The sequence below is a fragment of the Pseudoxanthomonas suwonensis J47 genome (genome assembly GCF_000513955.1).
Classification (GTDB): Bacteria; Pseudomonadota; Gammaproteobacteria; order Xanthomonadales; family Xanthomonadaceae; genus Pseudoxanthomonas; species Pseudoxanthomonas suwonensis_C.
Window position 1 is genome coordinate 1 of the sequence record NZ_AZUZ01000014.1, and the last position, 57,258, is coordinate 57,258.

Sequence of the window (57,258 nt, forward strand, 5' to 3'; positions counted from 1 at the left end):
GGGATGGTCGCGCCCTCGCACGGGCGCTTGGATTGAAACCAGTCCTCCGGGCTCAGGTGCTGCAGCTTGCCGTGTCGCGCCCTCGCACGGGCGCGTGGATTGAAACCAGCGTGCCGTCACGGCCGCTCTGCACCAGGCTTGTCACGCCCTAGCTTTCGCTGTAAACGCTGCTGTCTCGAATCAGCACGCCCTCGCTGACTGCGCAGGACGTCGCTGCAGAGCCGATGGCCTACGCAAATAGGCACGCAAACACAGTAGCGCGAAGCCGTGGTACGTTCGACGCATGAAGATCGCCTTTGCCGTCATTGCCCTGTCCGCCATCGTGGCGATGCTGGTTTTCGGCTGGCCGCTGCTGATCGGCCTGGCCATCATCGGCGTCATCGGCATGTTGGTGGTGTGGGCGCTGACGTTGCTGGTGATGCTATTCATCGACGAGGCCACCCCCGAGGAGATCGAGCGGGTACTGGAGGAGACGAAGGGCTGAGTCCAGGCGTCGCGCGCGAGGGCGTGCGATGAAAGACCTCCGCCTGCAGGTCGTCCTCTCGGCCATCGACCAAGCTACCGGCCCGCTGAAGCGGGTGTTGTCCGGCAGCAAGGGGCTATCGGCCGCACTCAAGGAGCAGCACGATCTCCGCCGCAAGCTCGAAGCGCAGCAGCGCGACATCGCCGGTTTCCGGGTGCAGAGCCAGGCCCTGCGCCAGAGCGCGGCCGCCTATGAGGCGCAGCAGGCCAAGTGCGCGCCCTGGCGCAGCAGCTGCGTGCGGCCGAGACGCCCACCAAGGCACTGACCCGTCAGTTCAACCAGGCCCGGCGTGTGGCGGCGCTGATGAAGCATGCCCACGAGCAGCAGGCCGCGCAGTTGCACGCCCTGCGCACCCGCCTGAACGCTGCCGGCATCGCCACGGCCGACCTGGGCGCGCACGAGCGCCGCTTGCGCGCAGAACTGGACCGCAGGCGGCGCATGCAAGCGATGAGTGCGGCACAGACACGGGCGCGCTCGATGCACGGCGCCGGCATGAACGGCAGTCGCGCTCCCCGCGCATGTAGGGAACCGAATCCGCGATCCATCCGTAGATCGGATCCTGTCCTCACGAACAAATTCAGCTCTTTAACCCCCGTCTTGGAAAGAAGCCCTTGGGCATGGCCGCCCTCGTTGGCCAGAACTGGTCCAGCCACCGGGGCGAGAGCGGCCGCCCGTCAAGCCCGATCCAGCCAATCCGGCCCGTAGGCGGCGTCGGCCTGGTCCGTTCGGAAGCCGCGGCTCCGGATGAAATCGGCCCCGTGCCGCCCCTTGAGGTATGCCAGCGAATGCGCCGGCAACTCGGCCAGGGCCAACCATTCCCAAGCGGTTTCCTCGTCGCCGGCGCGAGCCGCCGCGCGGGATTCGGCCATCAGGATCGCGTTCTCCGACATGCCGCCGGCACGGCGTTCTGCGCGTTCTTCGTCGGTCATGTAGCTTTTCGGTTCGAGGCTCATCGTCACTCTCCGTTGGCATCGGCTGCGAGCAGCCGGACATCAGGGATCGCACGGCGGTCGAGCTTCGGCCAGGTCGCATCGAAGGCGCATCGCCAGCCGGGCGTCGGTGTTCCTGGTCCCCGCTTGCTCCAAGCGTAGCGCACACCGGGGGACGGCTACGCCGGCGCGCAGGGCGGGCGTGGCAAGGCCGAAGAGTCCCTGATCTTCCACTCGACCGGGCCGACCGCCCCCCTCCCTGCTCCCTCGTGGCGACGCTGGAGGCCCGCACCGTCCGGGATGCGGTGGCGGATGCCCAGCTTCCGTATCCGATGGGCGCAGCGCCCGGCTCCACAGCCAGCCATCGCCCATCTTCGCAAGATGCGATCGAAGCGACCCCGCGGCCACGCACGGCGCCAGGGGGACGGCGGGAATGCCCCGGGAATCCCCTAGAATGCGCGCATGACGCCCCTCTTGCCCACCATCCGGCTGAAGAACGCGTGGCGTTCCAGCCATCCCTGGATCTTCCAGAAACTGATCGAGAAGCCCCCGCAGAAGCCGCGCCCGGGCGAGCTGGTCGACGCCTTCGATGTGGACGGCCAGTTCATCGGCCGCGGCTTCTACAACGGCCACTCGCGGATCGCCCTGCGCATCCTCGAGACCGACCCGGCCGTGGCGGTCGATGCCGGCTGGTTCCAGCGCCGCATCGGCGAGGCGGTGTCGCTGCGCCGCGACGTGCTCAAGCTGGACGAGGTGTCCAATGCCTGGCGCGTGGTCCATGCCGAGGGCGACGGCCTGTCCGGCCTGGTCGTGGACCGCTACGACGACCTGCTGGTGGCCGAGTTCTTCAGCGCCGGCATGTACCGCTACCGCGAGTGGGTGTACGCCGCGCTGCGCGCGCACTTCCCCGGCGCGCGCATCTACAGCTTCGCCGAGGAGCACGTGCAGAAGCAGGAGAGCTTCGACTACCGCCCGGTGTATAGCGAGGGCGGCGCCTGCGAGCCGGCGGTCATCACCGAACACGGCGTGCGCTTCCGCGCCGACCCGGCCGGCGCGCACAAGACCGGCTTCTTCGCCGACCAGCGCGAGAACCGCGAGTGGTTCTCGCGCCAGGTCGAAGGCAAGCGCGTGCTCGACCTGTGCTGCAACACCGGCGGCTTCGCCGTGTACGCGGCGGTGCGCGGCGCCGCCGAGGTCACCGGCATCGACATCGACGCCGACGTGATCGAGATCGCCAAGGGCAACGCGCGCCTCAACAGCGTGCGCCCGAAGTTCGTCCAGGCCGACATCTTCCCGTGGCTGCGCGACGCCGCCGCCCGCGGCGAGCAGTACGACGCGGTGGTGCTGGACCCGGCCAAGATGACCCGCGACCGCGACCAGGTCATCACCGCGCTGAAGAAGTACCTGGACATGAACAAGCTGGCGCTGGGCGTGGTCAAGCCCGGTGGCCTGTTCGCCACCTTCTCCTGCACCGGCCTGGTGGCCGAGGACCAGTTCCTCGACATGCTGCGCCGTGCGGCGTTCTACGCCGGGCGTACGGTGCAGGTGCTGAAGGTCGCCGGCGCCGGTCCGGACCATCCGTTCCTGGCCAGCGTGCCGGAGTCGCGCTATCTCAAGGCGGTGTTCTGCCGCGTGCTGGACTGAGCCGGACGCGCATCGCGCGGAGCGGCCGCCTGCGCGATGGCGGCCGCCGTCGCCGCATCGTCTCCGGTCGCCATCGATGGCGCAGCCCGGCGCGCGGATGATGCCCGCGCCGGCTGGCTTGATCATGGTCAAGATGGGCCCGGCCGCCGCGGCCGAGCATGGGGCCATGGATCACGGAGGCAGCACATGAAGACTTTCGAAGGACAGGTCGCCATCGTTACCGGCGGCGCCTCGGGCATCGGCGAGGCGGTCTGCCGCCGCTTGGCGCGCGACGGCGCGAAGGTGGTGGTGGCCGATTACGACGGCACGGGCGCGCAGGCGCTGGCCGGGGAGCTGGGCGAGGCCATGGCCTTCCAGCTGGACGTGGCCGATGCCGCCGCGGTCGAGCGCATGGTCCAGGCCACCGTCGAACGCTTCGGCGCGCTGCACCTGGCGGTGAACAACGCCGGCATCGGCGGCCCCGCCCATCCCACCGCCGACTACCCGCTGGACGACTGGCACCGCGTCATCGACGTCAACCTGCACGGGGTGATGTATTCGATGAAGTACGAGCTGCCGGCGATGCTCGCCAGCGGCGGCGGGTCGATCGTCAACATGGCCTCGATCCTCGGCAGCGTCGGCTGGACCGGTTCGATCGCCTACGTCGCCGCCAAGCACGCCCTGCTCGGCATGACCCGCACCACCGCGATGGAATACGCCCCCCGGGGCATCCGCGTGAACGCGGTAGGCCCGGCCTTCATCGACACGCCGCTGCTGTCCGGGCTGGAGCCGGCCGTGCGCGAAAGCCTGGTCGGCCTGCATCCCATCGGCCGCCTGGGTACCGCCGACGAGGTCGCGGCGCTGACCTGCTTCCTCCTGTCGAAGGAAGCCTCGTTCATCACCGGCAGCTACCACCTGGTCGACGGCGGCTACACCGCGCGCTGAGGCGCGCGGGTCCGGTCCGGGACGGCTGGCTCAGTAGCCGTGCTCGCGCAGCGCCGCGCGCACCTGCGCGTGGCGCGCGGCCAGTTCGCCCGACGGCGCCGCGCCGAGCAGGCTCACCACCACGATCGCCACCGTCGCGGCGATGAAGCCGGGCACCATCTCGTACAGCGCGCTGCCGGTCTGCTTCCACAGGATCACCGTGGCCGCGCCGGCGAGCATGCCGGCCAGGGCGCCGTTGCGGGTCATTCGCTTCCAGAACAGCGACAGCACCACCACCGGGCCGAACGCGGCGCCGAAGCCGGCCCAGGCGTACGACACCAGGCCGAGCACGCGGCTGTCCGGGTCGCGCGCGATCCACATCGCCAGCAGCGCCACCGCCAGCACCATGCCGCGGCCGAACCACACCAATTCGCGATGGCTGGCCGCCGGCCGGACGAAGCCGCGGTAGAAGTCCTCGGTCAGCGCGCTGGAGCACACCAGCAGCTGGGCCGACAGGGTGCTCATGATCGCCGCCAGGATCGCCGACAGCAGCACGCCGGCGATCCACGGGTTGAACAGCTGTTCGCCCAGCACGATGAACACCCGCTCCGGGTTGGCGTCCACCGGGCCGGCCAGCGCCGGGTGCGCGGCGAACCAGGCGATGCCGGCCAGGCCGGTGGCCACCGCGCCGCCCAGACACAGCACCATCCAGGTCATCGAGATGCGCCGCGCGCGCGGGATCGTGGCCAGGCTGTCGGCGGCCATGAAGCGGGCGAGGATGTGCGGCTGGCCGCAGTAGCCCAGGCCCCAGGCCAGCGCCGACACCACCGCGACCACGCCGCCGGCGCCGATCCACTGCAGGCGCGCCGGATCGACCTCCTCGACGAGCGCCAGCGCCTCGCCCGGGCCGCCGACCCTGATGATCGCGAACACCGGCACCAGCAGCAGGGCGAAGATCATCAGCGAGGCCTGCACGGTGTCGGTCCAGCTCACCGCCAGGAAGCCGCCGATGAAGGTGTAGGCGATGGTCACCCCCGCGCCCCACAGCATCGCCTGGCCATACGGCAGGCCGAACATGCTCTCGAACAGGCGCGCGCCGGCGACGATGCCGGAGGCGCAGTAGATGGCGAAGAACACCAGGATCACCAGCGCCGACAGGATCCGCAGCAGCCGGCTGCGGTCCTCGAAGCGGTGGGTGAAGTAGTCCGGCAGGGTCAGCGCATTGCCGGCGCGTTCGGTGTACAGGCGCAGCGGCCCGGCCACCCAGCGCCAGTTCGCCCAGGCGCCGATCACCAGGCCGATCGCGATCCACGCTTCCGAGGCGCCGGTCAGGTACAGCGCGCCGGGCAGGCCCATCATCAGCCAGCCGCTCATGTCCGAGGCGCCGGCCGCCAGCGCGGTCACGAACCCGTTCAGCGAACGCCCGCCGAGGATGTAGTCGTCGAAGGTGCGGGTGCGGCGCCAGGCGATGAAGCCGATGCCGACCATCAGCAGGAGGTAGGCGGCGAAGGTAACGAGCAGCGGGGTGCTGGCGGTCATCGGGGTCCCGGTCAAGAGGCGGATGCCGTCCCCTCCCCGGGACCGGCAGGTCGCGCCGGCCTGTGCACGCGCGCGGCCGGACGCACCGGCCGGCGCAGCCTAAGCGTGACCGCGTGCGCCTGGCAATCCGGCGCGTGGCGAACCGGCGTGGCGGCCGGCGGGCCCGGTGCGGTGCCCGTGCAGGACGAAATCGCGCAGCGCCACCGCGTTGTTGTGTTCCTCGTCGCGGGCGCCATAGAGCAGGGTTACCGGCCCGCGTTCCAGATAGGCGCGCAGTTGCGCCAGTCCGTCCACGTTCGCGGCCAGTTCCTCGAAGTAGCGCGCACGGAAGTCGTCCCAGCGCAGCGGATCGTGGCCGAACCACTTGCGCAGGCCGGTGCTGGGGGCCAGCACCCGCAGCCAGGCGTCGATCTCCATGTCGGCCTTGGTGATTCCGCGCGGCCAGACCCCGTCCACCAGCAGCCGCTGGCCGTCGAGGGGGCCGGCGGGGTCGTAGACCCGCTTGAGGTGGATCGGGTGGCGGGAGGCTCTGGCCATGGGCGGGGAGTGTCGGGGGCGGGGGTGTCGGGCACTGTGAAGGCGCGCGGTCGCGAACCCTGAGACACCGGCCGGTAGACTGTCCGGATGACCGATACCGCCCTGCTCTACCTGCTTGCCGGCCTGCTGCTGGCCGTCCTCGCCCTGCTCCTGGCCCTGTTCCTGCGCCGTCCCGAGGCCGCCCTGGAGCGGCTGCGGACCCAGCTGGAGGAAGCCCTGCGCGCAGAACAGCGCGACGGCCGCCTGGAGCTGCGCCAGCAGCTGGACGGCCTGGCCGCCAGCCAGGGCCAGCGCATCGACGGGTTTGCCCGGCACCTGGCCGACCTGGGCACCCGCACGGATACCCGTCTGGACCAGCTTCGCGACACGTTGACAGAAGATGCTCGCAAGTCGCGCCAGGAAGCCGGCGAAATCCAGAACCGCTTCATGGAGCAGGTGTCCGCCCAGCTGCGCGAGCTGACCCAGCGCAACGAGCAGCGCATCGGCGAGATGCGCGCCACCCTGGAGCAGCAGCTGCGCGCGCTGCAGGAGGACAACGCGCGCAAGCTCGAGCAGATGCGCGAGACCGTGGACGAGAAGCTGCAGAGCACCCTGACCACCCGCCTGGACTCGTCGTTCAAGCTGGTCTCCGAACGCCTGGAGCAGGTCCAGCGCGGGCTCGGCGAGATGCAGACCCTGGCCACCGGCGTGGGCGACCTCAAGCGCGTGCTGACCAACGTGAAGACGCGCGGTACCTGGGGCGAGGTGCAGCTGGAGAACATCCTCGAGCAGACCCTCACCGCCGAGCAGTACGCGCGCAGCGTGCGCGTGCGCCCGGACAGCGGCGAGATGGTCGACTTCGCCGTGCGCCTGCCCGGCCGCGCCAACATCGACGCGCCGGTGTGGCTGCCGATCGACTGCAAGTTCCCGCGCGAGGACTACGAGCGCCTGCTCGACGCCCAGGAGAACGGCGACGCCGACCTGATGCGCACCAGCGGCGCGCAGCTGGAGCGGGCGATCCGCATCCAGGCCAAGTCGATCTGCGAGAAGTACGTGGTGCCGCCGCACACCACCGACTTCGCGGTGATGTTCCTGCCGACCGAAGGCCTCTACGCCGAGGTGATCCGCCGTGCCGGCCTGACCGACGCGCTGCAGCGCGAGCACCGCATCGTCGTCGCCGGCCCGACCACGATCACCGCCCTGCTCAACAGCCTGCAGATGGGCTTCCGCACCCTGGCCATCGAGAAGCGCTCCAGCGAGGTGTGGAGCCTGCTGGGCGCGGTGAAGAGCGAGTTCGGCAAGTTCGCCACCGTGCTGGAGAAGACCACCTCGCAGCTGGGCACGGTGCAGAACAGCATCAAGGCCGCCGGCGTGCGCACCCGCGCGATCGAGCGCAAGCTGCGCGGCGTGGAGACGCTGGGCCAGGACCAGGCGCAGGCCCTGCTGGGCGACCTCGGCCCGGACGAGGTCGAAGGCGAGGACGACGTGGTCTGAGGCCCGTCCCGCGGGCCAGGGTGCCGCGCCGCCGGGAGGCAGCGCGGCACGGGCGGTCAGGGCACCGTCACCGGCAGCGGCATGGCGTCGGCCGGCACCGTCGGGTGGCGCTCGTCGTCTTCCCCGTCCTGCAGGTTGCCATCGCGGTTGCTGCGGCGATCGCTTTCGATCTTGAAGGTACGGCGCTTGATCCAGGCGTCGCGGGTGATCGCGTACTCGTCCGGGGCCGCGTCGCGCAGCGCGTCCACCGCCAGCAGCTGGGCGCGGGTGTCGACCAGCTGCGCGCCCTGCAGGGCGATGCGCACCTTGTCCTCCTCGATGCGCTGCACCACCGACAGCGGCGCGTCGCCGGCCAGGCCGACCACGTCGCGCAGCGTGCGCGGGCCGAAGAACGGCAACTCCACGTAGCGCGAGCTGCGCCAGCCCCAGATGCCCAGGGTCTGGCCGAAGTCCTCGCTGCGGCGCTTCATCTTCAGGTCGCTGGCCGGGTCGAAGATGCCGCCGATGCCCAGGGTCGAGTTGACCAGGAAGCGGCCGAAGGTCTGCACCGCGTCGCGCGGGCGGCCCTGCAGCACCTGGTTGACCATGGTCAGCGGCGAGGACAGGTTGTCGAAGAAGTTGGTCACGCCCAGCCGCACCGGCTGCGGCACCACGGTCACGTAGGCGCGCGCGATCGGACGGGCGACGGCGCGGTCGACCACGTTGTTGAAGGCGTGGATGCGCCGGTTCATCGGCTCCCACGGGTCGTACGGAACCGAACCGCTCGCGCCATCGGCGCCGTTGCCGCTGGCCGGATCCTCGCCGTACAGCGCGGCGTAGTCGTCCTCTTCGTCGGTCGGCGCCAGCGCGGCATCGGCATCCGCGGCGGCGGGATCGGCGCTGGCGTCACCCGGCGTGGGCTCCGCGGCCACCGCCGGATCGGGCGCCGCAAGCGCTTCGTCCGACGGCGCGGCCGGAACCGCGGCATCCACCGGCGCAGGGCCGGCTGCCTCGCCCGCCACCGCCACCGGTGCGGCGGCCTGGGCGGCCGGTTTCGGGGCGCTGGCGCAGGCAGCCAGGGCCAGCAGCAGCGGGAACAGGATCAGGGCGCGCGCGTTCATGGGGCTGCGTCCGCGTAGGCGAGGTCATCGTGCAGGCGATACGCCGCGCGCAGCTCGGCCAGTCCTTCGGGCGCACCGACGAGGGTCGCGGGCGTCCCGCGCTGGCCGATGCGCGCGGCGGCTTCGGCCAGCAGCGCCAGGCCGGCGCTGTCCAGCCGCGTCACCGCCGACAGGTCCAGCGTGTCGGCGCCGTCGAGCACGGCCGGCAGCGCCGGCCACGCCGCGGTCGCGGCGGCACGGTCGAGCGCACCGGCCAGGTGCAGCACCGTGCCTTCCCGGCGCAGCGCCGGGGCCGGGGACGCGGTGGTCGCCATCACTCGGTCTTGCTGGGCTGCAGGTTGCCGGAACGCAGGTCGGCGGCGACCTGCGCGATCGACTTCTGCCGCAGCGGGGTGTCGAACTGGCTGCGGAAGGTCTGCACGTAGGACACGCCTTCGACCTGCACGTCGAACACCTTCCAGCCGCCGTTGTTGCGGACCAGGTAGATCACCGGGATCGGGCTGCCACCGTCGCGGACCACCTCTGTGGCGACCTTGACGCCGCGGCCGTTGGGCAGCGGCTCCTCGGACTTGAGCTGGATCCGCGGGCGACCCTGGATGTTCAGCAGCGCCTGGCCGTACTGCTGCACCAGGCTGTCGACCATCGCGTCGGCGAACAGCTTCACGTCGGCCTCGCTGGCGCCGCGGCCATGCGGGCCCAGCACCAGCTTCGCCGCGTACTCGCGGTCGAAGGAGGCGCTCAGCTCCGAATCGATGAAGGCGCGCAGGGCCGCCGGGCTCTTCTGGAACTCGGCGCGGCGCTGCTGCAGGGTGGACAGGATGCGGGTGCCGTTCTCGAGCACCTGCTTGCTGGCGGCGGAAGTGGCCGGCGCGGCCTGCTGGGCCAGCGCCGCCGGCGCGGTGGCGGCCGCCAGCGGGAAGGCCAGGGCGAGGGAGAGGAGGAGACGCTTCATGGCTGCGGGACTTCTTCTTCCGTGGGGGACGGGGGAGTGCTGCCGGCGCCGGAACCGCCGCCGCCGAACATGTACTTGCCGACCAGCTGGATCAGGTCCACGGCCGGCTGGGTGTAGGTGATCTCGTCGCCCGGGCGCAGGGCCTCCGGGTCGCCACCCGGCTGCAGGCCGATGTAGCTCTCGCCCAGCAGGCCGCTGGTGAAGATGCCGGCGGAGGTGTCGGCGGGCAGGTCGGCGAAACGGCCGTCGATGGACAGGGTGACGACCGAGTCGAACTTCACCGGGTCCAGGTCGATCTTCTCGACCCGGCCGACCACCACGCCGCCGATCTTCACCGGCGCCTGCAGGCGCAGCTGGCCGAGGTTGCTGAAGCGCGCCACCAGCGGGTAGGTGTCGCCGCCGATGCCGAACTGGCGGTTGGTGGAGGCGAAGGCCAGCACCAGCAGCGACGCCAGCGCCAGCACCAGGAAGGCGCCAACCGCGAATTCGAGCCTGGGACCACGGATTGCCATGGGGGTCTACCTATCGGAACCGGTTTGAACGAAGGGACAACGGCGGGCGCTCCCGCCCGGCCTGCCATCGGCACCGGCGCAACGCTGCGCCCGGTGCCACGAATGCATCACTTGAACAGCAGCGCGGACATCACGAAATTCAGCATCAGCACCAGCAGCGAGGCGTTCACCACCGCGCGGGTGGTCGCCACCGAGGTGCCCTCGATGGTCGGCTCGGCATGGAAGCCCACGTAGGCTGCCACCAGCGCCGAGGTGCCGCCGAACACCGCCGACTTCAGCAGCGCCACGCCGAAGTCGTCCCAGAAGTCCACCGAACCCTGCAGCGCCGACCAGAACGTGCCGTTGTCCAGGCCCAGCACCTTCACCGCCTCGAACCAGCTGGCCGAGATCGCCAGCGAGCAGAAGAAGCCGGTCAGCAGCGGCACGCAGACCACTGCCGCCCAGAACCGCGGCGCCACCGCCTTGGCCACCGGGTCGATCGCCATCAGCTCCAGCGCCTTGATCTGGTCGGTGGCGCGCATCAGGCCCAGCTCCGCGGCGATCGAACTGCCGGCGCGGCCGATGAACAGCAGCGCGGTCAGCACCGGGCCCAGTTCGCGGTACAGCGACAGGCCCAGCAGGGTGGACAGCGCATCCGACGCGCCGAAGGTGGTCAGCGTGCGGTAGCCCTGCAGGGTCAGCACCAAGCCCACGAACGCGCCGCCCACCGCGATGATCGGCAGGGAGCGGCCGCCGATCTTGTAGATTTCGCGCACGAGTTCGGCGAAGAAGTCGCGGCTGGGCAGCGAGGCGCGCAGCACCGACAGCGAGAACAGGCCGGCGCGGCCCAGCGACTGCATGGTGGCGACCACGGCCATCAGGCCACCTCCGCGCGCACCGCGCCCTCGAACGGGATCGGCCCGTCGGGCTGGCCGTCGAGGAACTGCCGCAGCAGCGGATCGGTGCTGGCCTGCAGCGCCTGCGGCGTGCCGTCGAAGACGATGCCGCCATTGGCGATGACCACCGCCTGGTCGGCGATGGGCAGGGTCTCGTGCACGTGGTGGCTGACGATGATGCTGGTCAGGCCCAGGCTGCGCGACAGGCGCCGGATCAGGCTCATGATCACGCCCGAGGCGATCGGGTCCAGGCCGGTCAGCGGTTCGTCGTAGAGCATCAGCGGCGGATCCAGCGCCAGCGCGCGGGCCAGCGCCACGCGCCGGGCCATGCCGCCGGACAGCTCGCGCGGATACAGGCTGGCGGCCGCGCGCAGGCCGACGGCATTGAGCTTCATCGCCACCAGCCGCTGCAGCAGCGGTTCCGGCAGCTGCGTATGCGCACGCAGCGGCAGGGCCACGTTCTCGGCCACGGTCAGGTCGGTGAGCAGGCCATTGCCCTGCAGCAGCACGCCGATGCCCTTGCGCATCTCCAGCAGGGCGCGCTCGCCGCGCGGCACCGGCTGGCCGAACACGCGCACCTCGCCGGTGGCCGGCGGCAGTTCGCCGGTCAGCGCGGCCAGCAGGGTCGACTTGCCGGTGCCCGACGGGCCCAGCACCGCGGTGATGCTGCCGGCCGGCACCACCAGGTCGAGGTCGCGCAGGATCGTGCGCCCGCCCCTGTCGAGGCGGACGTCCCGCAGGACGACGGCATTGGTGTTGGGGGCGGACATGGCGCGCGCACTATCCCTTGCGGTGTGGAAGCCACAAACGACGCATCTTGCGTCGGAGAAACTGAATCTTAACCCATCGATTGAACCGATCAGTACAGGAATGACGCCCGTCGTGCACCGGTCTGTCGCGCCGGTGGCACGCAGCCTCGCCGAACGGCAATCCCCGCACGAGTGCTGGTTGTCATGCCCGGGACGGGCCGGGGTCGTCGCTCAGCCCGATGGTTCCGCCGCCGTCATCGCGGCCAGCTGGCGCAGGCGCTGCAACGATTCGGGCTCCTCGACGAAGGCGAAGACCTGGCGCAGGCTGCGGTAGATGCGGTCCGCGTAGCCCTGGTCGTTGACCAGCGAACCGGCGTCCAGCCCGTCCAGCCCGCCGTGGCGCACCTGCTCGAACAGGCGGGCGCGGAACTGCGCGTCGAACTCCGCCGCTTCCCGGTCCAGCGCCGCCAGCCGCGCCGCGCCGGTCTCCACGTCGCCGACCCGGGCGATGTCGTAGAGCGTGCGGATCTGCCCGAACAGCTGCCGGCGCAGTTCCACGTAGGCGTGGCGCACCGGCGAATCCGGGCCGCGCAGCTGCCGGCCCAGGTTCTTCTGCAGGTGCTTGGCGTCCTTCACCGCGTTGACCAGGTGCAGCGCCGCGACCTGGCTGTTCGCCCAGAAGCGCTGGTGCGCTTCGTCCAGCGGCGCCTCCAGCCGGCCCATGAAGGTCAGCAGGTCGCCGTACACACCCTTGATCCGCTGCTGGTACAGCAGTTCCACGTCGTGGCAGCTGTCGCCGGGCGGGCGCGCCTCCAGCAGCGCCGGGTCCACATCCGGCCGCGCGTACAGGTCCGCCGGCAGGCACAGCGCCTGGCTGATCACTTCCAGGCTCAGCTCGCCGAGATGGCGCAGCTCCAGGGCCACCGCTGCGGCGGCCGCATCGGGCGAGTTCAGCGCCGGGCCGCTGAGATGGCGCGCGCGCAGCCGCTCGACCGGCGGCGCCGTCGGCGTGGCGTCCGGCACCGCCTGTTCGGCACGGTCCGGCAGCCAGCGCTGCAGCCATCCGCCCAGGGGCGCCTGCCACGGCCAGAACAGCAGCACGCCGCCGGCGTTGAACAGGGTGTGGAACAGGGCCAGCTGCAGCAGCGCGTTGTCGCCGAACCCGACCAGGCCGGCCAGCGCATGGGTCAGCCAGGTCAGCGGCACCAGCAGGAGCAGGGCGAGCGTTGCCGTCACCACGTTGAACAGCACGTGCGCCAGGGCCAGCCGCTGGCCGCTGCGGTTGCCGCCGAGCATGCCGACGAAGGCGGTGCTGACGCTGCTGCCGACGTTGGCGCCGACGGCGATCGCCAGGCCCTGGTCGAGCACCAGCTGGCCGCCGGCCAGCGCGGCCAGGGTCAGCATCAGCACCGCATGGGTCGACTGCAGCACCACGGTGGCGACCAGGCCCACCAGCACGAAGGCCAGGGTCTGCCCCCAACCTTCACCGCCCACGGCCGACAGGTCCGTGCCGCCGTTCATCGCCTCGAAGCCGATGCGCAGCTGGTCGATGCCCAGGAAGATGAAGGCCACGCCCAGCACCACCCGCCCGGCGGCCTTGCCGCGCGCGCCGGCGATCCCGCCGAGCACGCCGAACACCAGCAACGGCAGCGCCAGCGGCGACAGGCTCACGTTCTGCCCGGCCAGCGCCAGCAGCCAGATGCCGCTGGTCGCGCCGAGGTTGGCGCCGAGGATGATGGCGATGCCGCCGGCCAGCTGGATCAGCCCGGAGCTGATGAAGGCGATCGCCAGCAGCGAGACCAGGGTGCTCGACTGCAGTAGCGTGGTGCCGGCCATGCCGAACAGCAGCCCGCGCAGCGGCGTGCCGGTGCTGCGCGCCAGCAGCCGTTCCAGGCGTCCGCCGGCGAGCTGGCGCAGCCCTTCCTCCAGGCACTGCATGCCGAACAGGAACATCGCCAGGCCCGCGCACAGCTGCAGCCAGGCGCCGTTGCGCCAGAACGACCAGCCCAGCAGCGCCACGGCCAGCAAGGCCAGGAGGATGCGCAGGTGCATGCGGTGCTCGGGCTCCTTCGGACGAGGCCCGATTATGGCCGGACCGGCGGTCCTGTCTCGCCCGATGCGACACCGCTGCGGCAAGATGGACGCGATGAGCGTCCCGACCGGCGACTTCCGCCTTTACCACTCCAACGCGCTGGAAGTCCTGGCTGGCATCCTGGCCGAGGTGCTGCGCGAGCCCGCGCCCGGCCAGCCGCTGCTGGCGCCGGACATCGTGCTGATCCCGCAGGTGGCGATGCGCCGCTGGCTGCAGGCCACCCTCGCCGTCGAGCACGGCGTGGCCGCCAACCTCGAGTTCCTCACCCCCGGCGAGTTCGTCGGCCGCGCGCTGGCCGCCAACCCGCCGCCGGGCGAGCCCGCCGCGCGCGACGAACTCGACGCGACCACCCTGCACTGGCATCTGTATGCCGCACTGACCGACGCCACGCTGCTGGCGCAGCCGGCGTTGCGCGCGATCGCCGCCCACGTCGCCGGCGGCGACCCGCTGCGCGCCTGGTCGCTGGCCGGCGAGCTGGCCGGCGTGTTCGAGAAGTACCAGGCCTGGCGCCGCGACTGGCTGCTGCGCTGGGAAGCCGGCGCCGATCCGGACGACCCGCAGGCCATCCTCTGGCGTCGCGTCGCCAGCGGCCGGGTCCACCGCGCGCGCCGCATCCAGCAGTACCTCGAGCGCTTCGGCGCACCCGATGGCCCGCTGCCGGCGGGGCTGCCGCCGCGGCTGTCGGCCTTCGCCACGCTCAACGTGTCGCCGGACGTGCTGCGGGTGATCGCCACCCAGGCACGGGTCGGCAGCCTGCACTGCTTCGTGCCTTCGCCGGTGGCCGACTACTGGGGCGACCTGCAGCGCCTGCGCCGCGGTGAGCCGCGCGACGAGGCCGGCGAGCACCCGCTGCTGCAGCGCTGGGGCGCGGCCGGCGTGGACTTCATGCGCATGGTCGGCGACTACGAGGTGGTCCACGCCTCGGCCGACTTCAACGTCCACGTCGATCCGGGCGAAGGTGGCGGCCGGCTGCACGGCAGCCTGCTGCGGCGCCTGCAGTCGGACCTGTTCCATCGCCGCCCCACGCCGGGCTGGGAGCCACGCGCGGAAGTCGACCGCACCGACCCGAGCCTGCAGCTGCACGCCTGCCATACCCGCCTGCGCGAACTGCAGGTGCTGCACGACCAGCTGCGCGGCCTGTTCGACGACCCGCGTTTCGACCCGCCGCTGCAGCCGCGGGAGGTCGCGGTGCTGGCGCCGGACATCGATCCCTACCTGCCGTACCTGGATGCGGTGTTCGGCCGCCGCGGCCAGGACGACGCCATCCCCTACGCGCTGGCCGACGCCAGCCCGCTGGCCAACGAACCGCTGGCCGAGGTGTTCCTGCGCTTGCTGGCGCTGCCGGTCTCGCGCTTCGGCCTGCACGAGGTGCTGGATCTGCTCGCCACCCCGGCGCTGGCCGAGGCCAACGGCCTGGATGCCGCTTCGCTGGAACGCCTGCAGGCCTGGCTGGAAGCGGCTGGCGCGCGCTGGGGCATCGACGCCGCCCACCGCGCCGGGCTTGATGCGCCGGAGGACGACGCCTGCACCTGGGCCTTCGCCCTCGACCGCCTGCTGCTCGGCCACGCCAGCGGCAGCGATGCGCCGATCGTGCTGCCCGGCGGCCAGGTGCTGGCGCCGCTGCCGCTGCTGGAAGGCGTCGCACTCGATGCGCTGGACGTGCTGGTACGCCTGCTGCGCGTACTGGCCCAGCACGCGCGCCTGCTTGGCGAGGCGATGCCGCCGGCGCAGTGGCGCGAACGCCTGCTGCGCCTGCTCGACGCGCTGCTGCCGCGCACGCCGTCCAGCCCGGCCACGCAACGCGCGCTGGACCGCCTGCGCAGCCTGGTCAACGACTTCGCCGAGGGCGCCGCGCGCGCCGGCTACGAGGCCGGAGTGCCGGCCGAGGCGGTGCGCGCGCATTTCGCCGACGTGCTGGCCGAGGCCGATACCCGCGCGCCGCTGCTCACCGGCGGCGTCAGCATCGGCCGCATGGTGCCGATGCGCCTGCTGCCGTTCCGGGCGATCTGCGTGCTGGGCATGAACGACGGCGAGTTCCCGCGCCGCGACCCGGCCGCCGGGCTCAACCGCCTCACCGCCGAGCTGGGCACCGCCCACCGCCGCGCCGGCGACCGTTCCACCCGCGACGACGACCGCTTCCTGTTCCTGCAGCTGATGGTCGCGGCGCAGGACGTGTTCTACGTCAGCTGGATCGGGAAGGACCCGCGCGACGGCAGCGAGCGCGAACCGTCGGTGCTGGTCTCCGAGCTGGTCGATGCCGCCGCCGCGCAGCACCTGGACCCGCAGGCCGCCGCCCGCGACCTGGTCGTGCACCACCCGCTGCAGCCGTTCTCGCCGGCCGCGTTCGGCGCCGGCGGCGAGCCGCGCCGGTTCTCCTACCGCGAAGCCTGGCGCGAGGCGGCGGCGCAGCCGGCGACGCGCCGCACCGCCCTGCCGCCATGGTTCGCAGGCGGGGCGCTGGCCGGCGCCGAAGCCGCGAGCGACCTGTCGATCGACGAGCTGCGCCGCTTCCTGCTCAATCCCGCACGCGTGTTCACCCGCGGCCTGGGCGTGGAGCTGCCGGAAGTCGAGGAACGCGGCGAGGACATCGAGCCACTGGGCGCCCCGGCCGGCGCGCTGGAACGCAACCAGCTGCAGCGCGCGGTGTTCGATGCGCTGCTGCGTGGCGATGACGAAGCCGACGTGCACGCCCTGCTGCGCGCACGCGGCCTGCTGCCGTCCGGTGCGCTGGGCCGCAGCGTGCTGGCCGGCCAGCGGTACGCGCTGGAGCCGTGGCTGGAGGCTTTCCGCCAGTGGCGCGGCAACGCGGAGCCGACTTCGATTGCCGTCGAGACGGTGATCGACGGGGTGCGCCTGCACGGGCGCATCGACGAGGTCTACCCGCATGGCGTCGCGCGCCGGCGCTTCGGCGAACGCAACGGACCTTCGGCGATCCGCGACGGCCTGGACTGGCTGCTGGCTTCCGCTGCCGGGCTGGGCGTGGAACTGGTCCAGTTCCACAAGGACAAGGACGCCGAAGCCATGCATGGCCCGCACCGCCGCGCGCCGCTGCCGCCGGAGCAGGCGCGTGACGCCCTGCGCCGCCTGCTGCAGTTGCGCGCCGTCGGCCTGCGCGAACCGCTGCCGTTCGCCCCCTACAGCGGCTGGGAGCTGTACCGCAACAGCGCCGATTTCGAGCGCGCGGTGAAACTCGCCCACGGCCGCTGGAACGGCAACGGCCAGGGCTTCGCCGAAGGTGCCGATCCGGCCTTGCAGCTGGCCCTGCGCGGGCGCGACCCGTTCACCGACGAGGTCACCCTGCTGCGCTTCGCCGATGCCGCCATGGCGGTGTTCGTCGCGGTGTGCGAGGGGCAGGTGTACGCAGGCGTCGATCCGGAGGCGCTGGCGGGACTGGCGGTCGCCGACGACGCGGAGGACGCCGCATGAGCGCGCAGGACGCCTACCTGACCCTGCCGCTGTCCGGCGTGCGCGCCATCGAGGCCTCGGCCGGCACCGGCAAGACCTTCACCCTCGCCACCCTGGTGGTGCGGCTGGTGCTGGAACGCGCGCTGCCGGTCGAACGCATCCTCGCCGTCACTTTCACCGAAGCGGCCACCCAGGAACTGCGCGCCCGCGTGCGCCGGCGCCTGCTGCTGGCCGCCGATATCGCCGGCGGCATGCCGTATGACGGCGCCAAGCCCGAGGCCGCGCTGACCGCTGCGCTGATCGACGCGCACGTCGCCGCCAGCGGCGAAACGCGCGAGCAGGTGGCGCGGCGCCTGCGCGCCGCCGCCGACGGCATCGACCAGGCCGCGGTGTTCACCATCCACGGCTTCTGCGCCCGCGTGCTGCGCGAGCACGCACTGGAAAGCGGCCAGGGCTTCCATGCCCCGGAACTGCTGGCCAACGACCAGGCGCTGCGCGAGGCCATCGCCGCCGACCTGTGGCGCGCGCACGGCCGCGACGGGGACAGCGTCGAGGACCTCGCCGCGCTGTGGCCGCAGGGCTATGCGGCGCTGGCAGTCGACCTGCCGCTGCTGGTGCGCGAAGCCGACCTGCAACCGCCGCCGCCACCGGCCGACCTGCCCGACCCCACGCCGATGCTGCAGGCCGCCGCCGAAGGCCTGGTGGAATCGGCGCGTGCCCACGCCGACGGCTTCCGCGCCTCGCTGCTGGAGGCGGTGCAGGGCAAGGTCCTCAACGCCAACAGCTACAAGGCCGAATGGATCGAGGACCTGTTCGCGCAGCTGCGCCGCTGGTGCGAGGCTGACGACCCGCGGCGCCCGTTCGAGCACGCCAAGCTGCCGCAGCTGCACCGCCAGGCCCTGCAATCGCGCACCGCCAAGGCCGCCGCCGGGCGCACGCCGGATTCGCCGCTGTGCGCCGCGGTCGAAGAGTACGCCGCCGCGCTGGCGGCGATGCGCGACTATTGCGAGGCGCGCCGCGCCGGGCTGCTGCACCGCATCCGCGAGGACGCGTGCCGGCGCCTGGCCCTGCACAAGCAGCAGCTGCGCGTGCAGACCTACGACGACCTGATCGACGACGTCGCCAGCGCGCTCGATGGCCCGCGCGCGGAGGACCTGGTCCGCAAGTTGCGCGCGCAGTACGCCATCGCCCTTGTCGACGAGTTCCAGGACACCGATCCGCGCCAGTGGAAGATCTTCGAACGCGTGTTCGGTGCGGACAGCGGCGAGCCGTCGCTGTTCCTGATCGGCGATCCCAAGCAGGCCATCTACGGCTTCCGCGGTGGCGACGTCGAGACCTACCTGGCCGCCTGCGCCACCGCCGAACCGGCGCCGCCTCTGGCGCACAACTTCCGCTCGCGGCCGGCCGTGCTCGGCGCGATCGAGGCGCTGTACGCGCAGGCTGGCGAAGGCAATGCCGCGCCCTTCATCGACGAACGCATCCGCTTCCATCCGGTCCAGCCCGGCGGCAAGCGCGCCGACAGCGACTACCTGCGCGACGGCAAGCCCGCGCCGGCGCTGGTGCTGTGGCAGGCGCCGCCGCCGCAGGGCAAGCAGAAGGTGCACAGCGCCAGCCGTTCGCGCGAACTGGCCACCGAAGCCTGCGTGGCCGCGATCCACCAGGTGCTCAGCGACGCCCGCGCCGGCCGCGCCAGCATCGACGGCCGCCCGGTGCAGCCGGGCGACATCGCCGTGCTGGTGCGCAAGCACCACGAGGCCACCCGCATCCGCGAGGCGCTGGCGAAAGTCGGCATCCCGGCGGTGGCCGCCGGCAAGCAGAGCCTGTTCGCCACCACCGAGGCGCAGGAGCTGCACGCCCTGCTGCTGGCCCTGCTGCATGGCGACGACGACCGCCGCCTGCGCGCCGCCCTGGCCACCGTGCTGGTCGGCGCGGACGCGCACCACCTCGCCGCGCTGGAGGCCGACGCCACCGCGCTGGACCGCTGGCGCGATACCTCGATCGGCTGGCGCGAGCGCCTCGACCGCGGCGGCCCGCTGGCCCTCGTCGGCGACCTCTGCGCGCAGCACGCCACCCGCCTGCTCGGCCTGCTCGACGGCGAACGCCGCCTCACCAACTACCTGCAGCTGGCCGAACAGCTGCAGGAAGCGCAGCGCCACGCGCTGGGCCTGCACGGCCTGGTCGACTGGCTGGAGCAGGCCATCGCCGCGGCCAGCGCCGACGACGAGGCGCAGTTGCTGCGCCTGGAATCGGATGCGCACCGCGTGCAGGTAGTGACCCTGCACAAGAGCAAGGGCCTGGAATACCCGCTGGTGTTCCTGCCCTACGCCGGCATCGGCGGCAAGCCGCCGGACGCCGGCCGCCGCGTGGTGGTGCATGAAGGCGAAGGCCGCGTGCTGCACTGGAAGCTGCAGGAGCAGGCCAGTGGCTGGGCCGGGGCCTGCGAGGCGTGGAAGACCGCGCAGCGCGCCGAGGATGCGCGCCTGCTCTACGTCGGCCTGACCCGCGCCCGCGACGCGCTGTGGCTGGCCACCGGGATGTTCTACGAATACACGAAGTCGCCGCTTTACCCGATGGTGCAGGACCCGGCCGCGCTGGCGGCGCGCCTGCCCGGCCAGATCGTGATCGATCCGGCGCCGCCGCCGGCCTCGCTGCCGTGGCTGCCGCCGCAGGCCGAAGGCGAAGTACCGCCGGCGCGTCGCGCGACCCGTTCGCTGGCCAGCGACTGGTGGGTCTACAGCTTCACCCAGCTGGCCAATGCCGATACCGGCCACGATCCGTCCAGCGCGGCCACGCAGCCGGCCGCCGGCGGCCGCGACGAACCGGGCGAATCCGACACCCCGCCCGAAGCCGCCAGCACCGACGACGCTTTCGACCCGCGCTTCGCCGGCGCCCGCTTCGGCGTGGTCATGCACGAGGTGCTGGAGAACGCCGACTTCGCCGCCTGGCGCGACTGGCGTGCGGGCGACCCGGCGCCGGCCGGCGAGCACGGGCGCATCGTCGAGTCGCTGCGCCGCGGCGGCTACGGCGCCGACGAGATCGAGGCCGGCATCGGCGTGCTCACCACGCTGGCCGGGCACACGCTGACCGTCGCCCTGCCCGAAGGCGCGCGCCTGGCCGAGGTGCCGGAAACCCAGCGTCGCCCGGAAATCGAGTTCCAGTTCGCGCTGGCGCCGACCCGCGTCGACCGCCTGCTCGCCCTGCTCCACTCGCATGGCCTGCTGCGCACGCGCCAGGGCTTCGGCGGGCGCCGCCAGCTGGAAGGCCTGATGACCGGCCTGATCGACCTCACCTACGTCCACGACGGCCGCTGGTACGTGCTCGACTACAAGTCCAACCGCCTGCCCGCCTACGACGCCGCGTCCATGGCCGAGGCGATGGAGCACAGCGAATACCCGCTGCAGGCGCTGGTCTATACCGTCGCCCTGCACCGCTGGCTGCGCTTCCGCCTCGGCGCGAAGTACGACTACGCACGCGATTTCGGCGGCGTGCGCTACCTGTTCTGCCGCGGCCTCGACGCCGCGCGCGCCGACTCGCCCGGCGTGCAGGCCTGGTGCTTCGATCCTGGGCTGGTCCACGCGGTGGACGCGCTGTTCGCCGGCCAGGCGCAGGAGGAGGCGGCATGAGCCTGCTCGACACCCTGCGCCGCGACGGCCAGCTGCGCACCGTTGACCATGCGCTCGGCCACGGCCTGCGCCGGCTCGCGCCCGACACCCCGGACGAAGTCGCCACGGCCGCGGCGCTGGCCTCGCTGGCTGTGTCCGCCGGCCACGCCGGCTTCCGCCCCGCGCGCCCGTACGACCTGGTCGATGCGCAGGTGCCGTGGCCGGAACCGGAGCAGTGGCAGCGCCTGCTCGAAGCCTCGCCCTGGGTCGCCACGCCGCAGGCGCGCGACGCCGAAACCGCCGCCGACGCACCCCTGGTGCTGGAACACGGCCTGCTCTACCTGCGCCGCTACCGCGAGTACGAACGCCGCCTCGCCGCCGGCCTGCAGCGCCTCGGCGGCGCCGACGCCATCGACGAAGCCGCCCTCGCCGCGCTGGCACCGCTGTTCGCGCGCCTGTTCCCGCAGGCAGCCGGCGGCGACGACCGCCAGGCCCGCGCCGCTGCGGTCGCGCTGCGCCAGCGCCTGCTGCTGGTCACCGGCGGCCCCGGTACCGGCAAGACCACTACCATCGCCCGCCTGCTGGTGCTGCTGGCCGCGCGCGCCAAGGCCGCCGGCAGCGAGGCGCCGAAGATCGCCCTGGCCGCACCCACCGGCCGCGCCGCCGAGCGCATGGCCGAGAGCCTGCGCAAGGCCGCGCAGCTGCTGGCCGCCGAAGGCATCGGGGAGGAACTGCTGGCGCCGCTGTCCACCGCCGGTTCCACCCTGCACCGCCTGCTCGGCACGCGCCCGGATGTGCCGGAGTTCCGCCACCACGCCGGCAACCCGCTGGAACACGACCTCATCGTGGTCGACGAAGCCTCGATGATCGACCTGCCGCTGATGGCCAAGCTGGTCGAGGCGGTGCCCGACGGCGCGCGCCTGATCCTGCTCGGCGATCCGGACCAGCTGCCCTCGGTGGAAGCCGGCGACGTGCTCAGCGGCATCCTCGCCGCCGCCGGCGATGGGCTGCGCCTGGCGGCCGACGACGCGACCGCGCTGCGCCCGCTGCTCGGCGAGGTCGATGCCGCGGCGATCGACGACTCGCGCAGCGCCTTTCCCGCCCGCCACGTGCACCTGCTGCGCGGCTGGCGCCAGTCCGCCGCGCTGGACCTGGCGCCGCTGGCCGCCGCCGTGCGCGCCGGCGATGCCGGCGAAGCGCTGCGCCTGCTGCATGCCGGCCAGCTCGACGGCGTGCACTACCACCCTGCCCTCGCCGATCCGCTGGCCGACCCGGTGCAGCGCGAGCACATGCTCGCCCACTGGACCGCGCTGGCCGAAGCGCCCGACCCGGCCGCCGCGCTGGCCCGCGCCGGCGAACTGCGCCTGCTCACCGCCGTGCGCGAAGGCCCGCAGGGCGCGCGCAGCCTCAACGCGCGGATCGAAGCGCTGCTCACCGGCCGCCTGTCCGCCGCAGCCGCGCGCGGCCATGCCCGCCACGCCCGCGACGGCGGCTTCTTCCACGGCCGCCTGATCCTCATCACCGAGAACAGCTACCGCCGCGGCCTGTTCAACGGCGACACCGGCATCTGCCTGCGCGACGACAACGGCCAGCTGATGGCCTGGTTCCCCGGCGGCAACGGCGGCGCACCGCGCGCATTCCACCCGGCCACCCTGCCCGCCCACGACAGTGCCTTCGCCATGACCGTACACAAGGCGCAGGGCTCGGAGTTCGACGCGGTGTGGCTGCTGCTGCCGGCACGCGACAGCCGCGTGCTCTCGCGCGAGCTGGTCTATACCGGCCTGACCCGCGCCCGCCGCGAACTGCACCTGGCCGCCAGCCCGGAAATCCTCGCCACCGCCCTGCCCCGCCATGCCCGCCGCGTGTCCGGACTGGCGTGGCGGCTGGGTGCTGGCGAAGAGGCGCTAACCTGATGTCGACCCGTGCTTCCCGGCCCGGAGGTGACATGGAACCCCAGGACATGGACCGTCCGAAGTCCGAGCTCATCCTGTACCGCACCGGCGATGCGCAGACCCGCATCCAGGTGCGGCTGGAGGGCGATTCGGTCTGGTTGACCCAGGCGCAGATGGCGGAGCTGTATCAGGTCACGCCACAGAACATCACCCAGCATCTCCGGGCCATCTACGCCGAGGGCGAGCTCGAAGAAGGGGCAACTTGTAAGGAATTCTTACAAGTTCGCCAGGAGGGTGGGCGTGAGGTCGCTCGCCAACTCAAGCACTACCATCTCGACACCATCCTCGCCGTCGGCTACCGGGTCCGTTCACCACGGGGCACGGAGTTCCGGCAGTGGGCAACGGCCCAGCTGCGCGAATATCTGGTCAAGGGCTTCGTCATCGACGACGAACGCCTGAAGAACCCCGGAGGATGGGACTACTTCGACGAGCTTCTGGCCCGCATCCGCGAGATCCGGGCCTCGGAGAAGCGCTTCTACCAGAAGGTCCGGGACCTGTTCGCCCTGAGCGTCGACTACGGCGACAGCGAGGCGCAGTCCAGCCAGTTCTTCGCGGAAGTCCAGAACAAGCTGCTCTACGCCGTAACTGGCAAGACTGCGGCCGAACTGGTTGTTGCACGGGCGGATGCCGAGCAGCCGAACATGGGCCTTACGACCTGGGCTGGGGGGCGGGTCCGCAAGTCCGACGTGATCGTTGCCAAGAACTACCTCACCGCCGACGAGGTGGATTCGCTCAACCGGCTGGTGGTGATCTTCCTCGAGCAGGCCGAGCTGCGGGTGAAGGAGCGCAAGAACCTTACGCTGGACTACTGGCGGGAGAACGTCGACCGCCTGCTTGCGTTCAATGATCGTCCGCTCCTCCAGGGCGCTGGCAGCGTCCGCCACGAGGACATGAAAGCCATCGCCCATGGGCGCTACGAGCAGTTCGACGCGCGCCGCCGCGAGGCGGAGGCCGGCGCGGCCGACGAGGAAGACCTGCAGCAGCTTGAGGAGGCCGAGAAGGCGTTGCTTGCCCGACGCAAGCCGACGGGCGGATGAGTGCCTGCACACGGGGTATGCCATAACAGGCCATCCCCGACTGGCCCGCCGCCATGCGCCCGTTCTTCGCGTTCCGTGTCGCCGCCCTGCTGCTGGCCGCCTTCGCGGCCTTCGCCACGACGCTGCCCGCCATCGCCGTGCCGGCGCAGCTGCCGCTGGACAAGCGTCTGGGCGTGCGCCTGATCCGCGCCACCTTCGAAGCCGGTGGTGCCCGCACGCGCCGCGCGCTGGAGAAGCACGAGCCCGCGGTCGAGGTCACCACCGTCGAGGCGCTGCCGTACCGCGAGGACGACCCGGTCGCGCTGCTGGACATCCACTTCCCCGCCTCGGCCGCCGAAGACGGGAAGAGGCTGCCGGTGGTGATCTGGATCCACGGCGGCGCCTGGCTGTCCGGCAGCCGCCAGGACGCGCTGCCGTACTTCCGCCTGATCGCCGCCGAAGGCTACGCGGTGGTGGCGCCGGACTATTCGCTGGCGCCATCGGCCACCTTCCCGCACGCGTTGCGCCAGCTCAGCGACGTGCGCGTGTGGCTGGAGGAAAACGCCGACGAATTCCCCATCGATCCCGGTCGCCTGTTCCTCGCCGGCGACTCCGCCGGCGCCCAGCTGGACGCGCAGCTGGCGGCGATGGGCTCCAATCCCGGACATGCTGAGGATGTCGGCATCCCCGGCGTGTGGCGCCGATCGCCGGCACCCCCAGCGCCTCGGCCACCGACAGGCCGACGAAGGCGGTGAGCCCTGAGACGATGATCGCGTCGCATCCGCGGCCGGCCTCCAGCGCCTGCCGCATCCAGTCGCCGGTGTGCCCGATCGCCAGCCTGCTGAGGTTGGCAGTGATCCGCTTCATCGCCCCTTCGGCGGCGAGGGTGGCGCGGATGTCGCCGGGCAGGGCGCTGCACGGCAGGCCCATCGCCCGGGCCGTGTCGAAGGTGGAGACGTCGGCCAGCAGGTGGACGGAGTGGCCGGCCTGGACCAGGGTGTGGCCGAGCGCGGCGAGGGGGCGGGTGTCGCCCTCGGTGCCGTAGGTGAGGATCAGCAGGCGCATCCGCCGATGGTAGGCGGGCCCGCGCATGCCCGGCGTGGCGGCGCCCCCCACTTCCGGCACCCGTGCACGGTGTCGGCTGCAACTATCCTGACGGGCCAACCGGCCTCACCGCCGTCACCGGAGAACCCCTTGAAGAAGACCCTGCTGACCGCCGCGACCCTGCTGGCCCTCGGCCTGGCCGCCCAGGCCAACGCCCACGAATCCCATGCCTGCGCCGACGAGGCCTGCACCCTGCAGGCGCTGTACGGCGGCTCGGGCGACAGTGGTGCCGGCATCGCCACCGCCGCCACCAGTTTCGGTACCTGGGGCTTCGACACCGCCGGCATGGACACCAGCGTCGCGCCGGGCACCGACTTCTTCGCCTATGCCAGCGGCACCTGGGCGAAGAACACCGGGATCCCGGCCGACATGTCCAGCTACGGCGCCTTCCGCGCGCTGCGCGACCTGTCCGAAGTGCGCGTGCGCGCGCTGGTGGAAGGTTATGCGCTGGGCGACCCGGCCACCGGCGGCGACACCGCCAGGATCGCCGCGGTCTACCAGGGTTTCATGGACGAGGCGACGATCGAGAAGCTCGGCGCCGCGCCGCTGCAGCCGGTGCTCGAACGCGTGCGCGAGGCCGACAGCCACCTGGCCCTGGCCCGGCTGATGGCCGCGCGCGACACCTTCAACACCACCCTGTTCGGCCTGTCCGTGGCCGACGACCAGCGCGACCCGGACCACTACACCCTGTACATGAGCCAGTCCGGCCTGGGCCTGGGCGACCGCGAGATGTACCTGCGCGAGAACTTCGCCCCGCAGCGCGAGCGCTACGTCGCCTACATCGCCCAGCTGCTGGAGCTGGCGGGCTGGAACGACCCGAAGGCCAACGCCGAGGCGGTGATGGCGTTCGAGACGAAGGTGGCCGAAGCGCACTGGACCCGCGCCGAGAGCCGCGACCGCGACCGCACCTACAACCCGGTGCCGTTCGAGCGCTTCGACGCCTACGCCCCGGGCTTCCCGTGGGCCGAGTACTTCAAGGCCGCCGGCGTCGACCAGGGCAGGCTGGCGGTGGTGCGGCAGAGCACCGCGGTGCCGAAGATGGCGAAGATTTTCGCCGGCACCGACGTGGCCACGCTGCAGGCCTGGCAGGCGTTCCACGCCGTCGACGGCGCCGCGCCGCTGCTGTCCAGCCGCTTCGCCAACGCCCACTTCGAGTTCCGCGACAAGTTCATGTCCGGCCAGCTGGAGCAGCGCGAGCGCTGGAAGCGCGCCGTGGCCCTGGTTGAGGGCAGCCTGGGAGAGGCCGTGGGCCGCGAGTACGTGAAGCTGTATTTCCCGGCCGACTCCAAGGCCAAGATGGACGAGCTGGTGTCCAACGTGAAGGCCGCCATGGGTGCGCGCCTGGACACGCTGGAGTGGATGAGCCCGGCGACCAAGGCCGAGGCCCACGCCAAGCTCAAGGGCTTCGGCCTGAAGATCGGCCACCCGGAGACCTGGCGCGACTACAGCGGCCTGCGCATCGCCAACGGCGACGTGGTCGGCAACGTGCTGCGTTCGAAGCAGTTCGAGTGGGACTACCGCCGCGCGCGCCTGGGCAAGGAAGTGGACAAGGGCGAGTGGGGCATGACCCCGCAGACGGTCAACGCCTACTACAACTCGGTCAAGAACGAGATCGTGTTCCCGGCGGCGATCCTGCAGCCGCCGTTCTTCGATCCGAAGGCCGACCCGGCGGTGAACTACGGCGGCATCGGCGGCGTGATCGGCCACGAGATCATCCACGGCTTCGACGACCAGGGCCGCAAGTCCGACGGCGCCGGCGTGCTGCGCGACTGGTGGACCGCCGAGGACGCCGCCAAGTTCGAGGCGCAGGCGGCGAAGCTGGGCGCGCAGTACGAGGCGTTCGAGTTCCCGCAGCTGCCGGGCCTGCACATCAATGGCCGCACCGCGATGGGCGAGAACATCGGCGACCTCGGCGGCCTGACCATCGCCCTGGAGGCCTACCGCCGCTCGCTGGGCGGCAAGCCGGCCCCGGTGATCGACGGTTTCACCGGCGAACAGCGCCTGTTCCTGGGCTGGGCGCAGGTGTGGCGCACCCTGTGGCGCGACGACGCCCTGCGCCAGCAGCTGGTCAACGGCACCCACTCGCCGGGCCACATCCGCGCCTTCGCCCCGCTGCGCAACATCGACGCCTGGTACGACGCCTTCGGCATCAAGGAAGGCGACCCGCTGTACATCGCCCCGGAAGACCGCGTCCGGATCTGGTGATGACTGCCATGACCCCTCGCTCTTCGGGGTGAGGCGGCATTGCATGCGCGCCACTGGCGCGCATGCTGCCGGACGCCCGCGTCCTATGGACGCGGGCCGTAGCGCTGGGCTGGGGAAGGGGAGAGGGCCGGGCTCGACGAACGCCGTCGGCACTCCACCCTCTCCCCCAGACCCCTCCCCCGGAGGGGGAGGGGAGTGAAACGGAAGGCCCGCTCACGCGGGCCTTTTTCTTCGTAGCCCGGATAAGGTCGCAGGCCGCATCCGGTGGGAGATTCGTGCGGCGATGAGCCCGCAGCGCGTGGCGACGCTCCACGCCTCACCAGCAGCAGCACGCCGCACTCCACCTGACCGGGCCATGCGGCACGCAACCGGAAGCCCCTCTCCCCCCGGGAGAGGGGTTGGGGGAGAGGGTCGGTCTCCGACCGATGGTCGGAACTCAGCCCTCTCCCAACCCTCTCCGGTGGGGGGCGGGGAGCAAAGGGCCCCACCTGCGTGGGCGTTCTTGTCACCATGCCCGGGTGCCGCTTCAGGCAAGATGGCCGCCCCAGGCCTGATCCGGATGTTCCATGGACGTTGAAGAAGTGATGCGCGCCGCGCTGCGCGAAGCCGGCTATGGTCCGGACGCGGTGGGTTCGGCCTTGCCGCGGATCATGCGCATCCTGGAGGCGGAGGACGTGCGCCTGGAGGTCGGCCGCGCGCTGTCGCGCAAGGAACGCGAGTACGTGCGGCTGCAGCTGGAGATCGGGCTCAGCGTGCCGGAGATCGTCGCGAGCCTGAAGCGCTGAGGGCGCAGGGCGCCCCCCCGTAGAGCGGGGCTTGCCCCGCTGCCTCCCGCCACGTCGTTTCCGCCAGGCGCGGGAGTCGTTCGATGCAGTGCGTAGCCCGGACAAGGCCGAAGGCCGCATCCGGGGATGATCTGCCTGCCGTGGCCGGACAGCTACGCGCCTGTCCGAACCCGAACCCCGGGTGCGCTTCGCTTACCCAGGCTACGTGGCTGACGGTCTGGCGCACGGTAGCCCCTCTCCCGGTGGGGGAGGGGAGCAAAGAGAAGGCCCGCTTGTGCGGGCCTTCTGCTGTCCAGCTTCAGCGTTGCGGGCTCACTTCAACCCGCGGAACTCCAGCAGCGGTTCCACGCTCGGGTCCTTGCCGCGGAATTCGCGGTAGGCCCTGGCCAGGTCGCGGGAGTGACCGATGGAGAGGATCTTCTCGCGGAAGATCCGGCCGTTCTCGCGGGTCAGGCCGCCGTTCTGCTCGAACCAGTCGAAGGCGTCGTGGTCCAGCACCTCGGCGCCGAAGTAGGCGTAGTAGCCGGCCGCGTAGCCGCCGCCCCAGACATGGTTGAAGTAGTTGCTGCGGTAGCGCGGCGGCACCGCGGCCAGGTCGATGCCGTACTTCGCCAGCGCCTGCTTCTCGAACGCGTCGACGTCCTGCACCCCGCTGCCTGCCGGCAGCATGTGCCAGGCCAGGTCCAGCAGCGACGCGGCGAGATACTCGGTGGTGGCGTAGCCCTGGTTGAAGGTGCGCGCGCGGTTGACCTTCTCCGCCAGCGCCTGCGGCATCGGCTCGCCGGTGAGGTGGTGCTTGGCGTAATTGGCGAACACCTGCGGGTACAGCGCCCAGCGCTCGTTGAACTGCGAGGGGAACTCGACGAAATCGCGCGGCACATTGGTGCCGGAGATGCTCGGGTAGGTGGTCTTCGAGAACAGGCCGTGCAGCGCGTGGCCGAACTCGTGGAACAGGGTGGTGACCTCGTCGTAGCTCAGCAGCGCCGGCTGGCCGGGCGCCGGCTTCGTGTAGTTCTCGACGTTGTAGATCACCGGGATGGTGCCGGCCAGGCCGTCCTGCTCGACGAAGTTGCCCATCCACGCGCCGCCGCGCTTGCTCGGGCGCTTGAACGGGTCGAGGTAGAACAACGCCAGCTGGCTGCCGTCGGCATCGAAAACGTCGAACACGCGAACGTCCGGGTGGTACACCGGCAGGTCGTGGCGCTCGCTCACGGTGATGCCGTACAGCTCGTGCGCGGCGAAGAACACGCCGTCCTTCAGCACGCGGTCCAGCTCGAAGTACTTGCGCACCTCGGCCTCGTCCAGGTCGTACTCGGCCTTGCGCACCTGCTCGGCGTAGAAGTCCCAGTCGGCGGCGCCGGCAGCGAAGTCGCCGCCCTGCTGGTCGACCACGGCCTGGATCTTGGCCAGCTCCGCGCGGGCACGCGCGGTGGCCGCCGGCACGGTGTCGTTGAGCAGCTTCAGCGCCACTTCCGGCCTGCCGGCCATCTGGTTGGCGATGGCGTAGGCGGCGTAGTTGTCGAAGCCCAGCAGCTGCGCCTTGCGCGCGCGCAACTGGGCCAGCCGCTGGATGGTGGCGCGGGTGTCGTTGGCGTCGCCGCGCGCGGCGCGGTTCATCGACGCGGCCAGCAGCTCCTCGCGCAGGCTGCGGTCCTTGAGCGCGGCCATCTGCGGCTGCAGGGTGGTGTTCTGCAGTTCCAGCAGCCAGCCCTGCTTGCCCGCGGCGCGCGCCGCTTCGGCGGCCGCGGCGATCGCGCCTTCGTCCAGGCCGTCCAGGCGCGCGCGGTCGGTCACCAGCACGGCGCCGGCATTGGTGGCCGCCAGCAGCTTCGCGCCGAAGGCGGTGGTCAGCGAGGATTCCTCGGCGTTGAGCTGGCGCAGTTCGGCCTTGTCGGTCTCCGACAGCAGCGCGCCGGCGCGCACGAACTGGTTGTAGCGGTGCTCGACCAGGGTCTTCTGTTCTTCGGTGAGGCCCAGCGTGTCACGCTGCTCGTACAGCGACCTGATCCGCGCGAACAGCGCCGGATCGAGGTGGATCGCGTCGCTGTGGCCGGCCAGCTTCGGCGCCAGTACTTCCTCGGCCGCCTGCAGGGTCGGGTTGGTGTGCGCCGAGGTCATCGCCTCGAACGCCAGCGAAGCACGGGTCAGCAGCGCCCCGGCGCGTTCCATCGCCTCGATGGTGTTGGCGAAGGTCGGCGGCTCCGGGTTGTCGGCGATGGCGCGGATCTCGGCCAGGTGCTGGCGCATGCCTTCCTCGATCGCCGGCTGGTAGTCGGTGTCGCGGATGCGGTCGAACGGCGGCGCCTGGAAGGGCAGGGTGCTGGCGCTGAGCAGCGGGTTCGCGGCTTGCGCGGGGAGGGCGGCGGTGGAATCGGGCATGGCGGTATCGGTGGCCGGGCGCTCGCCGCAGGCGGTGAGGGCCAGGGCGATCGCCGAGGAAAGCAGCAGCTTGCGCAGCATCGGGGACTCCGGGAAAGGGTAAGACCAGCGGCGTCGCGCCGCACCCTCGGCAGGATCGCCGCCGCCTTGCCGTTCAGGCAGTGCCGGAGTGCCCGCGCTGGCGCCAAACCGGGTCAAGCGCCGGGCCAAGTGCCGCGGCCGGCCGGGCCGACCCGCGGCACGCGGTTGGCGGGCCTACACCTCGCCCTTCTTCGACAGCAGCACCGCGATCGGCCGGCTGCCGGCGAACTGCGCCAGCACCATCACGATGCTGGCGGTGAGCGGCACGGCGAGGAAGGCGCCGGGCAGGCCCCACAGCGCGGTCCACACGGTCAGGCTCACCAGGATCACGAACGGGCTGAGGTTGAGCGAGCTGCCCATCAGGTACGGGTCCAGCAGGTGGCCGTTGAGGAACTGCACCAGCGACAGCGCGCCGGTGAGCACCAGCGCGGTCTTCAGGTCGCCGAACTGCAGCAGCGCGAACAGCGCCGGCAGGGCCACGCCGAGGATCGAGCCGACGTAGGGCACGTAGTCGATCAGGCCGACCAGCAGCGCCCAGAACGGCGCCAGTTCCACGCCCATCGCCGCCAGGATGATCCAGCTGGCCAGGCCCAGCAGCACGCCCAGCAGGGTCTTCAGCGCCAGGTAGGTGCCGATGCGGCGGTTGATGTCGGCGACCACATGGCGGATCCGGGCTGCGCGTTCCGGCTCCGGCGCCAGCTGGCCGATCTTGGCGTCGAAGTGGCGGCGTTCGACCAGCAGGAAGGCGACGTACAGCGCCACCACCACCACCACCAGCGTGCCCACCAGCGAGGCGGCCAAGCCCAGGGTCGAGCCGGCCAGGCGCTGCAGGTTGACCTGGGCCATCACCGCCTGGCGGATGCTGTCCCAGCTGGGCTCGGACTCGATGCCCAGCACCGCCGCGCCCTGCTGCACCAGGGCGACCAGCTGCGCCTGGTACTGCGGCACGCGCTGCAGCAGCCGGTCGACGCTGTCGGTGGCCACGCCGACCAGCAGCACCAGCGCGCCGGCGATCACCAGCGTCGCCAGCGTCAGCCGCAACCATTCCGGCGCGGCGGGCCCGAGCACCGGTACCTTGGCCAGCAGGCGCGCGCTGCCGAGCACCACGTACAGGGCCATCACCCCGAAGGCGACCGGCACCAGGATGTCGCGGGCCACGTACAGCACCCAGCCCACCAGCACCGCGAACACGGTGCCATGCACGACGGCGCGGAATCTCTCGTTCATGCCGGTGCGTCCTGGTTGGAACGCGGGCCTGCGGCCGGGATGCGGCCCACGCGCGGCGGCCGCGCGGCCATTGTGTGGCAAGCACGCGGCCGGTGCATCCGGCGGTGCAGCGCGCCAGCTTCGTCGCCGCTGGCCGGGTTCCGTCGGCGCATTCCCGGATGCGTCGGAAACGGTCTTGTGGCGCGGTCCGCGGCCGCGCAACCTGCATCCGTGGGCCAGTGGTGGCCCGGGTGTGAGGAGACCGCACGATGAAAGTCCTGATCGCGCTGCTGGCCTGGTGCGTGCTGTTCGTACTGTGCTGGCCGCTCGCCCTCCTGGCGCTGGTGTTGTGGCCGCTGGTGTGGCTGCTGTCGCTGCCGTTCCGGCTGGTCGGGATCACCTTCTCGGCGCTGTTCGCCTTTCTCCGCGCCCTGCTGATGCTGCCCGCCCGGCTGCTGGGCGGCGGGCCCGCCCGCGCGGTGGCGTAGGCATCCTCCAGAAACCCCTCTCCCTCCGGGAGAGGGGCAGCGGAGAGGGCCGGGCACCGACGGTGCACCCGGTCGCGTAGGCGCAGCAAATCCGACCGTTGTAGCCCGGGCAAGCAAAGCGCACCCGGGGCTCCAGACCCGCCCGCGTGGATCACGCGCCACACGCAGCGACCCCGGATGCGGCCTTCGGCCTTATCCGGGCTACGCGCTGGCTGGTGGCGTGCCCCTCCGCACCCCCCTCCCGCTGGGCGAGGGCCATAAAAAAGGGCCCGGCATGAGCCGGGCCCTTCGTGTTGCGGCGAAGCGGTGGATCAGGCCGCCTTCTTCTCCGCGATCCAGGCGTCGACGCGGCGCTCGAGCAGGTCCAGCGGCATCGCGCCGCCGCCGAGCACGGCGTCGTGGAAGCCGCGGATGTCGAACCTGTCGCCCAGTTCGGTCTCGGCCTTCCTGCGCAGCTGCTGGATCTTGATCATGCCGATCTTGTACGCGGTGGCCTGGCCCGGGTTGACCAGGTAGCGCTGCACCTCGGACTTGATCGCCGCGTCCGGCACCGAGCTGTTGGCGCGGAAGTAGTCGATCGCCTGCTGCTCGGTCCAGCCCTTGGCGTGCAGGCCGGTGTCGACCACCAGGCGGATCGCGCGCCACATCTCCGACATCAGGCGGCCGTACTCGGAGTAGTCGTCCTTGTAGGTGCCCGGCATTTCCTTGGCCAGCCACTCGGCGTACAGGCCCCAGCCCTCCGCGTAGGCGGTGGTGTTGTACTGGGTGCGGAATTGCGGGATGCCGGTCAGCTCCTGGGCAATGGAGATCTGCATGTGGTGGCCCGGCAGGCCCTCGTGGTACGCGATGACCTCAAGCTCGGTCTTCGGCATCGCGTTCATGTCGGACAGGTGCGCGTAGTAGATGCCCGGGCGCGAACCGTCCGGGGTGCCCGGGTAGTAGTGCTGGGCGGCGCCATCCTGCTCGCGGAACGCCTCCACGCGCTTGACCACCAGGTCGGCCTTCGGCAGCAGGCCGAAGTAGTTGGGCAGCTGCTGCTTGATGTTCTCGATGTCGGCGGTGGCGGCGTCGATGTAGGCCTGGCGGCCGGCATCGGTGTTCGGGAACACGCGGTCCGGGTCGTTGAGCACGTGCGTGAAGAACGCCTGCAGGTCGCCTTCCACGCCGATCTTCTTCTGCAGCGTTTCGAGCTCCCCGCGCAGGCGCGCCACCTCGGACAGGCCGAGCTGGTGGATCTCCTCGGCGGTCATCGCCGTGGTGGTGTTCTGCTTGAGCTGGTACTCGTAGTACTTCATGCCGTCCGGATGGGTGGTGCCCACGCCGGTGGCGTTCTCCAGCGACTTCGGCAGCTCTTCCTCGGCGAAGGCGATCACCTTCGCGTAGGCCGGCGCCACGCTCTCCAGCAGCGCCTTGCGCGCCAGCTCCTTCAGTTCGGCCGCGCGCCCGGCGCTGACCTTGCCGTCCTTGGCCAGCGCGTCGGCCTTGGCCTGGGCGTCGGCCCACAGCGCGCTGGGCTTGCCGCCGTCGAACGGCGCGCCGCTGACCACCTTCTTCGACTGGTCGATCACGCCTTCCCAGGCGAACTTCGGCGGGCGGATGTCCAGCGCCGAGGAGGCGCGGGTGCGCTCCAGCAGCTGGTCGAACAGCACCGGCACCTTCTCGAGGCGCGACACGTAGGCAAGGTAGTCCTTCTCGTCGTCGACCTTGTGGAAGTTGATCAGGAAGGTCGGCACCAGGTTCTGGATGCCGCTCATCTGGTCGAACGGATAGGCATGGAGCAGGAACGGCACGCCTTCGCGGGCGCTTTCGTACTGGTGCTTCCACAGGTCCCAGGACAGCCTGGTCTCCGGGTCGAGCTTGTTGTAGTCGAAGCTCGACTCCATTTCCTTGACCGACGCTTCCAGCCAAGCCAGCTGCTTCCGGAAGCCGGCCTCGGACATGTCGTCGATCTGGTCGTTGAGTTCCTTGCGGCCGAGGAAGGTCAGCTGGATCGGGCTGAACTGCAGCTGCTCCTCGTACTTGGTGTCGAACCAGGTGTTGAGGCGCTCGGACTCGGCCTTGATCTCCTCGGCGCTGGGCGCGGCGGTGGCGGCGGTGGGCTGGGATTCGCCGCCCTGCTGCGAGCAGGCGGGCACGAGCAGGGCGAACGACAGGGCGAGGGCGAGCGGAGTCAGGACGGAGGCGTGGCGCACGGCGTGTTTCCCGGAGGGTGGACAGCCGATTCTGCCCCCGCGCGCTTGCCGGCGCACCCTGAAAATGGTCATGGTCGGCGCGGTTCCGGGCGGGTGGCGGTGGCTGTCGGGTACCATGTTGTGCCCAGTCCGCCGCCCGCGAGGCCGCGATGAGCACCCAGCCCGACAACCCCGTCACCCAGGAACAGGCCGAGGAGGCCGTGCGCACCCTGCTGCGCTGGGCCGGCGAGGATCCGCAGCGCGAAGGCCTGCTGGACACCCCGCGCCGCGTGGCCGAGGCCTACGGCGACTGGTTCAGCGGCTACCGCGAGGACCCGCGCGAGTACCTGGCCCGCACCTTCGAGGAAGTCGCCGGCTACGACGAGATGATCGTGCTGCGCGACATCGAGTACGAAAGCCACTGCGAGCACCACATGGCGCCGATCATCGGCCGCGTGCACGTGGGCTATCTGCCGGACGGCAAGGTGGTGGGCATCAGCAAGCTCGCCCGCGTGGTCGAGGCCTACGCGCGCCGTTTCCAGGTGCAGGAGAAGATGACCGCGCAGATCGCGCAGTGCATCCAGGACGTGCTGCATCCGCTGGGCGTGGGCGTGGTGGTGGAGGGCGTGCACGAGTGCATGACCACCCGCGGCATCCACAAGCGCGGCGTGAGCATGGTCACCTCGAAGATGCTCGGCAGTTTCCGCGAGGACGCGCGAACCCGCGCCGAGTTCCTGCGCTTCATCGAAACCGGGCGCCGCTGATCCGCCGATGGCCGGGATGCGTGGATCGGACCAGGCCACTGAGGGGCCATGCCCCTGCGGCAGCGACCAGGCCTATGCCGCCTGCTGCGGGCGCTGGCATGCCGGCACCCCGGCGCCGGATGCCGTCGCGCTGATGCGTTCGCGCTACAGCGCCTACGTGCTGAAGCTGCGCGACTACCTGCTGGAAACCTGGCACCCCGACACCCGCCCGGCGCCGGCCGAGCTGGACCTGGACGAGGCCGGCGGCCAGCGCACGGCCTGGCTGGGCCTGCAGGTGAAATCCGGGCGCAGCACCGGGCCCGATACCGCCGAGGTCGAGTTCGTTGCCCGCTTCCGCGTCGGCGGCGGCCGCGCCCAGCGGCTGGTCGAACGCAGCCGCTTCGAGCGTATCGAAGGGCGCTGGTACTACCTGGACGGCGACCTCAGCTGAACCCGGCCCAGCCGTTCGCGCACGCATGACGCGGCGCTCATGGGGCGCCCGCTAGCGTGCCCGCATGGACCTGGCCGTCACCGACAACCCCAGTGGACTCGCCGCCGCCGGCACCGCGGCGCGCTACCTTGCCGTGCGCGCGACCAGCGTGGACCTGGCCTCGCCGCTGTCGCCGGAGGACGCCATGCTGCAGAGCATGGAGGACGCCAGCCCGGCGAAGTGGCACCTCGGCCACACCACCTGGTTCTTCGAGCACTTCGTCCTCGGCGCGGCCGGCATGGCACCGCTGCGGCCTGGCTGGCACTACCTCTTCAACAGCTACTACGACAGCGCCGGCGCGCGCCATCCGCGGCCGCGCCGCGGCCTGCTGTCGCGGCCGTCGCTGGAGGAGCTGCTGGGCTGGCGCGAGGCGGTGGATGAACGCGTGCTGCGCGCACTGTGGGCCGGCGACCTCGACGGCTCGGCGCGACGCCGGCTGGAGCTGGGCCTGAACCACGAGCAGCAGCACCAGGAACTGCTGCTGACCGACATCAAGCACGCGCTGTGGAGCCAGCCGCTGCGCCCGGCGTATCGCCACGACCTGCCGGATCCGGCGCGGCGGGCGGCTGCCGCCGGGGAACTGCACTGGCATGCGGTGGCCGAGCAGGTCGCGTGCATCGGCGCGCCCCCCTGGCCGGAGGCCGAGGCCTTCGCCTACGACAACGAATCGCCGCCGCACCGCGTGCTGCTGCCCGCGCACGCGCTGGCCTCGCGCCTGGTGACCAATGCCGAATACCGGCAGTTCGTCGAGGACGGCGGCTACCGCGATCCGCGCCTGTGGCTCAGCGACGGCTGGGCGCGGGTGCAGGCCGAAGGCTGGCAGCGCCCGCTGTACTGGGAACAGGACCTGGAGCGCGCCTTCACCCTGGGTGGCATGCGCCTGCTGCCGGCGCACGCGCCGGTGTGCCATCTCAGCTACTACGAGGCCGATGCGTTCGCGCGCTGGGCCGGCGTGCGCCTGCCGACGGAGGCCGAATGGGAACATGCGGCATCGGCGCAACCGGCACGGGGCCACTTTGCCGACGATGCCGTGCTCGAACCGTGTCCGGCGCAAGCGTCCGGCGACGGCCTGGCGCAACTGTTCGGCGACACCTGGGAATGGACTTCCAGCGCCTACCTCGCCTATCCCGGCTTTCGCCCGTGGCAGGACGACACCGGCGAGTACAACGCCAAGTTCATGAGCGGGCAGTTCGTGCTGCGCGGCGGCAGCTGTGCCACGCCGTGCGGGCACGTGCGCGCCAGCTACCGCAACTTCTTCCCGCCGCACGCGCGCTGGCAGTACGCGGGGCTGCGCCTGGCGATGGACCTGCCATGAGCCCGCTGCTGGCGTCCTGGGACGAGGCCGGCTACGGCGCGCCGCCCGCCGAAGGCTCGATGCTGGAGGACGTGCTGGTCGGCCTGTCCGCGTCGCCGCGGCGGCTGCCGACCAAGTACCTGTACGACGCGCGCGGCTCGGCGCTGTTCGAGGCCATCACCCGGCAGCCGGAGTACTACCTCACCCGGACCGAGCTGGCGCTGCTGGACGCGCACCTGCCGGCGATCGCCGATGCGGTGGGGCCGGACGTGCACGTGGTGGAGTACGGCAGCGGCAGCGGCCGGAAGACCGAGCGCCTGCTGGCCGCGCTGCACGCACCGCTGGCCTACACGCCGGTGGAGATCTCGCAGGCGGCGCTGGACGCCTGCATCGCGCGCCTGCGGCCGCGCTTCCCGCGGGTGGCGATGCTGCCGCTGCGCGCCGACTTCAGCCGGCCGCTGCGGTTGCCGCGGCCGCCACGTCCGCCGGCACGGACGCTGGTGTTCTTCCCCGGCTCGACCCTCGGCAACTTCACCGACGACGATGCGGTGGCGCTGCTGGCGGCGATGGCCGCCACCATCGGCGACCACGGCTGCGCCCTGGTCGGCATCGACCTGGTCAAGGACGCGGCGGTGATCGAGGCCGCGTACAACGACGCCGCCGGCGTCACCGCGGTGTTCACCCTCAATCTGCTGGCGCGGCTCAACCGCGAGCTGGGCGCGGACTTCGACCTGTCCGGCTTCGCCCACCGCGCGCGCTACGTGGCCGCGCGCGAACGGGTCGAGACCTCGCTGGTGAGCCTGCGCGAACAGCGGGTGCACCTGGCCGGGCAGGTGTTCAGGTTCGCCCGGGACGAGGCGGTCCACGTCGAATACAGCCACAAGTACCGCGACGAACGCTTTGCCGCGCTGGCGCGACGTGCGGGACTGGAAGTCGTGGACGGGTGGGGCGGCAGCGCGGAAGGTTTCGGGTTGCGCCTGCTGCGGCGCCCGGCGCGCTGATCGAGTCCGTTGACCGGCGGCGCTATCATGCGGACCTTTCCGCGTCCGCATCCTGCATGAGCCCGATGTCCCGTTCCGTCCCGCTGCTGTGCTGCCTGCTGCTGGCCGGTGGCTGTGGCGCGGAGCGGGCGGAGCGCGTGGCGGATGCGGGCAGCGCCGCATCCACCACCGCTGCCGAGTCGAGCCCTGCCGTGTCCACGCCCACCGCTTTCCACCTGCCGTCCGACTTCGACACCTGGTTGCAGTCTCCCGTCGTTGCACCGGATCCGGCGGTGCTGGCCGTGCCGGGCGTGTCGATCGGCCGCTTCCAGGGGCTGGAAGCGGTACTGGTGGAAACGCCGCTGGCCACCGCGGCGGTGTCGCTGGTCGGCGGACAGCTGCTGTCGTGGGTGCCGGCGGGACAGGAGGACGTGTTCTGGCTGTCGCCGCTGCGCGCGGAGCTGCCCACGCCGATCCGCGGCGGCGCGCCGGTGTGCTGGCCGTACTTCAGCCGCCATGGCCAGGGCAACGACGTGCCCTCGCACGGCTTCGTCCGCACCCTGCCGTGGACGCTGGTCTCGGCTGCGCGCGAGAACGACGGCACCGTGGTCCTGGAACTGGCGCCACCGGCGCTGCAGGACCTGGCGCTGGGCCTGCGCATGCAGCTGCGCATCGGCCGCCAGCTCGAGCAGCGGTTGATCACCACCAACAACGGCGCCGAAGCGGTGCGCTACACCGAGGCGCTGCACAACTACTTCCACGTCGCCGACGTCGGCCAGGTGCGCATCGAAGGCCTGGCCGGGCGCCGCTTCCTCGACAAGAACGACGGCGGCAACGCCCACGTCCAGCAGGGCGAATGGACCCTGCACGATCCGCGCGACCCCGGCCGCAGCGATCGCCTGTTCCCCGATGCCGGCGGCGCCTACCGCCTGGTCGACCCGGGCCTGCGCCGGCACGTCGAGGTGAGCGTCGAGGGCGGCCGCACCGCGGTGGTGTGGAATCCGGGCGAGGCCGCCGCGGCGCGCATGGCCGACGTCGGCCCGCACTGGCGCGGCTTCGTCTGCCTGGAAGCGGCCAACGCCGGCCCCGACCTGGTCGAACTGGCGCCGGGTCAGACCCACGTGCTGGTCCAGCGCATCGCGGTGGCGCCGCTGGACTGAGCGCCGCGCGGAGCTAAACTGCGCCGTTTCCAGTGGCGACGGCGGCAGGCCACCTGCGGCGGATGCCACCACTTTCCCCGACCCGAGGCGCGACCGTGGATCCATCGCCGCAGCGGCCCGGCGCGCGACGCGCGGCGCTGGCCTTCATCTTCGTGACCGTGCTGATCGACGTGCTCGCGTTCGGCGTGATCATTCCCGTGCTGCCGCACCTGGTGGAGGAATTCACCGGCGGCGACGTGGCCAGCGCGGCGCGCTGGGTCGGCCTGTTCGGCATGGTGTTCGCGGCGGTGCAGTTCGTGTGCACGCCGGTGCAGGGCGCGCTGTCGGACCGCTACGGCCGGCGCCCGGTGATCCTGCTGTCCTGCCTGGGCCTGGGCCTGGACTTCATCTTCATGGCGATGGCGACCTCGCTGTCGATGCTGTTCATCGGCCGGGTCATCTCCGGCATCGCCTCGGCCAGCTTCACCACCGCCAATGCCTATATCGCCGACGTCACCGAGCCGGAGAAGCGGGCGAAGAGCTTCGGCATGATCGGCGCGGCCTTCGGCCTGGGCTTCGTCGTCGGCCCGCTGGTCGGCGGCTGGCTGGGCGGCATCGACCTGCGCCTGCCGTTCTGGTTCGCGGCCGGGCTGGCGCTGCTGAACTTCCTGTACGGCTGGTTCGTGCTGCCCGAATCACTCCCGCCGGAGCGCCGCGCGCCCCGCTTCGACGTCGCCCACGCCAACCCGTTCGGCGCGCTGGTGCTGCTGCGCAGCTATCCGCAGGTGTTCGGTCTGGCCGCGGTGGTGTTCCTGGCGCAGCTGGCGCACTACGTGTACCCGAGCATCTTCGTGCTGTTCGCCGACTACCGCTACCAGTGGGGGCCGCGCGAGGTCAGCTGGGTGCTGGCCGCGGTAGGCGTGATGAGCATCGTGGTCAACGCCGCGCTGGTCGGGCGCTCGGTGAAGGCGCTGGGCGAGCGGCGCACGCTGCTGCTGGGCCTGGGCTGCGGCGTCACCGGCTTCGTCATCTACGGCCTGGCCGACAGCGGCTGGCTGTTCCTGGTCGGCCTGCCGGTCAGCGCACTATGGGGCCTCGCCGCGCCGGCCACGCAGGCGCTGATCACCCGCCAGGTCGGTCCGCAGGTGCAGGGTCGCATCCAGGGCGCGCTGATGAGCCTGACCAGCCTGGCCGGCATCCTCGGCCCGCTGGTGTTCGCCAACGTGTTCGCGCTGTTCGTCGGCAGCAGCGCGCCGGCGGAGATTCCCGGCGCGCCGTGGTTCGTGGCGGCGGTCGCGCTGGCCTGCGCCTGGGCGGTGGGCTGGCGCTACGCGCGGGTGCCGCGCGAACGGTCGGCGGCCTGATCCAGACGAAGGCAGGGCGGGACTGGCCCCGCCCTGCGTGATCACGACTTCGGGTGCGGTCAGTCGTTCTCGACCGCCAGGATCTTGCCGTCCTTCGGATCGACGCGCAGTTTCACGTCCTTGCCATTGTCGCGCTCGGCCTCGGCCTCCCACACGCCATCGTCGAACTCGACGTCGTGCACCTTCGAGTAGCCGGCGGCGGTCAGCTTCGCCTTGATGTCGTCGGCCGTCAGGGTGGAGACGATGTCCTCGGCATGGATGCGGCCGTTGGCGTCCACGCGCACGTCGACGCGGTTGCCGTCGGCGCTGGTGGCATCGGTCTCCCACATGCCGTCCTCGAACTCCGGATCGTCGATGCGGGTGAAGCCGTTGCGGGTGAGCAGCTCGCGCACCTGCACGGCGGTCAGCCCCATCTGCGTGCCGGCCTGGCGTTCGGCCGTCGGATTGTCGGCCGGCTTCACCGGCTCGGCGGCCGCGGGCAGGGCCAGCGCCAGGGCGAGCAGCGGGGAGAGGGGAAGGGCGGTACGTTTCATCGCAGGCTCCTGCGGTGGGTGTGGCAGGCACCGTGCCGCAGCCCGGCTCAGTGGCAGGTGAATCGCACGCCGTGGCGACGGGAAGGGTTCAGGACAGTGAACCCTCCATGATCTGCACGGCCTGTTTGTTACCCTCGGGCCCATGGATGGATCCAATCCGGTTCCCGGCGTCCCCGGCATCGCAGTCGGGGCGCCTTCCCGCAATGATGCCGCGTGGCGCACCCTGCAGGCCGCCACGGCGGCGCTGCACGCGCAGGTCGAGGCCACGCCGTTGATGGCGGCATTGATGTCGCCGGCGGTGGACCGGAGCGTGTGCGTGGAACTGCTGCAGCGCCTGCTGTGCATCCACGCCGGCTGGGAAGAGCTCAATGCCGCGCGCCTGCAATCGCTGTCGTGGCCATGGCGACCGCGTGCCCGCGGCCTGCGTTACGACCTGATGGCGCTGGGCGTGCGCCCGGCCACGCAGGCCGTGCCTGCGCCGCGCGCGGACTGCGATGCCCAAGCCTGGGGCATGCTCTACGTGGTCGAAGGCTCGGCTCTCGGCGGCCGCCTGATCGCGCGCCACCTGCGCGCGCACGTGCCGCAGCTCGCGGAGGCGATCGAGCATTTCGAAGCGGCCGATGTGGGCCCCGGCTGGCCGGCGTTCCGCGCCGCGCTCGAGCAGGCCCTGCCCGACGATGTGAGCCGTGCGCGCGCCGCCGGCGCCGCGCAGGCGATGTTCACCCACTTCCACGGGCAGCTTGCCCGTCCCATCGTCGCCCATGGCGACGCAGGAACCGTAACCGCATGAGTGTTGCCGCACCCGCTGTTCCCGACCTCGACGCCTGCGCGCGCGAGCCCATCCACATCCCCGGCTCGATCCAGCCCCACGGCATCCTGCTGGCGATCGATCCGGACAGCGGCCGCGTGCTGCAGGCCAGCGCCAATGCCGCCGCCGAACTGCTCGGCGGACAGGGCCAGGTGCAAGGGCAGGCCTGGGATGCGCTGCTGCAGGTCGATCCGGCGCAGGCGGCCGCGCTGCGTCCGGTGCAGGCGCCGCTGCACCTGGGCCACGCGCCGTGCGCGGTGGTGCGGACCGGCCTGGCGCGCTGGAAGGCGGCCTGGCACCTGTATCCACGGCGCTGGCTGCTGGAGCTGGAACCGGCGCAGGGTGCGCAGACCATGGCGCTGGGCGATGCGCTGCGCGCGCAGCGCGAGATCGACCGCGCGCCGGGCGTCGCCGAGGCGGCGCGCCATGCCGCCGTGGAGATCCGCGCCTTGGCCGGCTACGACCGGGTGATGGTCTACCGCTTCGACGAGGAATGGCATGGCGACGTGATCGCCGAAGTGCGCCGACCCGGACTGGAGAGCTACCTGGGCCTGCACTATCCGGCCAGCGACATCCCCGCGCAGGCGCGCGCGCTGTACCTGCGCACGCGCATCCGCCAGATTGTCGACGTCGGTTACACCCCGGTGCCGGTGGAGCCGGCGATGGATCCGCGCGACGGCCGGCCGCTGGACCTCAGCGACTGCGGCCTGCGCAGCGTCTCGCCGGTGCACTGCGAATACCTTTCGAACATGGGCGTGGCCGCGACCCTGGTCACCTCGCTGGTGGTCAACGACCGCCTGTGGGGCCTGGTCGCCTGCCACCACTACCAGCCGCGCTTCGTCGACCACGACGTGCGCGATGCCTGCGAGGCGGTCAGCCAGGCGCTGGCCGCGCGCATCGGCAGCCTCGAGGCGATCGCGCGCAGCGACGTCGAACAGTCGCTGCTGACCGTGCGCGAGAAGCTGATCACCGCCTTCTCCGAAGCCGACGGCTTCACCCCGGAACTGCTGACCGACATGGCCGGCGACCTGCTCGACGTGGTCGATGCCGACGGCGTGGCGGTATTCCATGGCGAGCAGCTGAGCCGGCTCGGCCGCACGCCCGACGAAGCCGGCCTGCGCCGCATCCGCGCCGCGCTGGAGGACAACGTGCAGGTCCGGCGCGAGACCGACCACTCCGGCATCCTGCACCTGTCGGAGATCGGCGCCGCGTTCCCGGAACTGGCCGACCTGGCGGCGGACGCCGCCGGCCTGGTCTACGTGCCGCTGCAGCCCAAGGCGCGCAGTGCGCTGCTGTGGACCCGCCGCGAGCAGGTGCGCACGGTGAACTGGGCCGGCAATCCCTCGCTGGCCAAGCTCGAAGACCTCCCTGGCCGGCTGTCGCCGCGCAAGAGTTTCGAGCTGTGGCAGGACACGGTGCGCGGGCGTTCGCGCAGCTGGTCGCCGCTGCACCTGGATTCGGCGCGCAGCCTGCGCGTGCTGATCGAACTGATGGAGCGCAAGCGCGACCGCCAGGACCTGGCGCTGCTGGAGGCGACGCTGGCGCGCCTGCGCCACGGCGTGGCCATCCTCGAGCGCCGCGGCGAGCCGGCGCGCAGCCGGCTGGTATTCGTGAATCCGGCTTTCGTGCGCGCCAGCGGCGCGACCGCGACCGCGGCGCTGGGCATGGAACTGCGCGACCTGGACCCCGCGCTGGCGGCGGCAATCGACGAAGCCGGCCTGGAAACGCGCCTGGCCGAAGGCGAAGCGCTGCGCCTGCAGCTGCCCCTGTGCGACGAACGCGGCCAGCTCCGTCCCTGGCTCTTCGAGTTCGAACCCCTGCCGGAAGCCGGCGCGCACTGGCTGGTGCAGCTGCGCAATCCAGGAGAGGCGTCCTCATAGCCCCTCTCCCTCCGGGGCGCTTCCCCGTGCCTTTGCGACCGGTGCCGTGGTCGGTACCCGGCCCTCTCCCCTTGCCCCTCTCCCGGAGGGAGAGGGGAATTTCCTCGCCTAAAGTTCCAGGCGCGTTTCGCCCAGGGGCGCGCCCATCGGGCCCCAGCGGCGTTCGATGATCGCGCCGCCGCCGGCGCGGTCGAGCAGGACCACGGTGCTGGCGCGGGTGCCGTACTCCTCGCCGCGGATGAAGGCGGACGACAGCCAGCGTTCGCTTTCCAGGCCGATGCCGGTGTCCGGCAGCGCGTCGTCCGGATAGGTGCGGTCGTCGGCCAGCGCTTCGAACAGCGCCGCCGGATCGCCGTCGTGATCGTCGTCAAGCCAGGCCTGCAGCCGCGCGCCCAGCGCCACGGCCTTGGGCCAGCGCGAGTCCAGTGCGGCGTTGGACAGCACGTGCACGCCCGGCGCGACGATGTCGGATCGCGGGCCAGGCCGGTTGCTGGTCCACGTACAGTGCGTGCGATCGGCCAGCAACAGGTTGAACGGGCGGTACTCGCCTGCCCGCGCGAGCAGCGCCTGCGAGGCGCCGGCCGCATCCTGTCCGCTGCGCAGCCAGTCGCTGGCCAGCAGGCCGCGCGAGAGGCCGTGCTGCGGCGCGCGCATGTCGCGCACGTTGGTCACCAGCGCGCAGCGTTCAACGTCGTCGACGCCCAGCCAGGTGCCGCCGGCTTCGAGGTCGCGACCGGCGGCGATGCCGGGCGCATCGTCCCAGCGCGCCAGCGGCGCGGTCGGACGCGCGTGGAATTCGTCGCGGTTGCCGGCCAGCACGAAGCGCCAGCGAGGATGCGATTCCCAGGCGAAGGCGACCACGCACATGGGCGCGTCCTCAGAGCGGCCGCAGCTGCGCGCGCCGGCGCACCGCCGCCACCCAGCGCGAGGCCACCGCCGGCGAGGTGATGCACACCGCCTCGTCGGTCACCGTGGTCACCGCGCGTTCGAGCAGCTGGATGTCGGCCTCGTGCTGGCGCGCCACGTGCGGGTCCTCGAAGAACACCGCGCGCTGGCAGCGCCGTTCCAGCACCAGGTCGGCGATCTGCGCGTCGCCGCCCATCGGCCCGCTGAGGAAGCGGTGCACCCACGGCGTGTCCTGCGGCCAGCCGCGGCTCCATGCCAGCTCGTTGAGGCGCTGGCCGGTGGTGCCGGTGCCCACGCGGCGGGCGAAGCGCGAGAGCACGTCGAAGTGCTCGGCGGCGAAGGCCAGCATCTGCGGCTTCATCGCGTCGTGCGCGATCAGCGCCAGGGTCTGCGATTCGAAGTCGTGGAAGCGGTCGGCGGTGGGGTCCGGCGCCAGCCCGGCGTGGATGCGTTCGTTCTCGATCCAGTCGCGCGCGCTGGCCACGGTGGAGATGAAGGGCTTGCCGTGGATCACGCACTGGCGCTTGAGCGCCACCGCCTCGGGGAAGATCGAGGACGGATCGACCGGGTCGATCAGGTAGATCGCACCATCGAGGGTGCGGCCATCGCTGCCCATGCCGACGATCTCGGCGACCAGCTTCATCAGCCCGCCCTCGCGGCCATAGGGATAGCGGCGCAGGCCGGCGTAGCCGCGCAGCATCCCGGCGGCGGCGATCGCGTCGTGGGTGCGGCCGACCGCGTGGATCTCCAGGCCCAGCTCGCGGATCCCCGGCTCGCTGGCGCGCAGCCAGCGGAACAGCGCGGCGTCCTCGGTGGCGTGGTGCAGGCGGTTGGCGGCAAGGCCCAGGCGCATCGGTGCATGGCTCCGGATTCGGTCCGGAGGCAGTCTACCCGGCCACATCCGCCAGGTGCGGACGTTTGACCGTGGTCAGGTGCGCGCCGCCGATTCGGCGTAAGGTGGTGGCCGCTCCCTGGCTGGAGGACTGACGATGGACAGGACCATGAAGGCCGCGGTCGTGCATGCGTTCGGGCAGCCGCTGCGGATCGAGGAGGTGCCGGTACCGCGTCCCGGGCCCGGCGAGCTGCTGGTGAAGATCGAAGCCTGCGGCGTATGCCATACCGACCTGCACGCCGCCGGCGGCGAGTGGCCGGTGAAGCCGCAGCCGCCTTTCATTCCGGGGCACGAAGGCGTGGGCCACGTGGTCGCGGTCGGCGCCGGCGTCAGCCACGTCCGCGAGGGCGACCGCGTCGGCATCCCCTGGCTGTACTCGGCCTGCGGCCACTGCGAGCACTGCCTGGGTGGCTGGGAAACCCTGTGCGAGCAGCAGCAGAACACCGGCTACTCGGTCAACGGCGGTTTTGCCGAATACGCGCTGGCCGATGCCGGCTACGTCGGCCACCTGCCGGCGAACCTGGGCTTCGTCGAGGTCGCGCCGGTGCTGTGCGCCGGGGTCACCGTGTACAAGGGCCTGAAGGTCACCGACACCCGACCCGGCGACTGGATCGTGGTCTCCGGCATCGGCGGGCTCGGCCACATGGCGGTGCAGTACGCGCGGGCGATGGGCCTGAACGTGGCCGCGGTCGACGTCGACGACGCCAAGCTCGATCTCGCGCTCCGGCTCGGCGCCACCGTCGCGGTGAACGCGCGCAGGGCCGATCCGGTGGAGGTGATCAGGCGCGAGATCGGCGGCGCGCATGGCGCCCTGGTCACCGCGGTCTCGCCCGCGGCGTTCGAACAGGCGCAGGGCATGGTCCGCCGCGGCGGCACGGTATCGCTGGTCGGGCTGCCGCCGGGCAGCTTCCCGCTGGACATCTTCGGCATGGTGCTGAACGGCATCACCGTGCGCGGCTCGATCGTCGGCACGCGGCTGGACCTGCAGGAATCGCTGCGGTTCGCCGCCGACGGCAAGGTCGCCGCCACCTTGTCCACCGACCGGCTGGAGAACATCAACGACGTCTTCGACCGCATGCGCGACGGCCGCATCGAGGGCCGGGTGGTGCTCGATTTCAGCTGAAGCCCGGGCGCCGCGGGTCAGGCGGCGCGCGGCGGGCGCAGCACCAGGCGCACGATCACCCCGGCCACCAGCCCCCAGAACGCCGCGCCCACGTCCAGCAACGACAGGCCGGAGGCGGTGACCAGGAAGGTGACCAGCGCGGCGTCGCGTTCGTGCGCGTCCTGCCGCGCGGTGGCCAGGCTGCTGCCGAGGGTGCCGATCAGGGCGATGCCGGCGATCGCCAGCACCAGCGCCTGCGGGAAGGCCGCGAACAGCCCGGCGACGGTGGCGCCGAACAGGCCGACCAGCAGGTAGAAGATGCCCGCCCACACCGCGGCCATGTAGCGTTTGGCCGGATCGGGATGCGCTTCCGGGCCCATGCAGATCGCCGCGGTGATCGCCGCCAGGTTCAGGGCGAAGCCGCCGAACGGGGCGAGCACGAGGTTGGCCGCGCCGGTCCAGCCGATCGCCGGCGACACCGGCACCGGATAGCCGGATGCGCGGATCACCGCCACGCCCGGTACGTTCTGCGAGGCCATGGTCACCACGAACAGCGGCAGGGCCACGCCCAGCACTGCGGCGAGGCTCATGCGCGGCGTGGTCCACTCCGGTCGCGCCAGTTCCAGGCGCAGCTGGCCCAGGTCCAGCTGCGCGGTGGCGGCGGCGATCGCGGTGCCGACCAGCAGGGTGAGGATCACCGCGTAGCGCGGCCAGAACCTGCGCGCGGCCAGCCAGGTGCCGAGCATCGCCAGCACCAGCAGCGGCTGCGCCTGGATCGCGGCGAAGGCATCGATGCCGAAGCGCAGCAGCACGCCGGCGAGCATGCCCGAGGCCAGCGACAGCGGGAACCGCCCGAGCATGCGTTCGAACACGCCGGAGAACCCGGCGATGACGATCAGCAGCGCCGACAGCAGGAAGCCGGCGATGGCCTCCTCCATCGGCACGCCGGCCGCGCTGGTCACCAGCACCGCCGCACCGGGCGTGGACCAGGCGGTGACCACCGGCATCTTCCAGCGCAGCGACAGGCCGATGCAGGTCGCGCCCATGCCCAGGCCGAGCGCCCACATCCACGAGGCGGTCTGTGACGGCGTCGCCCCTAATGCCTGCGCGGCCTGGAACACGATCGCCGCGGAACTGGCGAAGCCCACCAGCACGGTGACGAATCCCGCAGCGATCGCGGAGACGGACTGGTCGCGCCAGAGGCGCTGGGAGAGGGGTGTCGCACTCATGGCGGCAGGGTCAGGTCGTCGGCAAGGGAGGGCCGGTTCGGCGGAACGTCGGCGGGTGAGGAGGCGGGCGACGGCTTACTCGGACTCGATGCCGGCCAGCTCCAGCACCCACTGCGGAACCAGCGGTTCGTCGGGGAGGATCTTCCGGCGAGGCGTCGAACCCAGCGCCCAGCGGTGCAGCCAGCCGATGCCGGCCGCGCCGGTGTAGCCGCCTTCACCGCGGGCATAGGCCGCGTCCTGCATCGCTTCGTCGAGGCTGACCAGGCGGTAGCCGCGCTGGCGTACTGCATCGATCAGCGCCGCGTAGGAAGCGGCGTTGAGCTCGTTGGCGTGCATCAGCCACACCTGCGGCAACGCGTAGCCGAGCAGTTCGATGGACTGCCGCTCGAAGTAGTCGAGCTTGTCGAGCATGTACGGCACGTAGCCCTCGCGCAGCCGCTGCAGCGTGCCTCCGGGGTCGTCCACCTCCACCTCGCCGTCGAGGACGCGTGCGTAGGCGGCGGCCCAGATCCATTCGCTGTTGTCGACGGTGACCGGGGCGATCGCGTAGCCGAGCCGCTCGAAGCAGGCCTGCAGCACCTCCCGGTCCGCGGCATCGCGGCCGGCGCGCAGGTACGGATGGCGGAACCAGCGCGGCACCTGCCCGCGTTCGGCCAGCAGTGGACGCAGCACCTGCTCGCCGCGTTCGACGTCCTCGCAGTAGGCGGCTGCGCCGATGTCGGCGATCTGCGGATGGCTGTAGCCGTGGTTGCCCAGGGCGTAGCCGGCATCGAGCCAGTCGCGCAGCATCGCCACCCGTTCCGGCGCGAGCTGGCCATCGACCTGGAGCTTGAACTCGTTGACGAAGCCGGTGACCGGCACACCGGCGCGGGCCAGCTGCGCCATCAGCTGTTCGTGCCGCTGCTGCAGCACCTCGCCGGAGACCGCGCCCGCGCGCTGCCAGGGCAGGTCGTCGATGGTGACGGCGATGCGCCGGTCGATGGTTTCGGCACTGGCCGTCGTGCACGCGGCCAGCAGGAGCAGGGCGAAGTGGCGGAGCAGGGATGGGCGGGTCATGGCCGCATTGTGCCCAACAATTGGGCTGCCACCCTCCCCCTGCCGGCGAGGAGGGCCGGATGTCGACTTCGGCGCCGCTCAGGAAGGCGCAGGGTTCCCCCCCGTAGCCCGGGTCAAGCGGAGCGCACCGCGCCGCTGCAATGCCAGGACGCTGGCGAGGCCTGGCGCGTCGCCACGCGCTGCGGACTCACCGTCGGACGCGTTGAACCCGGAAGCGGCCTTTGGCCTTATCCGGGCTACGCCGGACGGCTGGCAGGGGTACGACGCGTACGCAGGCGGTTCGATTCCGCTGCTGCGTTGGCCCGCTCCCCGACCCCCCGCTCCGCGCCCCGGCCCGCGTCCATCGGACGCGGGCGTTCGCCGGCATGCGCGCCCGTGGCGCGCGAGCAATGCCGCCTCACCCCGGTGGGCGAGGGGCTCCAGGCGAGCTCAGGCCGCGGCCGGGGTCCGCTCCACGCCGCCGGCCAGCAGCAGCTCGGCGATGCTCTGCGCGGCGTCGCGGCCTTCGGCCACGGCGGTGACCACCAGGTCGGCGCCGCGCACGGCGTCGCCGCCGGCGAACACGCGCGGGTTGGTGGTCTGGTAGGGCAGGCGGTTGTCGCCGCCGGCGAGGATGCGGCCGTTCGGCGTGCCCTCGATGCCCAGCGCGCTCGCCCACGCCGGCAGTTCCGGCGAGAAGCCGAAGGCGATGATCACCACGTCGGCGTCGATCACCGATTCGCTGCCCTCGACCGGCACCGCCACGCGGCGGCCGCGGGCATCCGGTTCGCCGAGGCGGGTCTCGACCACGCGCACGCCGGTCACGCGGCCGTCGCCATCGCTCTCGATCGCCAGCGGCTGGCGGTTGAACAGGAAGCGCACGCCTTCCTCGCGGGCGTTGGCCACCTCGCGTGCCGAACCCGGCATCGAGGCCTCGTCGCGGCGGTAGGCGCAGGTGACCCGCGCCGCACCCAGGCGGATCGCGCTGCGCACGCAGTCCATGCCGGTGTCGCCGCCGCCGAGCACGACCACGCGGCGGCCGGCCAGGTCGGGCAGCTTGATCCGGTCTTCCCAGCCTGCGATCGGCCGGCCCATCGCCGCCGTGCCGTCCTGGGCGATGCCGGAGACGATGCGCCCGTTCTGCACCAGGAACGGCAGCGCCGGCAGCACGCCCTCGGCCTCCTGGCCCGGCAGGCCGCCATCGGTGTAGCGGTAGGCGCCGGTGCCGAGGAACACCGCGTCGAACTCCTCCAGCAGCTGCTCGAGGGTGACGTCGCGGCCGACCTCGACGCCGAGGCGGAACTCGATGCCCATGCCTTCCAGCACCGCGCGGCGCTTGGCGATCACCGACTTGTCGAGCTTGAAGCTGGGAATGCCGAACTGCAGCAGGCCGCCGATCTGCTCGTAGCGGTCATACACGACCGCGTGGATGCCGGCGCGCGCCAGGCGGTCGGCACAGGCGATGCCGGCCGGGCCGGCGCCGACCACGGCGACGCGCCTGCCGGTGGGCTGCACTTCGGAGAGGTCCGGACGCCAGCCGCGCTCGAAGGCGGTGTCGACGATGTACTTTTCCACCGCGCCGATGGTCACCGCACCGAAGCCGTCGTTGAGCGTGCAGCTGCCCTCGCACAGGCGGTCCTGCGGGCAGACGCGGCCGCACACTTCCGGCAGCGGGTTGGTCGAGTGGCACAGCTCGGCCGCCTCGAGGATGCGGTTCTCCTGCACCAGCTGCAGCCATTGCGGGATGGCGTTGTGCACCGGGCACTTCCAGCTGCAGTAGGGATTGCCGCAGTCCAGGCAGCGGCCGGACTGGTAGGCGGCCTCCGCGTGGGCGAACTTGCCGTACAGCTCGCCCCAGTCGCCGGCGGTGCGCAGCTCGAGCGGGATGCGCCGCGGCATTTCCCGCGGCAACTCGAGGAACTGGAAAACCTGCTTGCGACTCATGGCTGGTACACCTGGACCAAAGCCCCCTTGGCAAGGGGGTGCCCCGAAGGGGCGGGGATCGGAAGTGCGCAATGGGGCCCGCGGTTTGCGCAGCAAAGCGTGGGGGCTTCCGTGCGCAGCGCGGAAGTCATGCCGCCCTCCGCAGCGTGTCGGCGAGGGATTCGATGCTGGCGGCCTTCGGCTTCACCAGCCAGAACTTGCCGACGTAGTCGCGGAACTCGTCGAGGATCTGCTGCGCCCAGATGCTGCCGGTCAGCTCGCGGTGGCGGGTGACCAGGCGGTGCAGGTGCTGGCGGTAGCTCTCGAAGCCTTCCGGCGAGATGCGGTGGATGTCGATCAGCTCGTGGTTGTAGCGGTCGACGAAGTCGCGGTCCTGGTCGAGCACGTAGGCCAGGCCGCCGGTGAAGCCGGCGCCGAAGTTGAGGCCGACCTTGCCCAGCACCAGCACCACGCCGCCGGTCATGTACTCGCAGCAGTGGTCGCCGGCGCCTTCCACCACCGCCAGCGCGCCGGAGTTGCGCACGGCGAAGCGCTCGCCGGCGCGGCCGGCCGCGAACAGCTCGCCGCCGGTGGCGCCGTACAGGCAGGTGTTGCCGAGGATCGGCGTGCTGCGCGCCTCGAAGCGCGCGCCGCGCGGCGGGCGCACCACCACGCGACCGCCGGCCATGCCCTTGCCGACGTAGTCGTTGGCCTCGCCTTCCAGCTCCAGGTTCAGGCCACCGGCGTTGAATGCGCCGAAGCTCTGCCCCGAGGTGCCGCGGAAGTGCAGGGTGATCGGCGCGTCCTCCATGCCATGGTTGCCGTGCGCGCGGGCGATGGCGCCGGACAGGCGCGCGCCGATGCTGCGGTCGGTGTTGTGGATGAGGTAACGGTGCTCGGCGCCGGTCTTGTTGGCGATCGCGTCGGCCAGCTGCAGGTCCAGCTGGGTGGCCAGGCTGTCCGGCGATTCGTACAGGCGCGGCGCGGCGCAGTGGCCTTCGTCGCGCGGCACCGGGTGCAGCAACCGCGACAGGTCCAGGCGCACGCCTTCGCGCGGCACCACGTCCAGCTGCCGCAGCAGGTCGGTGCGGCCGACGATCTCGTCCAGCGAGCGCGCGCCCAGGTAGGACAGCCAGCCGCGTACTTCCTCGGCCAGCAGGCGGAAGAAGTTCTCCACGCGCTCCGGCAGGCCGGTGAAGTGCTCCGAACGCAGGCGCTCGTCCTGGGTGGCCACGCCGGTGGCGCAGTTGTTGAGGTGGCAGATGCGCAGGTACTTGCAGCCGAGCACGATCATCGGCGCGGTGCCGAAGCCGAAACTGTCGGCGCCCAGCAGCGCGGCCTTGACCACGTCCAGGCCGGTCTTCAGGCCGCCGTCGGTCTGCAGGATGGCGCGGTCGCGCAGGTCGTTGGCGACCAGCGCCTGGTGCGACTCGGCCACGCCCAGTTCCCACGGCCCGCCGGCGTAGCGGATCGAGCTGATCGGGCTGGCGCCGGTGCCGCCGTCATGGCCGGACACGGTGATCAGGTCGGCGCCGGCCTTGACCACGCCGGCGGCGATCGTGCCGACGCCGGCATGCGAGACCAGCTTCACCGAGACCAGCGCCTGCGGATTGACCTGCTTGAGGTCGTAGATCAGCTGGGCGAGGTCCTCGATCGAATAGATGTCGTGGTGCGGCGGCGGGCTGATCAGGCCGATGCCCGGGCGCGCGTAGCGCAGGCGCGCGATCAGCTCGTTGACCTTGTGCCCGGGCAGCTGGCCGCCTTCGCCGGGCTTGGCGCCCTGTGCGACCTTGATCTGCAGCACCTCGGCGTTGACCAGGTACTCGGGGGTGACGCCGAAGCGGCCGGACGCCACCTGCTTGATCTTGGAACGCTTCTCCGTGCCGTAGCGGACCGGATCCTCGCCGCCCTCGCCGGAGTTGGAGCGGCCGCCGAGGCGGTTCATGGCGATGGCCAGGGCCTCGTGCGCTTCCGGCGACAGGGCGCCGAGCGAGATCGCGGCGGTGTCGAAACGGCGCAACAGGTCCGAGGCCGGCGCGACTTCCTCCAGCGGCACAGGCGTCTCCGCCGGCTTCAGCTCGACCAGGTCGCGCAGCGCCGAGGCCGGGCGCGAGTGCACCGCTTCGGTATAGGCCTTCCAGTCGGCCGGGTCGCCGGTACGCGTGGCCTTCTGCAAGGTCATGACCACGTCCGGGTTGTACATGTGGTACTCGCCGCCGTGGACATACTTGATCAGGCCGCCGATCTCCGGCTTGCGCAGCTCGTTCCAGGCCGCCGCCTGCAGCTCGCGGGCGTCGCGGTCGAGGCGCTCGAAGCCGGCGCCGCCGACGCGCGAAGGCGTGCCGGCGAAGCACAGGTCGACCACGTCCTGGTCCAGGCCGACGATCTCGAACAGCTGCGCGCCGCGGTAGCTGGCGATGGTGGCGATGCCCATCTTCGAGATGATCTTGCTCAGGCCCTTGTACAGGCCCTTGCGGTAGCTGCGGCCGACCTGGGCGACCTCGCCCTTCTTCAGCTGCAGGATGCCGCGGCGGGCCATGTCGAACAGGGTCTGGTACGACAGGTACGGATAGACCGCGGTGGCGCCGTTGCCGAGCAGGCAGGCCATGTGGTGCGCGTCGCGCGCCGTGCCGGTCTCGATGATCAGGTTGACGTCGCAGCGCAGGCCGACGTTGCACAGGTGGTGGTGGACCGCGCCGGTGGCCAGCAGGGCGTGCACCATCGGCCGCTCCGGCACCGGGTAGCGGTCCGACAGCAGCAGCATGACCATGCCGTCGCGCGCGGCCTGCTCGGCCTCGCGGCAGATCCGCTCGATGCCGGCCTTGAGGCCTTCCTCGGGCGAATACGACAGGTCGATCAGGCGGTTGCGGCTCTCGTACTGCGGCATCTTCAACAGCTGGCGCAGCTTGCGCTGGCTGAGCACCGGCGAGTTGAGGATGATGTGGTTCACCGTCTCCGGGCCGGCATGGAAGATGTTGGTCTCCTTGCCGAGCTGGGTGGACAGCGACATCACGCAATCTTCCCGCAGCGGGTCGATCGGCGGGTTGGTGACCTGGGCGAAGGCCTGGCGGAAGTAGTCGTACAGCGGGCGGTTGCGCCGGCTGAGCACGGCCATGGGCGTGTCGTCGCCCATCGAGCCGGTGGCTTCCTGCTCGATCTCGGCCATCGGCCGCAGTACCAGCTCCACTTCCTCGGTGCTGAGCTGGAACAGCTTGTGGTAGCTGCGCAGGGTCTTCTCGTCGAAGGGCTCTTCGGCCAGCGACGGGTCGATCAGCTCGGTCTGCAGGTAGGTCACGCCCTGGTGCAGCCACTGCTTGTACGGGGCGCGGCCGCGGTTGATGCGGTCGACCGCGTCGGTGTCGAGCAGGTCGCCGCGCTTGAGGTCGATGGCGATCATCTCGCCCGGGCCGAGCTTGCCTTTGCGCACCACCCGCTCGGTCGGCACTTCCCACACGCCGGCTTCGCTGGCGACGATGAAGTGGCGGTCGGAGGTCAGCAGCCAGCGCGACGGGCGCAGGCCGTTGCGGTCCAGGGTGCAGGCGGCGTAGCGCGCATCCAGCGAGACGATGCCGGCCGGGCCATCCCACGGTTCGGTGTTGAGGCCGTAGAACTCGTAGAACGCGGCCAGGTCCGGGTCCTTGAACTCCAGCGACTGGGTCGCCGGCGGGACCAGGATGCGCAGCGCCTGGATCAGCTCCATGCCGCCGGCGACCAGCAGCTCGAGCATGTTGTCCAGGCTCTGCGAGTCGGAACCGTGCATCGACACCAGCGGCTGCAGCTCGGCGACGTCGAACTTCGGCGTCTTCCACACCTTGCCGCGGGCCTGCGCCCAGCGGCGGTTGCCTTCGATGGTGTTGATCTCGCCGTTGTGGGCGAGCATGCGGAACGGATGCGCCAGCGGCCAGCGCGGCAGGGTGTTGGTGGAGAAGCGCTGGTGGAAGACCACCGCGCTGGAGGCAAGCTCGGCGCGCTGCAGGTCCGGGTAGAAGCGCACCAGCTTGTCCGGCAGGACCATGCCCTTGTAGCCGATCGAGTGCGGCGCCAGGGTCACCACGTAGCAGTCGGCGACTTCGCGCAGGCGCTGCTCGCTGCGGCGGCGCGCCAGGAACAGGGCCAGGGCGAAGGCCTCGTCGTCCTGGCCGCTGCCGGCCTCGACGAACAGCTGCTGGATCGCCGGCAGGGTGTCGCGCGCCAGCTGGCCGCAGACGCTGGCGTCGGTCGGCACCGCGCGCCAGCCCTTCACCTCCACGCCGACGCGGTGCAGTTCGCCTTCGAGCACGTCGCGGCACTGCGCGGCCTGGGCCTCGTCGTGCGGCAGGAACACCAGGCCGGCGGCGAAGCGCGCGTCCGCGGCGATATCGATGCTGGCCTCGTGGGCGAGGGTGCGCAGGAACGCGGTGGGTTTGCGGATCAGCAGTCCGCAGCCGTCGCCGGTGAGGCCGTCGGCGGCCACGCCGCCGCGGTGGGTCATGCGCGAAAGCGCAGCGATCGCGGTATCGACCAGCGCACGCGATGGCTGGTCGTCGAGCTGGGCGATCATCCCGAATCCGCAGGCGTCGCGTTCGGAGGTCGGGTCGTAGAGCCCGTGGCGGTTGCGAGGGGCCATCTGCATCTCGAAGAGCGTGCGCACCGGGCGCTGTTTCCCGGACGCGAGGGAAGGCGGCTCCGCACACAGTTTCCGAGGAAACTGGCGCGACCTGGAATGCCGCCGGAAGCCCGACTAAAGCACAGATGTTGCGGTGCCGCAACCGCGATGCGGACGCCTGGAAAAGGTGCTTTTGAAACCGTCTGGTCGCGACCTGAGTGCAGGCGCCCGGAGCAGCTCCCGCCAGTCGCGCACGCGCGAAAGCGGCGGGCGGGTGCGCGCCCTGTTCATGATGCAAACGCAGTCCGATGCGCGCGGCGGTGACGCCCGCCGCGCGCGACGCTCAGCCGCAGCGCACGGAAGTAATCGTGCCGGCGTCGTCGACTTCGATGTTCAGGCGCGCCCCGTCGAACTCCATGGTCACCATCTCGCCCGGCTTGAGGATGCGCACCTTGTCGGCGCCGGCATCGATACGCGCCTGTTCGGCCTTGGCGTCGTCGACCGCCTGGCCGATCAGGCCCTGCACCTTGCTGGCATCGCAGGTCGGCGGCGCGTCGGCGTCGGCCGGCGGCGGCGGTTCGGCGGCGGATTCGGCGGCTTGCTGCGCGGCGACCAGTGCCTGCTCCTGCTCGGCGGCATCGTCTTCCTGGGCGACTTCGGGAGTGCAGGCGGAAAGCAGGCCCAGCAGGGCCAACGACGGAAGCAGGCGAAGGACGACAGACGCGCGCATGGGAATTCCAGCACGTCGACGCGGGTGTGCTCCTCGTCCGACGGACGACAGACGCGCGCATGGGAATTCCCGGTGGAAGTGCGCAGCAAGCTTGCCGGAGGCCACATTCGCGAACCGTTAACCGCGGCCGCCGATGTCGCGGTTTGACGTTGCCGATGCGCGGCGACGACGCGCTCCATGCACCACGATGGTGACACTGGCGTCCCCCGCCGCGCCCTCCTCCATGCCCAGCACGCCGCCGATCCCCGATTGCGCCCGCGATGCCGACCGCGCCGGCCTGGTGCACGTGGGCGACGACGCCCCCGGGATCCGCCGCGTCCGCTGCGGCAAGGGCTTCGCCTACCGCCTGGGCGGCAAGGCGGTGCGCGACGCGGCGACCTTGGCGCGGATCCGCGCGCTGGCGATCCCGCCGGCCTGGACCGACGTGTGGATCTGCGCGGATGCCTGCGGCCACCTGCAGGCCACCGGCCGCGACGCGCGCGGGCGCAAGCAGTACCGCTACCACCCCGACTGGGTGCGGCATCGCGGTGCCGGCAAGTTCACCCGCGTCGTCGCCTTCGGCGAAGCCCTGCCGGCGCTGCGCCGCAGCCTCAGGCGCGACCTCGGCCTGCCCGGCCATCCGCGCGGCAAGGTGCTGGCGCTGGTGGTGGCGGTGATGGACGAGACCCTGCTGCGCATCGGCAACGACACCTACATGCGCAGCAACCGGTCCTACGGCCTGACCACGCTGCGCAACCGCCACGTCGACTTCCTCGCCGGTGGCCGCGCGCGGATCGCGTTCCGTGGCAAGGCCGGCCAGCCGCAGGAAGCGGTGCTCGACGACGCGCGCCTGGTGCGACTGATGCGCCGCTGCCGCGAGTTGCCCGGGCAGGCGCTGTTCCAGTACCGCGACGACGATGGCGCGGTGCTGCCAGTGCAGTCGACCCAGGTCAACGACTACCTGCGCGAAGCCATGGGCGAGGCGTTCACCGCCAAGGACTTCCGCACCTGGGGCGGCACCGTCGCCGCGATCCGCCGGCTGGTGGCGCTGGGCGAGGCCGAGGCGAGCCAGCGCGGGCAGGCCGCGCAGCAGATGGAGGTGGTGCGCGAGGTGGCCGCGGCACTGGGCAACACGCCGGCGGTGTGCCGCAGCGCGTACATCGATCCATGCGTGTTCGAAGGCTGGCTCGATGGCAGCCTGCAGCGGCAGTGCGCGACCTGCCGCGGCCAGCGCCAGTGGGAACGGGCGGCGCTGGCCTACCTGCGCCGCGCCCATCGCGTGCGCCGCACCCCGCGCCGCCGGGGCTGAACCGGTGGAGTGGGGCGTGCCCCGCATGCTGCCACTACCGCTGGACGCAAGCGACCAGCGGAGCAGGCGCCTGCCGGACAGCAGCGAGGCACGCTCCGCTCCACAGGAAGTCCGT

At 71.6% G+C, this 57,258-nt stretch carries 45 protein-coding genes (1 of these 45 only partly in view); 23 read left to right on the plus strand and 22 right to left on the minus strand.

Translation table 11 applies throughout. The features are described 5' to 3' along the window. Positions 1-283 precede the first annotated feature (283 nt). Together M503_RS0105395 and M503_RS0105400 are read left to right on the plus strand one after the other, a co-directional pair. Positions 284-484, plus strand: a complete 201-nt coding sequence (locus M503_RS0105395; RefSeq protein WP_028920452.1) for a hypothetical protein — start codon at positions 284-286, stop codon at positions 482-484. Between the two features lie 28 nt (positions 485-512). Continuing rightward, positions 513-788 carry a hypothetical protein gene (locus M503_RS0105400; RefSeq protein WP_028920451.1) on the plus strand — a complete coding sequence of 92 codons (276 nt, stop codon included), beginning with the start codon at positions 513-515 and terminating at the stop codon, positions 786-788. A 409-nt stretch (positions 789-1,197) separates the two neighbouring features. Here the strand turns inward: M503_RS0105400 and M503_RS0105405 are convergent, their stop codons facing one another. Further along, the gene (locus tag M503_RS0105405; protein WP_028920450.1) at positions 1,198-1,476 is read right to left on the minus strand and encodes a hypothetical protein; all 279 of its coding nucleotides are present in this window, start codon (positions 1,474-1,476) and stop codon (positions 1,198-1,200) included. A 438-nt stretch (positions 1,477-1,914) separates the two neighbouring features. On the opposite strand from M503_RS0105405, the gene M503_RS0105410 reads away from it, so the two are divergent. Together M503_RS0105410 and M503_RS0105420 are read left to right on the plus strand one after the other, a co-directional pair. Continuing rightward, positions 1,915-3,096 carry a class I SAM-dependent rRNA methyltransferase gene (locus tag M503_RS0105410; RefSeq protein WP_028920449.1) on the plus strand — a complete coding sequence of 394 codons (1,182 nt, stop codon included), beginning with the start codon at positions 1,915-1,917 and terminating at the stop codon, positions 3,094-3,096. A 186-nt stretch (positions 3,097-3,282) separates the two neighbouring features. Next, positions 3,283-4,020: an SDR family NAD(P)-dependent oxidoreductase gene (locus M503_RS0105420; RefSeq protein WP_028920448.1), complete on the plus strand. Its 738-nt coding sequence runs from the start codon at positions 3,283-3,285 to the stop codon at positions 4,018-4,020. A gap of 30 nt (positions 4,021-4,050) precedes the next feature. Here the strand turns inward: M503_RS0105420 and putP are convergent, their stop codons facing one another. Continuing rightward, positions 4,051-5,538, minus strand: coding sequence for a sodium/proline symporter PutP (putP, locus tag M503_RS0105425; RefSeq protein ID WP_028920447.1), 1,488 nt, complete (start codon positions 5,536-5,538; stop codon positions 4,051-4,053). Positions 5,539-5,637: 99 nt separating this feature from the next. Continuing rightward, a complete protein-coding gene (locus tag M503_RS15740; protein ID WP_081720944.1) occupies positions 5,638-6,075 on the minus strand; it encodes a DUF488 domain-containing protein in 438 nt (145 codons plus the stop codon). Between the two features lie 87 nt (positions 6,076-6,162). Here M503_RS15740 and rmuC point away from each other — a divergent pair, with 87 nt between their 5' ends. Further along, positions 6,163-7,548 carry a DNA recombination protein RmuC gene (gene rmuC, locus M503_RS0105435; RefSeq protein ID WP_028920446.1) on the plus strand — a complete coding sequence of 462 codons (1,386 nt, stop codon included), beginning with the start codon at positions 6,163-6,165 and terminating at the stop codon, positions 7,546-7,548. Between the two features lie 56 nt (positions 7,549-7,604). Here the strand turns inward: rmuC and M503_RS0105440 are convergent, their stop codons facing one another. From M503_RS0105440 to M503_RS0105470, 7 genes are all read right to left on the minus strand, one after another. Continuing rightward, entirely contained in the window at positions 7,605-8,648 is a 1,044-nt protein-coding gene (locus M503_RS0105440; protein ID WP_028920445.1) for an MlaA family lipoprotein, read from the minus strand. Beyond that, complete coding sequence (locus tag M503_RS0105445) at positions 8,645-8,962, minus strand: STAS domain-containing protein (protein WP_028920444.1); 318 nt, start codon at positions 8,960-8,962, stop codon at positions 8,645-8,647. Before M503_RS0105445 ends, M503_RS0105440 begins: the two co-directional genes overlap by 4 nt. Then, positions 8,962-9,600, minus strand: coding sequence for an MlaC/ttg2D family ABC transporter substrate-binding protein (locus tag M503_RS0105450; protein ID WP_028920443.1), 639 nt, complete (start codon positions 9,598-9,600; stop codon positions 8,962-8,964). Before M503_RS0105450 ends, M503_RS0105445 begins: the two co-directional genes overlap by 1 nt. Beyond that, positions 9,597-10,112, minus strand: coding sequence for an outer membrane lipid asymmetry maintenance protein MlaD (mlaD, locus tag M503_RS0105455; protein WP_028920442.1), 516 nt, complete (start codon positions 10,110-10,112; stop codon positions 9,597-9,599). The genes M503_RS0105450 and mlaD overlap by 4 nt, the downstream gene beginning before the upstream one ends. Before the next feature lie 107 nt (positions 10,113-10,219). Next, positions 10,220-10,969, minus strand: coding sequence for an MlaE family lipid ABC transporter permease subunit (locus M503_RS0105460; RefSeq protein WP_028920441.1), 750 nt, complete (start codon positions 10,967-10,969; stop codon positions 10,220-10,222). Then, complete coding sequence (locus M503_RS0105465; protein ID WP_028920440.1) at positions 10,969-11,757, minus strand: ABC transporter ATP-binding protein; 789 nt, start codon at positions 11,755-11,757, stop codon at positions 10,969-10,971. Before M503_RS0105465 ends, M503_RS0105460 begins: the two co-directional genes overlap by 1 nt. Positions 11,758-11,967: 210 nt before the next feature. Next, positions 11,968-13,788, minus strand: a complete 1,821-nt coding sequence (locus tag M503_RS0105470; RefSeq protein ID WP_028920439.1) for a Na/Pi cotransporter family protein — start codon at positions 13,786-13,788, stop codon at positions 11,968-11,970. Positions 13,789-13,882: 94 nt separating this feature from the next. Between M503_RS0105470 and recC the strand changes: the two genes are divergently transcribed. The 7 genes from recC to M503_RS0105510 all read left to right on the plus strand — a co-directional run bounded on the left by recC (position 13,883) and on the right by M503_RS0105510 (position 27,897). Then, positions 13,883-17,254 carry an exodeoxyribonuclease V subunit gamma gene (gene recC, locus M503_RS0105475; RefSeq protein ID WP_028920438.1) on the plus strand — a complete coding sequence of 1,124 codons (3,372 nt, stop codon included), beginning with the start codon at positions 13,883-13,885 and terminating at the stop codon, positions 17,252-17,254. Continuing rightward, positions 17,251-20,856 (plus strand): exodeoxyribonuclease V subunit beta, encoded by a 3,606-nt coding sequence (recB, locus tag M503_RS0105480; protein WP_028920437.1) that lies wholly within the window; start codon positions 17,251-17,253, stop codon positions 20,854-20,856. Before recC ends, recB begins: the two co-directional genes overlap by 4 nt. Continuing rightward, complete coding sequence (recD, locus tag M503_RS15745) at positions 20,853-22,748, plus strand: exodeoxyribonuclease V subunit alpha (protein ID WP_037060592.1); 1,896 nt, start codon at positions 20,853-20,855, stop codon at positions 22,746-22,748. Before recB ends, recD begins: the two co-directional genes overlap by 4 nt. Positions 22,749-22,780: 32 nt before the next feature. Then, the gene (locus M503_RS0105490; RefSeq protein WP_028920436.1) at positions 22,781-23,824 is read left to right on the plus strand and encodes a virulence RhuM family protein; all 1,044 of its coding nucleotides are present in this window, start codon (positions 22,781-22,783) and stop codon (positions 23,822-23,824) included. Between the two features lie 53 nt (positions 23,825-23,877). After that, positions 23,878-24,558 carry an alpha/beta hydrolase gene (locus M503_RS16790; protein WP_051414302.1) on the plus strand — a complete coding sequence of 227 codons (681 nt, stop codon included), beginning with the start codon at positions 23,878-23,880 and terminating at the stop codon, positions 24,556-24,558. A gap of 439 nt (positions 24,559-24,997) precedes the next feature. Further along, the gene (locus tag M503_RS0105505; protein WP_028920434.1) at positions 24,998-27,112 is read left to right on the plus strand and encodes a M13 family metallopeptidase; all 2,115 of its coding nucleotides are present in this window, start codon (positions 24,998-25,000) and stop codon (positions 27,110-27,112) included. A 566-nt stretch (positions 27,113-27,678) separates the two neighbouring features. Then, a complete protein-coding gene (locus tag M503_RS0105510; RefSeq protein ID WP_037060596.1) occupies positions 27,679-27,897 on the plus strand; it encodes a hypothetical protein in 219 nt (72 codons plus the stop codon). Positions 27,898-28,209: 312 nt separating this feature from the next. Here M503_RS0105510 and M503_RS0105515 read toward each other — a convergent pair whose 3' ends face one another. Then, a complete protein-coding gene (locus M503_RS0105515) occupies positions 28,210-30,357 on the minus strand; it encodes a M3 family metallopeptidase (RefSeq protein WP_028920432.1) in 2,148 nt (715 codons plus the stop codon). A 174-nt stretch (positions 30,358-30,531) separates the two neighbouring features. Further along, the gene (locus M503_RS0105520) at positions 30,532-31,584 is read right to left on the minus strand and encodes an AI-2E family transporter (protein WP_028920431.1); all 1,053 of its coding nucleotides are present in this window, start codon (positions 31,582-31,584) and stop codon (positions 30,532-30,534) included. A gap of 248 nt (positions 31,585-31,832) precedes the next feature. Here M503_RS0105520 and M503_RS0105525 point away from each other — a divergent pair, with 248 nt between their 5' ends. Beyond that, a complete protein-coding gene (locus tag M503_RS0105525; protein ID WP_028920430.1) occupies positions 31,833-32,051 on the plus strand; it encodes a hypothetical protein in 219 nt (72 codons plus the stop codon). A 311-nt stretch (positions 32,052-32,362) separates the two neighbouring features. On the opposite strand, the gene M503_RS0105530 is transcribed toward M503_RS0105525, so the two are convergent. After that, a complete protein-coding gene (locus M503_RS0105530) occupies positions 32,363-34,243 on the minus strand; it encodes a DUF885 domain-containing protein (protein WP_028920058.1) in 1,881 nt (626 codons plus the stop codon). A 149-nt stretch (positions 34,244-34,392) separates the two neighbouring features. Here M503_RS0105530 and folE point away from each other — a divergent pair, with 149 nt between their 5' ends. From folE to M503_RS0105560, 6 genes are all read left to right on the plus strand, one after another. Beyond that, on the plus strand, positions 34,393-34,986 hold the full coding sequence (folE, locus tag M503_RS0105535; protein ID WP_028920057.1) for a GTP cyclohydrolase I FolE: 594 nt from the start codon (positions 34,393-34,395) through the stop codon (positions 34,984-34,986). Positions 34,987-35,002: 16 nt separating this feature from the next. Next, positions 35,003-35,416 (plus strand): YchJ family protein, encoded by a 414-nt coding sequence (locus M503_RS0105540; RefSeq protein ID WP_028920056.1) that lies wholly within the window; start codon positions 35,003-35,005, stop codon positions 35,414-35,416. A gap of 64 nt (positions 35,417-35,480) precedes the next feature. Next, positions 35,481-36,770 carry an ergothioneine biosynthesis protein EgtB gene (gene egtB / locus M503_RS0105545; protein WP_028920055.1) on the plus strand — a complete coding sequence of 430 codons (1,290 nt, stop codon included), beginning with the start codon at positions 35,481-35,483 and terminating at the stop codon, positions 36,768-36,770. Beyond that, on the plus strand, positions 36,767-37,750 hold the full coding sequence (gene egtD / locus M503_RS0105550) for an L-histidine N(alpha)-methyltransferase (protein ID WP_028920054.1): 984 nt from the start codon (positions 36,767-36,769) through the stop codon (positions 37,748-37,750). The genes egtB and egtD overlap by 4 nt, the downstream gene beginning before the upstream one ends. A 65-nt stretch (positions 37,751-37,815) precedes the next feature. Then, positions 37,816-38,889, plus strand: a complete 1,074-nt coding sequence (locus tag M503_RS0105555; RefSeq protein WP_081720945.1) for a D-hexose-6-phosphate mutarotase — start codon at positions 37,816-37,818, stop codon at positions 38,887-38,889. 95 nt (positions 38,890-38,984) lie between these two features. Continuing rightward, a complete protein-coding gene (locus M503_RS0105560) occupies positions 38,985-40,232 on the plus strand; it encodes an MFS transporter (protein ID WP_028920052.1) in 1,248 nt (415 codons plus the stop codon). 59 nt (positions 40,233-40,291) lie between these two features. Here the strand turns inward: M503_RS0105560 and M503_RS0105565 are convergent, their stop codons facing one another. After that, positions 40,292-40,765, minus strand: coding sequence for a PepSY domain-containing protein (locus tag M503_RS0105565; protein WP_028920051.1), 474 nt, complete (start codon positions 40,763-40,765; stop codon positions 40,292-40,294). A 142-nt stretch (positions 40,766-40,907) separates the two neighbouring features. On the opposite strand from M503_RS0105565, the gene M503_RS0105570 reads away from it, so the two are divergent. Together M503_RS0105570 and bphP are read left to right on the plus strand one after the other, a co-directional pair. Beyond that, positions 40,908-41,555 (plus strand): biliverdin-producing heme oxygenase, encoded by a 648-nt coding sequence (locus M503_RS0105570; RefSeq protein WP_028920050.1) that lies wholly within the window; start codon positions 40,908-40,910, stop codon positions 41,553-41,555. Beyond that, complete coding sequence (gene bphP / locus M503_RS0105575) at positions 41,552-43,453, plus strand: bacteriophytochrome BphP (protein WP_028920049.1); 1,902 nt, start codon at positions 41,552-41,554, stop codon at positions 43,451-43,453. The genes M503_RS0105570 and bphP overlap by 4 nt, the downstream gene beginning before the upstream one ends. Positions 43,454-43,561: 108 nt before the next feature. Here bphP and M503_RS0105580 read toward each other — a convergent pair whose 3' ends face one another. Both M503_RS0105580 and M503_RS0105585 read right to left on the minus strand, forming a co-directional pair. Continuing rightward, positions 43,562-44,320 (minus strand): NRDE family protein, encoded by a 759-nt coding sequence (locus tag M503_RS0105580; protein ID WP_028920048.1) that lies wholly within the window; start codon positions 44,318-44,320, stop codon positions 43,562-43,564. Positions 44,321-44,330: 10 nt separating this feature from the next. Beyond that, the gene (locus M503_RS0105585) at positions 44,331-45,212 is read right to left on the minus strand and encodes a methylglyoxal synthase (RefSeq protein ID WP_028928137.1); all 882 of its coding nucleotides are present in this window, start codon (positions 45,210-45,212) and stop codon (positions 44,331-44,333) included. A 136-nt stretch (positions 45,213-45,348) separates the two neighbouring features. Here M503_RS0105585 and adhP point away from each other — a divergent pair, with 136 nt between their 5' ends. Next, positions 45,349-46,374 carry an alcohol dehydrogenase AdhP gene (adhP, locus tag M503_RS0105590; protein WP_028920046.1) on the plus strand — a complete coding sequence of 342 codons (1,026 nt, stop codon included), beginning with the start codon at positions 45,349-45,351 and terminating at the stop codon, positions 46,372-46,374. A gap of 17 nt (positions 46,375-46,391) precedes the next feature. Here the strand turns inward: adhP and M503_RS0105595 are convergent, their stop codons facing one another. The 5 genes from M503_RS0105595 to M503_RS0105615 form a co-directional block, all read right to left on the minus strand. Beyond that, positions 46,392-47,582 carry a benzoate/H(+) symporter BenE family transporter gene (locus tag M503_RS0105595; RefSeq protein ID WP_028920045.1) on the minus strand — a complete coding sequence of 397 codons (1,191 nt, stop codon included), beginning with the start codon at positions 47,580-47,582 and terminating at the stop codon, positions 46,392-46,394. A gap of 75 nt (positions 47,583-47,657) precedes the next feature. Further along, positions 47,658-48,638, minus strand: a complete 981-nt coding sequence (locus M503_RS0105600) for a polysaccharide deacetylase family protein (protein WP_037060602.1) — start codon at positions 48,636-48,638, stop codon at positions 47,658-47,660. Between the two features lie 429 nt (positions 48,639-49,067). Beyond that, positions 49,068-50,561 (minus strand): FAD-dependent oxidoreductase, encoded by a 1,494-nt coding sequence (locus M503_RS0105605; protein WP_028920043.1) that lies wholly within the window; start codon positions 50,559-50,561, stop codon positions 49,068-49,070. Positions 50,562-50,688: 127 nt separating this feature from the next. Continuing rightward, on the minus strand, positions 50,689-55,146 hold the full coding sequence (gene gltB, locus M503_RS0105610; RefSeq protein ID WP_028920042.1) for a glutamate synthase large subunit: 4,458 nt from the start codon (positions 55,144-55,146) through the stop codon (positions 50,689-50,691). Between the two features lie 322 nt (positions 55,147-55,468). Next, on the minus strand, positions 55,469-55,855 hold the full coding sequence (locus M503_RS0105615; RefSeq protein ID WP_028920041.1) for an I78 family peptidase inhibitor: 387 nt from the start codon (positions 55,853-55,855) through the stop codon (positions 55,469-55,471). A gap of 133 nt (positions 55,856-55,988) precedes the next feature. On the opposite strand from M503_RS0105615, the gene M503_RS0105620 reads away from it, so the two are divergent. Continuing rightward, entirely contained in the window at positions 55,989-57,143 is a 1,155-nt protein-coding gene (locus tag M503_RS0105620) for a DNA topoisomerase IB (RefSeq protein ID WP_197017183.1), read from the plus strand. A 114-nt stretch (positions 57,144-57,257) separates the two neighbouring features. Here the strand turns inward: M503_RS0105620 and M503_RS0105625 are convergent, their stop codons facing one another. After that, on the minus strand, position 57,258 holds a 1-nt sliver of the coding sequence (locus M503_RS0105625) for a hypothetical protein (protein WP_028920039.1). 347 nt of this gene lie beyond the right edge of the window; a 1-nt sliver of its 348-nt coding sequence is all that appears in the window; its start codon lies off the right edge, out of view — the gene reads right to left on this strand; only part of the stop codon is in view: it crosses the right edge, with 1 base visible at position 57,258.

Bases quoted from the DNA above. Each gene is read 5' to 3' on its own strand.
- M503_RS0105515 (WP_028920432.1), bottom strand. From the start codon at position 30,357: ATGCTGCGCAAGCTGCTGCTTTCCTCGGCGATCGCCCTGGCCCTCACC.
- M503_RS0105510 (WP_037060596.1), top strand. From the start codon at position 27,679: ATGGACGTTGAAGAAGTGATGCGCGCCGCGCTGCGCGAAGCCGGCTAT.
- M503_RS0105540 (WP_028920056.1), top strand. From the start codon at position 35,003: ATGCGTGGATCGGACCAGGCCACTGAGGGGCCATGCCCCTGCGGCAGC.
- folE (WP_028920057.1), top strand. From the start codon at position 34,393: ATGAGCACCCAGCCCGACAACCCCGTCACCCAGGAACAGGCCGAGGAG.
- mlaD (WP_028920442.1), bottom strand. From the start codon at position 10,112: ATGGCAATCCGTGGTCCCAGGCTCGAATTCGCGGTTGGCGCCTTCCTG.
- M503_RS0105440 (WP_028920445.1), bottom strand. From the start codon at position 8,648: ATGAACGCGCGCGCCCTGATCCTGTTCCCGCTGCTGCTGGCCCTGGCT.
- M503_RS0105465 (WP_028920440.1), bottom strand. From the start codon at position 11,757: ATGTCCGCCCCCAACACCAATGCCGTCGTCCTGCGGGACGTCCGCCTC.
- M503_RS0105450 (WP_028920443.1), bottom strand. From the start codon at position 9,600: ATGAAGCGTCTCCTCCTCTCCCTCGCCCTGGCCTTCCCGCTGGCGGCC.
- recC (WP_028920438.1), top strand. From the start codon at position 13,883: ATGAGCGTCCCGACCGGCGACTTCCGCCTTTACCACTCCAACGCGCTG.
- M503_RS0105395 (WP_028920452.1), top strand. From the start codon at position 284: ATGAAGATCGCCTTTGCCGTCATTGCCCTGTCCGCCATCGTGGCGATG.
- M503_RS0105600 (WP_037060602.1), bottom strand. From the start codon at position 48,638: ATGACCCGCCCATCCCTGCTCCGCCACTTCGCCCTGCTCCTGCTGGCC.
- M503_RS0105615 (WP_028920041.1), bottom strand. From the start codon at position 55,855: ATGCGCGCGTCTGTCGTCCTTCGCCTGCTTCCGTCGTTGGCCCTGCTG.
- rmuC (WP_028920446.1), top strand. From the start codon at position 6,163: ATGACCGATACCGCCCTGCTCTACCTGCTTGCCGGCCTGCTGCTGGCC.
- M503_RS0105605 (WP_028920043.1), bottom strand. From the start codon at position 50,561: ATGAGTCGCAAGCAGGTTTTCCAGTTCCTCGAGTTGCCGCGGGAAATG.
- M503_RS0105570 (WP_028920050.1), top strand. From the start codon at position 40,908: ATGGATGGATCCAATCCGGTTCCCGGCGTCCCCGGCATCGCAGTCGGG.
- recD (WP_037060592.1), top strand. From the start codon at position 20,853: ATGAGCCTGCTCGACACCCTGCGCCGCGACGGCCAGCTGCGCACCGTT.
- M503_RS15740 (WP_081720944.1), bottom strand. From the start codon at position 6,075: ATGGCCAGAGCCTCCCGCCACCCGATCCACCTCAAGCGGGTCTACGAC.
- M503_RS0105620 (WP_197017183.1), top strand. From the start codon at position 55,989: ATGTCGCGGTTTGACGTTGCCGATGCGCGGCGACGACGCGCTCCATGC.
- M503_RS0105565 (WP_028920051.1), bottom strand. From the start codon at position 40,765: ATGAAACGTACCGCCCTTCCCCTCTCCCCGCTGCTCGCCCTGGCGCTG.
- M503_RS0105555 (WP_081720945.1), top strand. From the start codon at position 37,816: ATGTCCCGTTCCGTCCCGCTGCTGTGCTGCCTGCTGCTGGCCGGTGGC.
- M503_RS0105410 (WP_028920449.1), top strand. From the start codon at position 1,915: ATGACGCCCCTCTTGCCCACCATCCGGCTGAAGAACGCGTGGCGTTCC.
- M503_RS0105405 (WP_028920450.1), bottom strand. From the start codon at position 1,476: ATGAGCCTCGAACCGAAAAGCTACATGACCGACGAAGAACGCGCAGAA.
- egtD (WP_028920054.1), top strand. From the start codon at position 36,767: ATGAGCCCGCTGCTGGCGTCCTGGGACGAGGCCGGCTACGGCGCGCCG.
- M503_RS0105470 (WP_028920439.1), bottom strand. From the start codon at position 13,788: ATGCACCTGCGCATCCTCCTGGCCTTGCTGGCCGTGGCGCTGCTGGGC.
- bphP (WP_028920049.1), top strand. From the start codon at position 41,552: ATGAGTGTTGCCGCACCCGCTGTTCCCGACCTCGACGCCTGCGCGCGC.
- M503_RS0105460 (WP_028920441.1), bottom strand. From the start codon at position 10,969: ATGGCCGTGGTCGCCACCATGCAGTCGCTGGGCCGCGCCGGCCTGTTC.
- putP (WP_028920447.1), bottom strand. From the start codon at position 5,538: ATGACCGCCAGCACCCCGCTGCTCGTTACCTTCGCCGCCTACCTCCTG.
- M503_RS16790 (WP_051414302.1), top strand. From the start codon at position 23,878: ATGCGCCCGTTCTTCGCGTTCCGTGTCGCCGCCCTGCTGCTGGCCGCC.
- M503_RS0105490 (WP_028920436.1), top strand. From the start codon at position 22,781: ATGGAACCCCAGGACATGGACCGTCCGAAGTCCGAGCTCATCCTGTAC.
- M503_RS0105525 (WP_028920430.1), top strand. From the start codon at position 31,833: ATGAAAGTCCTGATCGCGCTGCTGGCCTGGTGCGTGCTGTTCGTACTG.
- adhP (WP_028920046.1), top strand. From the start codon at position 45,349: ATGGACAGGACCATGAAGGCCGCGGTCGTGCATGCGTTCGGGCAGCCG.
- M503_RS0105445 (WP_028920444.1), bottom strand. From the start codon at position 8,962: ATGGCGACCACCGCGTCCCCGGCCCCGGCGCTGCGCCGGGAAGGCACG.
- M503_RS0105420 (WP_028920448.1), top strand. From the start codon at position 3,283: ATGAAGACTTTCGAAGGACAGGTCGCCATCGTTACCGGCGGCGCCTCG.
- M503_RS0105400 (WP_028920451.1), top strand. From the start codon at position 513: ATGAAAGACCTCCGCCTGCAGGTCGTCCTCTCGGCCATCGACCAAGCT.
- M503_RS0105595 (WP_028920045.1), bottom strand. From the start codon at position 47,582: ATGAGTGCGACACCCCTCTCCCAGCGCCTCTGGCGCGACCAGTCCGTC.
- recB (WP_028920437.1), top strand. From the start codon at position 17,251: ATGAGCGCGCAGGACGCCTACCTGACCCTGCCGCTGTCCGGCGTGCGC.
- egtB (WP_028920055.1), top strand. From the start codon at position 35,481: ATGGACCTGGCCGTCACCGACAACCCCAGTGGACTCGCCGCCGCCGGC.
- M503_RS0105585 (WP_028928137.1), bottom strand. From the start codon at position 45,212: ATGCGCCTGGGCCTTGCCGCCAACCGCCTGCACCACGCCACCGAGGAC.
- gltB (WP_028920042.1), bottom strand. From the start codon at position 55,146: ATGGCCCCTCGCAACCGCCACGGGCTCTACGACCCGACCTCCGAACGC.
- M503_RS0105520 (WP_028920431.1), bottom strand. From the start codon at position 31,584: ATGAACGAGAGATTCCGCGCCGTCGTGCATGGCACCGTGTTCGCGGTG.
- M503_RS0105580 (WP_028920048.1), bottom strand. From the start codon at position 44,320: ATGTGCGTGGTCGCCTTCGCCTGGGAATCGCATCCTCGCTGGCGCTTC.